Source organism: Nonomuraea roseola (assembly GCF_039535395.1).
In the GTDB taxonomy this organism is placed as follows: domain Bacteria; phylum Actinomycetota; class Actinomycetes; order Streptosporangiales; family Streptosporangiaceae; genus Nonomuraea; species Nonomuraea roseola.
Genome location: NZ_BAAAXC010000015.1, coordinates 4247157 through 4304827, shown reverse-complemented (window position 1 = coordinate 4304827; position 57671 = coordinate 4247157). Strand labels below are relative to the sequence as shown.

Below are 57671 nucleotides of genomic sequence, written 5' to 3'. Positions count from 1 at the left end.
TTGGCCTCCTCGAGCTCCGCCAGCAGCTTCAGCGCGTTCTGGCTCGGCGCACCGCTGATGTTGGAGAAGAACGAGACCACCTTCGGCTCGCCGGTCTTCGGGTCGATCTTGGGCAGGCCGGTCTCCTGGTCGCGCACCACCGACCTGATCGGGATGAGCTGCTCCAGCGTGAGGTCGAACAGGTCGGCCTCGGTGCGCAACACCGGCTCCTGACCCTCGACCGGCTGGGTCAGCGCCGTGGCGGCGACGTAGCCGAGGCCCTCGATGTCGAGGGCGCGCCGCCCCGCCGCGAAGTAGAGGCGCTCACGGATCTGCGCGGGACACGAGCGGGCGTTGGGGCAGCGCAGGTCGGCGTCGCCCTCCTTCTCGTAGGCCAGCTCGGTGCCGCACTCGGGGCAGTGGGTCGGCATGACGAACTCGCGCTCGGAGCCGTCGCGCAGCGCCGTGACGGGGGCGACGATCTCGGGGATGACGTCGCCCGCCTTGCGCAGCACGACGGTGTCGCCGATGAGCACGCCCTTCTTGACGACGATCGCCGCGTTGTGGAGCGTGGCCCTCTCGACCGTGGACCCCGCCACGAGCACGGGCTCCATCACCGCGTACGGCGTGACCCTGCCGGTGCGGCCGACGCCCACCTCGATGTCGCGGAGCTTGGTGTTGACCTCCTCGGGCGGGTACTTGAAGGCGATCGCCCAGCGTGGCGCCCTCGAGGTGGAGCCGAGCTCGCGCTGGGTCCTGATCTTGTCGACCTTGACGACCACGCCGTCGATCTCGTAGGCGGGGTCGTGGCGGTGGACCCTGTAGTGCTCGATGAAGTCGTTGATGCCGGTGAGGTCGGGCACCACCTGGTAGAGATCGCTCACGGGCAGCCCGAACTCGCGCAGCCTGTCGTAGACCTGCGACTGGGTCAGCGGCTCGGCCGCGCCCTCCCAGACGCCGACCCCGTGGACCAGCATCCGCAGCGGCCGCTGCGCGGTGATGCGGGAGTCCTTCTGCCGCAGCGTGCCAGCCGCGGCGTTGCGCGGGTTGGCGAAGGGCGCCTTGCCCTGCTCGACCAGCTGCTCGTTGAGCTTCCCGAACTCCGCGACGGGGATGTAGACCTCGCCGCGCACCTCGACGAGCGAGGGCACGTCGTCGCCCTCGAGCTTGTGCGGGATGCCCTTGATGGTGCGGACGTTGGGCGTCACGTCGTCGCCCGTGCGCCCGTCGCCCCTGGTGGCGCCGCGATCCAGCCTGCCGTTGCGGTAGACCAGCGCGATGGCGAGGCCGTCGATCTTCAGCTCGCACAGGTAGGGGCCCGGGTCATGCTCGGCCAGGCGCTCGGCCCTGGCCTGCCAGGCGGCCATGTCGGCGTCGTTGAAGGCGTTGTCGAGGCTCTCCATCTTCTGCAGGTGCTGCACCTTGGCGAAGTCGCCCCTGACGGGCGCGCCCACCTTCTGCGTGGGCGAGTCGGGCGTCTGCAGCGTGGGATGGGCCTGCTCGAGCTGGAGAAGCTCGTTGAACCACGCGTCGAACTGCGCGTCGCTCACGGTGGGCTCGTCGAGGACGTAGTAGCGCTCACGCGCCTCCTCGACCAGCTCGCTCAGCTCGGCGTGCCGCTTCAGCGCGTCCACCGGCACACCCTCGACCTCGGCGCTCATCAGGAAACTCCCTCCGTCAACCCTGGGAGAACGCTATCTCGCGGCACCGACAACCCGGTCCTCCCAGGGACGCCGTTCACCTGTCAGACCAGCCTCGTCCACGACCTCGAGCACGGCCTCGTGGGCGCGGACCGGGAGACGCACAGCTGCGCCCATGCCCGCTTGACATCGCCCCTGGTGAAGGTGGGCAGGCCGACTGTCCTGTCGGCGCAGTTGCGGTTGGTGGCCGATCTCCACTCGGGCACCGCCCTCCTGTGCCCGTCCGTACGGCGCACGAGCAGGACCACCCAGGTGCACTTGCTCCTGTGCCTGTCCGTGACCGAGGGAAGCAGGACCGTCAGCTTGTGGTGTCCGTCGATCGAGGCGCGGATCGTGGCCCTGTTGCCGTTCGGTCCTGTGACGAGCGTGGCCGCGTGCGCGGAAGCGGGTAGCAAGGCGGTGACGAGCAGGGCTGTGGCGGCGATTCTCATGATCATGGCTGTCTCCTCAAGGACACGAACGCTGGTGGGCGAGCCCCTCGGTCAGTCGCATCCACTCCTTTTCGTCGAGCCCTCCATGGGCGATCTCGCAGGCCGCCGCGACCGGGTCGCGCAGCACCCCGGCCAGCCGCGACAGATCCCACACCACGGCCCCCGCCGGGTGGCCGTTGGCGAACATGCGCGTCCCGTCCGCGCTGAGCGTCACCTCGTCGGCTGAGGGGAGCGTCGCGTACCTGCGCGCCTCCCCCTCCCCCGTCACGTGCCACAGGCTCACCGGGCCCCCGCCCGCCCCCGTGTACGCCAGGGACGAGCCCAGCGCGAACCCGACCGAGGCCACCACCCTGAAGTCGTTGTCCAGGTCAGCCAGGCGAACGGGCCTGGCGGGGTCGCTGACGTCCCACAGCCTGGCGAGCTTCTCGCTCCCGCCGACGAGCAGCCTGCGCCCGTCGGCGGACAGCGCGGCCGAGACGACCCCATGAAGACCGGCGGGGAAGTCCGCCGCCACCGCAGGGCGCCAGGGGTCGGCCAGGCTCCACAGCCGGACCCTGCCCGACGCGTCACCCGTCGCCGCGAGCCTGCCGTTCGCGCTGACGGCGACCGCGTCCACCGACCCGCGCGCGGGCGGCAGCCGTACCGGGTCCCGGGAGGAGAGCGTCCACAGCGCCGCGCTGCCGTCGGCGGCGCCGGCGAGCGCCCAGCCACCCGCCGACGCGACCGAGGTGATCCGCGAGGACAGCCGCGCGGCCGCCGAGGTGTCGTGCCGCGAGGGCCGCCACAGCGTGGCCGTGCCGTCCTCGCCGCCCGTGACGGCCACGCCGTCGCCGGCGGCGAGCGCGGAGACCTGGCCCGCGTCCTCGGCGAGGACCGCGCGCCGCGGCAGGTCGCCGCCCAGCTCCCAGAGGGTGAGCGCGTGCTCGGCCGTCACCGTGACCAGCCGCCTGCCGTCCGCGGCCAGCGCGCCCCGCCCCACGGCCTCCTGCGGCACCTTCGCCAGTACGGCGGGCGGCCCCAGCCTGGAGGTCTCCCACAGCACCGTCCGGCCCTCGGCGTCAGCGGTCACGAGGTCGCCGGTGACGGGGTCGAACGAGACGGAGCGCATCTCCGCCGCCCGGCCGCCGACGACGGCGCGCTGGACGGGCGCGCCCCGCGACACCTCCCACACGATCGCCCGCCCGTCGGCCCCCGCCGTGGCCAGCAACCGCCCGTCGCCGCTGTAGGCCACCGCCCTGATCGCCGAGGCGTGGCCCGCGAGGTCGGCCAGCGGCCTCGGCCTGGTCCCCTCGATGTTCCAGAGGTAGGCGCGTGACCTGTTCCCGCTGGTGGCGATCGTCCTGCCGTCGGGGCTGACCGCGAGCGCCCAGGTGACGTGCGCCTGCTCCCCCTCCACGGTGGACGGCGTGGAGAAGCGCACGGCGGCCCCGCCGGACGGACTCCACAGCGCGCAGTCGGTGAACCTGCCGCACGTGACCACCCGCCGCCCGTCCACCGTGAAGGCCACGGACCGGACGGGGTCGTCCCGCCCGGCCTCGCGCACCGCCTCCGCCCGGTCGCCGCCCAGGGGCCACACCAGCGCGGCCGCGTCGGCGGCTACCGCGAGCCGCCTGCCGTCGGGGCTGAAGTCCAGCGCGTGGATCCCGCCGCGGCCCGGTTCGACGGTGGCGGTCCTGGCCCAGTCGGAGCTCCGCCAGACGATCACGCTGCCGTCCTCGCCGCCGGTGGCGAGGGTCGCGCCGTCCGGCGTGAACGCCGCGGCCCGCACCGCTCCTCCATGGCCGTCGAGCACGGCGACCCGGGCGGGCGCGTGCCGGTCGGTGGTGTCCCAGACCTCGGCCGAGCCGTCGAGGCCGACGGCCGCCACCAGCCCGCCCCGAGGGCTGTGAGCCAGGGTCAGCGTGGCGTCGCCCACCCCCGCGGCGGCGTAGAGGGAGCCCGCCAGCAGCCCGACCAGGGCGCCCCTGTGCCGCTCTCCCGGCTCGACGGCCAGGGCGGCCAGCGCCAGGCGGAGGGCGTGCGCGGGGTCGGCCTGGCTCTGGGCGCCGGCCTGCTGGACGAGGGCGCGGGCGGTGGCGCTCCTGCGGGCGGACTCGGCGCTGCCGTACAGGGTGAAGGCGACGCCGCCCGCGGCCAAGGACAGGAGCAGCAGCACGCCCAGCACGCCGGACAGCAGCACCCTGCGCCTGGCGCGGCGGCGCGCGGCCCTCGCCCGCCCCTCCTCGTGGGCGATGGAGGCGGCGAGGAAGCGCTCGGCCGCCCGCGGCAACGGCCTGCCGAGCGCCCACTCGCGCGCGAGCGACAGCCTGTGGCCCCGGTAGAGCCCTTCGGCCTCGCCCTCCCATGCCGCAGCGGCCTCCAGCAGGTGCTGCTCGACCAGCAGGCCCGCGCGATCGGAGTCGAGCCAGCCGCGCAGGACGGGCCAGGCCGTCAGCAGCGCCTCGTGGGTGATCGCGACCGCCTGCCCTTCGAGGGTGATCAGCCTGGCGGTGTCGGCGGCGAAGGCGTCGACCACCTCGCAGGCGGCCAGCGGGTCGGGGACCTCGGCCAGCAGCCGGTCCAGCTCCACCCTCCGCCTGGTGTCGTCGCTGCCCTCCCCCACGTGGACCAGCCGCCTGAAGACCGCCCTCGCCGCCTCGTGCGAGGGCAGCGAGGCCAGCACGCCGTCGGCGGTGGCGGCCAGAGCGCCGTGGATGCCGCCTGTGGCCCGGTAGCCCGCCACGGTGAGCTTGGTGCCGCCGCGCCGCCGCCAGGTGACCAGCAGGGCGTGGGAGAGCAGGGGGAGCCGTCCTGGCTCGCTGCCCAGCTCGCTGAGCAGCAGCTCGACCAGGCCGGGTTCGAGGGTGAGCCCGGCCGCGAGCGCGGGCCGCTCGACGGCTGAGCGCAGTTCCGAGGGGCTCATCGGGCCGACGACGACGGGCCCGCGTTCGAGACCCGCCTTCAACGCGGGCACGGCGGCGCACCTGCCGAGGAAGTCGGCCCGCACGCCGATCACGACCTGGCAGGGAAGGTCCGGGACCACGCCGCCGGTGAACGCCTCCTCGAACTGGTCGAGCACCAGCACGTCCACGCCCGGGGGGATCGGCTCGCCCGGCGTGATCACCGCGACGGTGAGGCCCGCTGACCGCTGCCGCAGCGCGGGAACGAGCCCCGCGCGTAACAGCGAGGACTTCCCCGAGCCCGAGGCCCCTGTGACGATCAGCGGCGCGGGGTCGTCCAGGCGCCGCACGAGGGTCTCCACCAGGCGCTCCCTGCCGAAGAACAGCGCCGCGTCCGCCGTGCCGAACGCCTCGAGCCCCTTGTAGGGCGGGCCTTCGAAGGCGGGAGCGGGGGGCGGCCTCACGTCGGCGTGGCTTGTGAAGGGGGCGCGGAGCAGCACGAGCTCGCCCACCCTGCCCGTCGAGCGGACGCGCGGTCTCGGGAAGCCCGCGGCCGGCAGCGTCCTGCTCAGGTGGCGGTGCACGTCGGACAGCGTCAGCTCGGGCGGCCCCTCGGTCAGCAGCCGCAGCAGCGCCCCGCTGAAGGCGGTGTGCGCCATGCCGTCGGGAGCGAAGGAGGGCTCGCTGCGCCCCGCCGAGGTGAGCACGTACGCCCCCGAGATCTCCGCCACGTCCCACGGGTCGGACATGCCCTCGATGGCCCTGCCGGAGAAGCAGCAGTCGAGGACCACGACGAGCGGCCCGCCGGCGTTGTCGAGCAGGTAGCGGCGCACCAGGTCGTACGGCAGCGCCGTGTGCTCCAGCGCCAGCGGCCCCGAGACCGTCTCAGCCGCCGCCAGATGGAGCGCTCCACGCCTGCTGACCAGGCCGTGCCCGACGTAGTAGACGATCAGCGGCCCCTCCGTGGAGGCCGCGGAGGCGATCGCGTCACCCAGCTCGCGCGGCGAGGGAGGGTCGAGGACGGTCCGCACCCACGCGAGGCCGCACCTGTCGAGCAGCACGGAGCGCAGGTCGTCGAGCGTGCGCGCGACGGACGGCAGGTCGGGCAGGTCGGAGCCCTGCGCGTGCGAGCCGGTGCCCAGCAGCAGCGCGCCGGCCCCCGCGAAGTCGCCCGCCGTCACGCGTCGAGTCCATCACTCCTGTCGCGGCCGTCAAGACCCGCGCGGGGAATCAGTCTCCGCGAAGCGCCTTCGCCGTCTCCCTGAGCCTGCCGAGCGCCGCCTTGGCGTAGGCGGGCGAGGCGCCGGCCAGGCCGCACGTGGGTGTGAGCACCACCCTGTTCGGGAGGTCCTCGGCGGCGAAGCCGAGCCGCTGCCACAGGTCGGTGGCCGTCTTGGCGATCACCTTCACGTCGGGCAGGCTGCTGTCGAGGCCGGGGAGCACGCCGAGGAAGAAGTTCACGCCCGCCTCGATCGCCTCGCCGATCGGCTCCTCGTCGCGCCTCGACAGCATCGAGGCGTCCAGCGAGACCGCCCGCACCCCCGCCCTGCGCAGCATGGCGATCGGCACCCTGGGGGCGCAGCAGTGGACGACGGGGTCGGGGAAGAGCCGCAGCGCCTCCTCCGCCCGCCACTCCTCCACAGGAGCGAGCCTGCCGAAGCCCGACGCCGTCGGCACGGTGCCCGCCAGCACCCCCGGCAGCCCGGGCTCGTCGAGCTGGAGGACGATCTCGGTGACGCCGGGCACCCGCCTGCGCACCGACTCCACGTGGTCGGTCACCCCCTGCACGAGCGAGGCGGTCAGATCGCGCACGGCCCCCTGGTCGGAGAGCATCTTGTCGCCGTGGCGCAGCTCGATCGCGGCCGCCAGTGTCCACGGCCCGCACACCTGCAGCTTGAGCGGCCCCTCGTAGCCGTCGGCGACCTCCTCGAGCCCGTCGAGGTCGCGGGCGAGGTGGTCGACGGCCCTGCGGTGGTCGCGGCCCGGCCGCGAGGCCAGGCGCCAGCCCGAGGGCTGCACCTCCACAGGCAGCTCGACCAGCAGCGCCGCCGTCCTGCCGACCAGGTCGGCGCCGACGCCCCTCGCCGGCAGCTCCGGCAGGTACGGCAGGTCGGGCAGCTCACCGAACACCACCCTGAGGGCCTCGAAGTGATCCTCGCCTGGATGTGATCCGACACCGCTCGCGCCAAAGGACATGGGCCTTAGCTTACTGATGAGAAACGTCCGCGAAGGATCGCGTCCATAGGCCGTCTGACCTGGTCCGACAGCGTTTCTCATCAGTGGAGGGGCAGGCGGGCCACTATCTCCGTGCCGCCGCCCTCGCGCCGACCGGCCGTGCAGGTGCCGCCCGTCTCGGCCGCGCGCTCTCTCATGGAGGTCAGCCCCACGCCCGCGGGAGGGCGGGGCGGCAGGCCCACGCCGTCGTCGCAGACCGCCACGCGCAGCTCCTCGTCCGTGCGTGCCAGGCTCACCAGGCAGGCGGTGGCGCCCGCGTGCCTGCGGACGTTCGTCAGCGCCTCCTGGACGATCCGGTAGACCGCCACCTCCACCGCCGCGGGCAGCCCGTCGAGCGAGCCCTCGGCCACGACGTCCACGCGCGGCCCAGGGGCCTGGCCGAACAGGCGCAGCGCCCCTTCGAGCCCGAGGTCGTCGAGGGCGGGCGGGCGCAGGCCGTAGACCAGCTCGCGCACCGACACGATCGTCGAGGTCATCTCCTCGCGCACGCGCACCAGCAGCGGAGCCACCGACTCGGGGTCGCGCGCGAGCCGCCTGCGAGCCTCGTCGATCGTCATCGTGACGCTGGTCAGCGCGGGGCCGAGCCCGTCGTGCAGCTCCCTGCCGAGCCGCCGCCGCTCCTCGTCGCGGGTGGTCCTGATGCTCTCGCGCGAGCGCCGCAGATCGGTGGTCAGGCGTACGGCGTGCGCCAGCTCGGCCAGGTGCTTGGCCAGCACGGACAGCGGCTCCCTGCCCTGCCTGACGCCGTTGAGCAGCAGCCGTCCCACGGGCTCGCCGTGCCAGTCGAGCGGCACCGCCTTCGGCTCCTCGCCCAGCTCGCCGTCCACGATCGTGACCGTGCCCTCGATCTCGACGGCGGCTCCCCTCGCGCCCAGCGCCCACCTGACCACCGAGGTCGCGGTGGCCAGCGCCTCGGCGGGGTCGCCCGCCTCCTGCACGGTACGGCTGAGCCTGTCGGCCGCCCTGTAGGGGTCGCGCTCGACGTCGAACAGGCGGTCGACGGCCTGCTGGAGGCGCAGCCTCAGCGGGTGGAAGAGCGCGCCCGCCAGCATCGCCGCCACCAGGCCCGCGACAGGGCCGTAGGAGCCCACCAGGTGGTCGCCCAGCCAGATCAGCGCGGCGTAGATGACGCCGACGACGACCGCGAGCCCGCCGTACACCAGGGTCCTGTTGAGGATGATCTGGATGCCGTAGAGCTGGTGGCGCAGCACGGCGGCGACGATCGCGATCGGGATGCCTCCGGCCAGGACCAGCTGCACGGCCGCCAGCACCGGATCGTCGCCGCGAACCAGCCAGAAGCCGACGAACACGCCCATGGTGCCGGCGTACCAGGCGATCTGCCTGCGCAGCTCAGGCCCAGCCGCCCGATAGCGGAAGACCAGCGAGAGCAGGCCGAGCACCGACAGGGCCATCATCGGCGGGGTGATCCACGCCTCGACGGTCTCGGGGACCGTGCCGAGCGCCTCGACGCCGAAGGGGTTGTCGAATCCCTCCATCTCCAGCTCGAAGCCGGCGTCGGGGCTCAGCCCGAGAAGGAGCGAGTGGCCGACCATCAGGAACAGGTTGCCGTAGAGCACCCACCGCCACCGCCTGGACGGAAGCCGCCCGTCGGGGAAGAGCAGCGGCATGATCCCGATGAACGTCGGCACCGCCCACAACCACAGCCACAGCGCCAGCCAGCCCAGATAGGGGACGTACGGTCCCGGCGCGTAGGCGGTCAGCCAGTGCGTGCCGGAGAAGGCGAGGCTGTAGACCGCCCACACGACGCCGGTGCCCCACATGATCCACACAAACGGCAGCCTGGGCCTGCGGGAGATCAGGAAGGCCGCGGCGACGGGGAAGAGCAGCGCGATGGGGTCGATGCCCTCCATCGAGGTGAGCCACGGCACCTGGTCGGTCATCCACCATGACAGCAGCGCCGCCACGGGCGAGAACACCGCGCCCGCCCACGCGATCCCGCGCATCACCGTGCCTCCTCCTCCGCCTTGAGCGGCAGCCGCACGACCACCTCGGTGCCGCCGCCGGGTCTGCCGGTGACCACGCAGTCGCCGCCCGCCTCGGCCGCGCGCTCACGCATCGAGGCCAGCCCCACGCCGTTGCGCCGCTCCTCCTGCAGCCCGATCCCGTCGTCCGAGACGGTCAGCCACAGCTCCTCCTGGCGTTCGAGCCTGATCAGGGCCGTGGTGGCGTGGGCGTGCCTGCGCACGTTCGTCACCGCCTCCTGCGCGATCCTGTAAGCGGCCACGCCCACCTCAGGGGGAAGGTCCTTCAGCCGGCCTGTCACCACCACGACCACCCTCGGTCCAGGCCCTTCGGCCAGCGATCTCAGCGCGCCCTCCAGGCCCAGCTCGTCGAGCGCGGGCGGGCGCAGGCCGTAGACCAGGTCGCGCACGTCCCCGATCGCCGTGGCCATCTGGCTGCGCACCCTGTGCAGCAGCGGGTCGACCGCCGCCGGATCCTTCGAAAGGCGCAGCCGCGCCTCGTCGACGGTCATCGCCAGGCTGGCCAGCGTGGGGCCGAGTCCGTCGTGCAGGTCCCTGCGCAGCCTGCGGCGCTCCTCCTCGCGGGTGGCCAGGATGCGCTCCCTGGAACGCTGCAGGTCGGCGGTCAGCCGTACGGCGTGGGCCACCTCGGCCAGATGCCTGACCAGCATGTCGAGAAGACCAGGATCGGGCGGCTCGCCCGCGAGCAGCAGCCTGCCCACCGGACGGCCGTGCCAGATCAGCGGCGTGGCCTGCTCGCCCGGCTCCCCGTCGCACACCCTGCGCAGGCTGCCGTCGGACAGCAGCACCTCGACCGCCACCCCGTCGGCCTTGAGCGCCTGCCTGATCGCGGTCGCCGCCGACTCCAGCGCCTCGACGGGGCCGCTGGCCCGCTGGACGCTCTGGTTGAGCCGGTCGGCCACCCTGTAGGGGTCGCGCTCGACCTTGAACAGGCGGTCCGCGAACTCCTGCAGGCGTTGCCGTACGGGGTGGAACAGGGCGCCCGCCGCCAGCGCGGCGACCAGGCCGGCCCACGAGCCGAGGCCCGCAGCCATGGCGATGATCCCGAAGTAGACGGCTCCGACGACCGCGGTGAGGACGGCGTAGACGAGCGCGCGGTTGACGATCAGGCCGAGGTGCCGGCGACGGTCACGCGGGAACGCTCCAACGGAGAGGACCCCGGACCGGCCCGCCGCGACCCCCTGCGGCAGGCCCTGCGCCCCCAGTAATTTTCTCCCCATATGTCGCGGATCCTAGGGGCGAGATGTCCCGTCGTCACGGGACTCAGGCCCTGTCCTATCGTGGGACAGGTGAAGCTCACCAAATTCGGTCACGCCTGCGTCCGGCTCGAGAAGGACGGCAAGGTCCTGGTCATCGATCCGGGAACACTCACCGACGCGGCCGCCCTCGACGGCGCCGACGCCGTGCTGATCACGCACAACCACTTCGACCACGCCGACCGCGACAAGCTGCTGACCCTGTCCGCCGAGGTCGAGGTGTGGACCTGCGAGGGTGTCGCCTCGGGCGCCGCCGAGGGACTGCCCGCGAAGGTCCAGACCGTACGGCACGGCGACGCCTTCGACACGGCCGGCTTCGGCGTGAAGGTGTTCGGCGAATGGCACGCCGCCAACCACCCCGACGTACCGATCGTCAACAACGTCGGCTTCCTGCTGGACGAGGAGGTGTTCTACCCGGGCGACGCCTTCACGGTGCCCGACGCCTCCGTCGGGACGCTCCTGGTGCCCACGGGCGCGCCCTGGCTGAAGCTGTCGGAGGTCATCGGGTACCTGCGCACGGTGCAGCCCGCTCGCGCCTACTCCACCCACGACGCGCTCTACAGCGAAGCCGGCCTCGGCCTGGTGGACGGCTGGCTGAAGATGGAGTCGGAGAAGCAGGGCGCCGACATTCGCCGCATCGCCGTCGGCGACTCGATCACGCTCGCCTGAACTCGCGCCCGGCCGACCCTGGTGGAGAGGGTCAGGCGGCGGTGGCGATGGTGGCCGAGCCGATCACGGTGTCGCCGGAGTAGAGCACGGCCGCCTGACCCGCCGCCACGCCCGTGGCGGGCTGGTCGAGCGTGATGACGACCTCGCCGTCGCGCGTCTCGAAGCGGCAGCCGTAGACCTCGCCGTGGGCGCGCAGCTGCACCGACAGCTCCCCGGTGGCCTCGGGTCCGTTCCAGACGGGCCGCACGCAGGTGATCTCGGTGACCTGCAGCGCCTCGCGAGGACCCACGGTCACCGTGTTGGAGACCGGCTCGATGGACAGCACGTAGCGCGGCCTGCCGTCGGCGGTCGGGCGGTCGATGTGCAGGCCCTTGCGCTGGCCGACGGTGAAGGCGTAGGCCCCGTGGTGGGAGCCGACGACCTCGCCCTCCTGGTCGACGATGCTGCCGGGCTCCTGGCCCAGGCGCTTGGCGAGGAAGCCCCTGGTGTCGCCGTCGGCGATGAAGCAGATGTCGTGGCTGTCGGGCTTGTCGGCGACGGTCAGGCCGCGCCTGGCCGCCTCCTGGCGCACCTCGGCCTTGGTGGAGTCGCCGAGCGGGAAGATCGCGTGGCTGAGCTGCTGCCTGGTGAGCACGCCCAGCACGTACGACTGGTCCTTGCCCTGGTCGACGCTCCTGGACAGCACGCCGTCGGTGAGCCTGGCGTGGTGACCCGTGGCGACCGCGTCGAAGCCCAGCGCCAGCGCCCTGTCGAGCACCGCCTCGAACTTGATCTTCTCGTTGCAGCGCAGGCAGGGGTTGGGCGTGCGGCCGGCGGCGTACTCGGCGACGAAGTCCTCCACCACGTCGCGCTGGAAGCGCTCGGCCATGTCCCAGATGTAGAACGGGATGCCGATGACGTCGGCGGCGCGGCGGGCGTCGCGGGAGTCCTCGATCGTGCAGCAGCCCCTGGCCCCCGTACGGTGGGATTGGGGATTGGCCGAGAGCGCCAGATGCACACCGGTGACATCGTGGCCCGCCTCGGCGATCCGAGCAGCGGCCACGGCGGAATCGACGCCGCCCGACATGGCGGCAAGCACACGCAGTCCCATGACGTCTCGAGACTACCGTCTCGCCGGCGCCCGCTCGGCCCTCAGGGCCGCCTGCGCGGGCGCCCTCACCACGCCGCCGTGCCCATGGACGCGGAGCGGCTCGCCGTACAGGACGAGAACGGGGAGCCTCGCGCCCGCGCGGTGCGACAATGCTGGGTTATGCGACTGTTCGGGCGCAAGGACGAAGAAGAAGAGGTCGCCGAGGAGACCGGCGACGGGCTGGCCGAGTTCTGGGAGTGGTGGCAGCAGGCCAGACCGGGGATCGACGCGATGGTCGAGGCGGGCGAGGCCGAGCGGCTCTCGGAGCTGATCGCGCCTGCCGTCAGCGCGGTTCATCCCGGCCTGGTCTGGGAGGTCGCGCCCGGAGGGAAGGCGCAGCAGGCGCTGGTGGTGACCGCGGCGGGCGACCCCGAACTGCGGTCGCTGGCGCACCGGTGGGCCAAGGCGGCGCCCGAGAGCGACGCGCTGTGGGAGTACCACCCCTCTCGCCAGGCCAACCCCGAGGCGATGGAGCTCACGCTGGACGTGGGCGGCTACGAGTTCGCCCTCGACAAGCTGCTGCTCGGCCTGCGCGTGCCCAGGGGCGTTCCGCGCATGGACATCGCCGCCTTCCACCCCGTCTTCGTCATGCTCGACGAGGAGACGAGGATGGAGGCGACGCTGCTCTCCCTCGACTGGCTGCTCGGCGAGGACGACGTGGCCAGGTGGGTCGGCGAGATCACGCCGGCCACGTTCCAGCCGATCGACTCCGTCGAGGCCGTGCACCTGCCCTCGGTGATCGCCGACCTGGCCTCCGAGTACGCCGAGGAGCAGTGGGCGCTGCTGGAGGGCCAGACCGCGGGCGGCGCGCCGCTCATCGCCACGGCCCGCTATCCGCTGAGGCCCGTCGACTACCCGCTCTACGACCAGCACATCCAGATCACGCTGCCCTACGGCCACGCCGACGAGAACGGCCTGCCCGTGGACGGGTCACTGGCCTCGCTCAGGGAGTTCGAGGAACGGCTGGCGGCCCGCCTGGGCAGGCTGCACGCCGACGGAGTGCTGGCCGCGCACCTCAGCGCCGAGGGCACGAGGGTCATCCATGTCTACGCCGACCCCACGGGCGAGGCGGCCATCCACGCCAAGGAGCTGATCGTGAGCTGGGAGGAGGGCCAGCCGCTCGTCGACGTGGTCAGCGATCCCGGCTGGACCTCGGTCGCGCCGTTCCTGTCCTAGCCCGTCCGGTCCGGCCCGCCTGTCCTGGACCGGCCTGTCCTGGACCGGCCTGCCCAGGACCGGGACAGGGCAGGCCGGCCGTGCGCTCAGCTGAGGCCCGCGCGGCGGGCTCGCTCGACGGCGGCGGGCAGGACCTCGATCAGGCGGTCGACGTCGTCCTGCGTGGAGGTGTGACCCAGGGTGAAGCGGAGCGAGCCGCGGGCGGCCGCGGCGGGCGCGCCCATCGCCAGCAGCACGTGGGACGGCTGAGCCACCCCAGCTGAGCAGGCCGAGCCCGTCGAGCACTCCACACCCTTGGCGTCGAGGAGCATCAGCAGCGCGTCGCCCTCACAGCCGGGGAAGGAGAAGTGGGCGTTGCCCGGCAGCCGGTCGACGGGGTCGCCGTTGAGTATCACGTCGGGCACAGCCTGCCGTACGCGGCGGATGAGGTCGTCGCGCAGCGCGCTGAGGCGGATCGCCTGCCCCCCGCTGACCCTTCGCCGCCGCCTCGACGGCCGCGGCGAGACCGGCGATGGCGGGAGCGTCGAGGGTGCCCGAGCGCACGTCGCGCTCCTGACCTCCGCCGTGCAGGACGGAGACGGGCGTGACGCCCCGCTCCAGCAGCAGCGCGCCCACCCCCATGGGCCCGCCGACCTTGTGGCCGCTCAGCGTGAGCGCCTGCGCGCCAGAGTCGGCGAAGGAGACCGGCAGCACGCCGACCGCCTGCACGGCGTCGGTGTGGAAGGGGATGCCGTGGTCGCGCGCGATCGACGCCAGGACGCGGATCGGCTGGACCGTGCCGACCTCGTTGTTCGCCCACATGACGCTGACCAGGGCCACGCTCTCGGGATCACGCTCGATGGCGGCGCGCAGCGTGTCGGGGTGGACCCTGCCGTGGGAGTCGACCTCGAGCAGCTCGACCTCGGCGCCCTGGCGGTCGGCCAGCCACCTGGCGGGGTCGAGCGCGCCGTGGTGCTCGATCGAGCTGATCAGGATGCGCCTGCGCGGCTCGCGGGCCCAGTAGAGGCCCTTGATCGCGAGGTTGTCGGCCTCGGTGCCGCCCGCGGTGAAGACCACCTCGCTGGGCCGGGCGCCCAGGGCGTCGGCGATCGCCTCACGCGACTCCTCGACCACCCGGCGGGCCTGCCGCCCGGCGGCGTGGAGCGACGATGCGTTTCCGACGCGGCCGAGCTGTTGGGTCATCGCCTCGATGGCCTCAGGAAGCATCGGAGTGGTCGCCGCGTGATCTAGGTAGGCCGGGCTCACCCGATCAGCGTATCTCGTTTGCCACTGTACCGTCCGGACGGTACAGTAGACCCTATGAGGCGAGACGAGTTGCTTGACGCCGCGGAGGAGCTCCTCTGCGACCAGGGCTCGGCCGCGCTCACCCTCGCCGCCGTCGCCGACAGGGCCGGCGTGAGCAAGGGCGGGCTCCTCTACCACTTCAGCAGCAAGGAAGCCCTGATCAAGGGCATGGTCGAGCGGCTCATCGGGGATTTCGACGACCTGATGGCGGCCCAGCCGCACGACACCTACACCAAACGCTACCTGGGCGCCACGCTCGCCGCCGTCCGCTCCGGCCGGCTGCGACGATGGGCCGTCGTGACGGGGGCCTCGGGCAACCTGTTCCTCCTCGCGCCGCTCCGCGACGCGATGACCAGGTGGCACCGTGAGGACCTGGCCGAGGAGGCCGACCCCGTCGCCTCCCAGATCGTCCGGCTGGCGTGTGAAGGGCTGTGGGACGTGGCCAGCCACGACCCCGGGCTCCATTCGGAGAGCGACCTCGTCGCGCTCGAGGCCAGGCTCCTGGCTCTGCTCTAGCGCCCGCGGCACGCCTCCTCCCAGAAGAGCCGCACTCCACGCGTGGTCGCCACGTTCCCCGTCTCCCCCGTTCCTCCCGCTCCCCGGACGAACGGCGCCCGACCTGGCGCCGCCGCTCCTGGCTGCCATTTCCCTGACAAGCGGCGCCCCCGTAGGGCGCCGTTCATTGACTGAGCGGCGCCCCGCGAGGGCGCCCACCTGACGATCCGAGAGGTGTTGACGATGACCCGCGACCTGAGGACTGCCCGTTATGGGTCGATCCTCACTTTTGTCCTGGCTGGCTTGATGGTGGGCACGATGACCGTGCGCATCCCGGCGCTGACCGACAAACTCGGCCTGTCCGAGGCGACGGTCGGCGTGATCCTGCTCGTGTGGGGTCTGGGCGCGCTCGTGACCATGCAGTCCATGCGCGGGATCATGCAGCGCGCGGGCAGCCGGACGGTCCTGCGGGTCGGTGGCCCTGCCACCGCGCTGTCGCTGCTCGGCATCGGCTGCGCGCCGAACCTGCCGTCGCTGCTGGTGGCGGTGGCGGTCTTCGGCATGGCCTTCGGCACCGTCGACATCGCCATGAACGCCCAGGGCTCGACGGTCGAGCAGGCATACGGCAGGCCGCTGATGAACGGCATGCACGCGGGCTGGTGCGTCGGCGCCATCGCGGCAGGCGGCATCGGCAGCCTCGCGATCGCCCTCGGCCTGTCCTACACCGCCAACCTCTCGCTGGTCGCCCTGATCTCGCTCCCCCTCGTCATGATCATCGGTCGTACCTACCTGCCCGAGCCCCCCGTCGTGCGGACCACGGCCAAGGCGCGCAAGAGGCTGCCCGCGGTCGTCTACCTGCTGGGCGCGATCATGTTCTTCGCGTTCATGGTGGAGGGCACCGTCGCCGACTGGAACGGCCTGTTCATGCGCGACGAGCTCGGCGCGCCCGAGGCGATCGCCGCGCTCGGCTACCCGGTCTTCGAGGTCGGCATGCTGCTGGCCAGGCTGGGCGGTGACCGGCTGCGCGGGCGGTTCGGCGTGCGAGGCATCATGACCGTCTCCGGCGTGGCCACGGCCGCGACGTTCGCGATCGTGCTGACCGCCGCCACTCCGCTGATCGCGGTCTTCGCGATGTTCTTCGTCGGGCTCGGCGTCGCCACCATCTCGCCGATGACGCTGTCGCTGGCGGGCACCGCCACCGACAACCCGGGCCCCGCGATCGCCCAGGCGGGCGCGATGGGCTACGCGGGCCTGCTGCTCGGACCCGTGGCGATCGGCCTGATCAGCGACTTCACCTCGCTGCGCATGGCCCTCGGCATCGCGGTCGTGCTCGGCGTGCTCATCGCCGTCGCGGCACGGTTCCTGCCCCGCCACGAGACGACCACGCCGATCCCCGCCCACGTCGAGGAGCGCACCCCCGCGGGAGTCGCCGCCTGACCCATCGGGCTCTTGGGGGCCGCCCGCACCCGTGAGAGGCTCGGGCGATGACCGCCCGCTCCGAACGGATGGACCTGGACGCCTACGTCGAACGCGCCAGGAACGGCCCCTGCTTCGTCTGCGCCATCGTGTCGGGCGACCCCGCCCACGGCCTCGAGGAGATCCTCTACGAGGACGACAGGCACCTGCCCTTCCTCGCCCGCTATCCCACCGTCCCCGGCTACGCGCTCGTCTGCCCGAAGGCGCACGTCGAGCACGCGGTCAGGGACCTGGGCGAGGACGACTACCTCGCGCTGATGGCCGTGGTGCGCAGGGTCGCGCTGGCCGTGGAGGCGGCGGTGCCCTCCGAGCGGACCTACCTGCTCACGCTGGGCAGCCAGCAGGGCAACTCCCACCTGCACTGGCACATCGCGCCGCTGCCGCCGGGCACGCCGTACCACGAGCAGCAGTTCTACGCGCTGATGAGCGAGAACGGCCTCATCCCGTGGGACACCGGGCGGGCGGCCGCCCTGGCCGCCCGCATCCGCGCCGCGCTCGCCGGCTGACCGTCCGCCACGACACGAGAACGGCGGCCCCCTGAGGCAGGGAGCCGCCGTTCTCGTGCTGTGCTACTTGCGCTTGCTGACCTCGTCCGCGAGCTGCGGGACGATCTGGTGCAGGTCGCCCACGACACCGAAGTCGGCGAGCTCGAAGATCGGCGCCTCCGGGTCCTTGTTGATCGCGACGATGGTCTTCGCCGTCTGCATGCCCGCCCTGTGCTGGATCGCACCCGAGATGCCCGCGGCGATGTAGAGCTGCGGCGAGACCGTCTTGCCCGTCTGGCCGACCTGGAACTGGTGCGGGTACCAGCCCGCGTCGGTGGCCGCGCGGGAGGCGCCGACAGCGGCGCCCAGGACGTCGGCGAGCCCCTCGATGATCGAGAAGTTCTCCGCCGAGCCCACGCCACGGCCGCCGGAGACGACGATCGCCGCCTCGGTGAGCTCGGGGCGGGCGCCCTTCTCCTGCTTGACGCGCTCGACGATCTTCGAGGCCTTCGCGGCGTCCGACAGCGCGACCGACACCTCCTCCTCTGCGCCCGCGGCGGGCGCGGGAGCGGGGGCGGTGGAGTTCGGGCGGACCGCGATGATCGGGGTGCCCTTGGTCACACGCGAGTGGACGTTGACGCCGCCGCCGAAGATGGACTGGTCGGCGACGAAGCCCTCACCGACGCCGACCGCGTCGGTGATGACGCCCGAGTCGGTCTTGACGGCCAGCCGGCCGGCGACCTCCTTGCCCTCCGCCGTGGCGGCGACGAGGACGGCCGCGGGCGCGGCGGAGCCGACCAGCTGCGCCAGCAGCTCGGCCTTGGGGGCGACGACGTGGTCGACCACGTCGGCGGAGCCCGCGACGTAGATCTTCTCCGCGCCGTACTCGGCCAGCTTGGCCTTGGCGTCGGCGCCGAAGCCAGGCCCCGCCCACACGGCCGACGGGGTGCCGAGCGAACGGGCCAGGGTCAGCAGTTCGAGCGTGACCTTCTTGACCTCGCCGTCGACCTGCTCAACGAGAACGAGAATCTCCGACATATCTGCTGTTCTCTCCCGTGCTCAGATGAACTTCTTGGACGCGAGGAACTCGGCGGCCTTGACGCCACCGTCGCCCTCGTCCTTGACGATCGTGCCCGCCGCGCGCGGAGGGGCGGCGGCGAAGTCGACGACCTCGGACCAGGCGGCGCCGAGACCGACCTGCGCGGCGTCGATGGAGGCGTCGCCCACGGAGAGGGTCTCGACCGGCTTCTTCTTGGCCGCCATGATGCCCTTGAAGGACGGGTAGCGCGGCTCGTTGATCTTCTCGACCACGGAGACGACGGCCGGCAGCGTGGCCTCGACCTTGTCGTAGCCGTAGTCGGTCAGACGCTGGATGGAGATCGAGGAGCCCTCGACGTCCACCTTGTTGGCCAGCGTCAGCTGGGCGGCGCCGAGGCGCTCGGCCAGCATGGCGGCCAGCACGCCGGTGCGCGCGTCGGTCGACTCCGAGCCGAGGATGACCAGGTCGAACCCGATCTTCTTCAGCGTCTGGGCCATCGCGTAGGAGGTCGAGAGGGCGTCCGAGCCGTGCAGGGCGTCGTCGCTCAGGTGGACCGCCTTGTCCGCGCCCATCGCCAGGGCCTTGCGGATGGTCTCGGTGGCCTTGCCGGGGCCCATGGTGAGGACGGTCACTTCACCGCCGTGGGCCTCCTTGAGCTTCAGGGCCTCCTCGACCGCGTACTCGTCAAGCTCGTTGACGACGCCGTCGGCGGCGTCGCGGTCGAGCGTCTTGTCATCGGACCGGAGCTTGCGCTCGGTCGCCGTGTCGGGGACCTGCTTCACGCAGACGACGATGTTCATGGCCGGTGGCCGACCTCCCGTAATCGCATGCTCGGATGAGTGCTGTCCAGACTGCCAGACTGCCCAGGGCCCCTACTCCACGGCCCTCGGGTCGCCATGTTACCCATGAGTAGCTTTGACGCAAACCCGCAGGTAGCCTCACCTTACCGAACTTTGTTCCGGAATCCTGCTATCGCCCCCCTCGCACATCGCGATCAGGCGTTGAGCAGGAAGACCACTCCGACGACCAGCGCCGTACCCGCGAAGAGCGCCAGCGTGAACGGGCTGAACAGCGTGCTGAGCACCAGCCACAGCGCCACGACCCCCGCCACGGACGACAGGTCGGTCACCATGCGGCGGCTCCTGAACAGGCCACGCGAGAGCAGCGCGATGCCCGCGTCGACGACCACGATGAGCGAGTAGGAGGCCAGCAGGAGCAGCGACGCCTCGGGCAACGGGGTCCTGGCCGCGGCCGCCAGCAGGGCGACGAAGATGCCGGAGCCGACCACCCACCGCCTGCGGATCTTCTCCCTGTGGCGGGCTCGCGCCTCGTCCACCGCCACGCCTGGACGCCACTCGCGGGTGGACAGGTCGTGCAGGTCGGGCGGCTCCAGGCCGGCCCTCCTGCCCGTCGAGAAGACGGCGCCAGGCCCTGCCGCCGTGGAGAGGTAGCTGCCCTGCTCGTGGCCGGCCGAGCCCGGCACCCCCATGGCGCTCGGCGCGGGGCGGCGGGCCGTACCGCTGAGGCCTCGCACGCCGTGGCGTCCGCGAGCGGGCGCGTCGACACCCAGCCTGGCGCAGACCTGCGCGGCCGTCGGCCGCGCGGCGGGGTCGCGCACCAGGCACTCGCGCAGCAGGGGCTCCAGCCAGGCGGGCACGCCCTCCAGGTCGGGCTCGTGATGGACGACCCGGTAGGCGACCGCCGACAGCGGGCCCGTGCCGTACGGCTGGCGCCCCGTGGCCGCGTAGGCCAGCGTGGCGGCGAAGGAGAACACGTCGGCGGGAGCGCCGGCCTCCTGCCCCTCCAGCACCTCGGGCGCCAGGTAGCCCGGCGTGCCGACCACCGCTCCTGAAGCGGTCACCGACAGCGAGTCGAGCGCCGAGGCGATGCCGAAGTCGATCACGACGGGCTCGCCGTCGGCCATCATGACGTTGGCGGGCTTGAGGTCCCTGTGCACCACGCCCGCCTCGTGGATGGACATCAGCGCCTGGGCCAGCCCCCTGGCCAGGCGGCGCAGGTCGTCGACGGGCACCGGCACGACGCTGAGCGCCCGCCCCTGGACATAACGGGTCACGAGGTAGGGGCTGTCGCCCGACATCGAGGCGTCCAGCACCTCGGCCACGTGCGCCCCCTCGACCAGGCGCATCGTCTCGACCTCGCGTTCGAGCCTGGTCAGGGCAGAGGCGTCGGCGGCGACGTGCGGGTGCAGCACCTTGACCGCCACCGTGCGGCCCTCGGGGTCGAGCGCGAGGTGGACCTCGCCGAACCCGCCGGATCCCAGAGGGGAGAGAAGGCGGTAGGGGCCCAGGTGCTCACCGTCAGGCTCGCTCATGTCTCCATAGTGCCCCGCGGAGGGGCCGGAGAACACGTCATGACCAGGGTGTGAGGAAGCCGAGACCGAGGCTCGTCATGAGGGAGTCGATGAGCCCTCCGATGAGCCCCGTCACGCTCTCCCTGGCGCTGCGGGTCAGCTCCCTCACCACGTCGGAGGGCTGCTCCCACGGGTGCCACGTGGGCGCCTGGCCCATCGCGAACAGCACCGCGAGCAGCGCCGCCGTGCCGACGACCAGCGCGACCACCAGCCCGGCTCCAGGGCTGCGGATGACGCCGGTCAGCGTGCGGGTGACGGCCTTGCGCGGCGCGCCCCCTCCCGGCAGCAGGAACAGCCCGGCCGCGAAGGCGCCTGCCGCGTAGGCCACCGCCTGGTCGCTCTCGATCTTCAAGGCGTGGTGCAGCACGCCCCAGACGCACACGCCCCACAGGATCGACAGCGGCACCTGCACCAGCGACACCAGCGCCGCCTTGATCAGCGCCCATGGCGTGCCGAGCAGGATCAACGCGGGATCGGCCGCGCTGCTGCCGCGCAGCTGGCGGCGCGCGACCAGGTCGCCGAAGAGATACTCGCCCACACGCAGCACCAGCGCGATCACCACGGCGGCCGCGCCGGCCATCACCGGCATCATGACCGCCAGCGCGACCAGCAGCGTCAGCAGCAACGCCGCGATGAGCGGATGCCCCACGCGGTACTTCGGCCGGTCGGCCCGTGGCGGCGTGTAGGGCCGCGGCTGGGCAGCGGGCTGCGCTCGCTGCGGCTGCCGCACGGCCGCCGCCTGCTGCGGCGCGGGGTAGCCCGCGACCCGCTGGTCGGGGTACGGCGCGGGCGGCCGGTAGGGCGGCACGTTCGCCGGCACGTACGGCGGCGGCTTCGGCTCCTTGCGGGGTTTGGCCTCCTTGCGCGGCTGCGGCGCGGGCCGCGGCGGCTTGGCGTACTCGACCGGCGGCAGCAGGTCGGAGTAGCTGTCGTCGCGCGCGAGCGTCTTGGTCCTGTTGACCGGCGGTGGCGGCGGCGACTCCAGGACCCGCGTGCCGCTCGGCGGGGTCTCGTTGAAGGCCGTCACCGAGGGGTCGAGCCGGCGCGCCATGCGCAACAGCTCCTGCGCCGCGGGCCTTGCGCGGGGGTCGACCGCCAGCGCCCTGCCGAGCCAGCCGCGCAGCCACGCGGGCGCCTTGTCGAGCTGCGCCCGGCCTTCCATGATGTTGAAGCAGATGACCTCGAACGTCCCCGTGCCGAACGGCGGCGCGCCCACGGCGGCGAAGAACACGGTGGAGGCCAGCGCGTGCACGTCGGCCGCCTGGGTGATCTCCGTGTCGCGGATGATCTCGGGCGCGAGGTAGCCGGGCGTGCCGACGAACATGCCCGTCTGGGTCAGCCTGGTGGCGTTGACCAGGTGCGCGATGCCGAAGTCGATGACCAGCGGCTCGCCGTCGACCAGCATGACGTTGGACGGCTTGAAGTCGCGGTGGATGACGTCGGCGGCGTGGATGGAGACGAGCGCCGAACACAGCCCCTGCGCCAGCCTGATCAGCTGCGCCGCGGGCAGCGGGCCCTCGGTGAGGACGGTCTCCTCGAGCGTGCGCCCAGGAGCGAACCTCGTCACGACGTACGGCTGCCCGCCGACGAGCTCGGCGTCGAGCACCTCGGCGACGTGCCTGCTGCGCACCCTGCGCATGGTCTCGACCTCGCGGGTCAGCCGGTCTCGCGCCTTGAGGTCGGCGGCGACGTGGGGGTGCAGCACCTTGATGGCGACCTCGCGCCCCTCTTCGTCGATCCCGAGGTGGACAACCCCCATGCCACCCTCGCCGATCTTCCTGACCAGTCTGTAGGGACCGAGACGCTCGGGCGCCTGGGTGTTGCCGGTGCTCATCTACTCATCCCCCTCCTTGGCCCGCCTTCCCCCGCAGGTCCATCAGCCTGTCCGTGAGCGGACTCACGTCGACGGGCGCCCATACCGACTTCCTACCCGATTCGGGCACTGTGCCGAGCGCCAGGACCAGCGAGAGCGCGGCTCCGACGGCGAGCACGCCGGCGGTCACCATGGCCACCGTACGCGACGGAACCAAAGAGGCGAGCGTCCTGCGCATCTGCCGTCCTGGAGCCTCGACGCCGGGACCCGCGCAGACGGTCCACAGGGCGATCGCTCCACCCCAGGCCAGCGCGTTGGCCAGCGGCATCGAGTGCACGAGCACGGTGAGCAGCAGGGTGACGGGCAGGCCCAGGATCAGCGCGTAGGGCACCAGCGCGACCGTGATGCCGATCGACTTCAGCAGCGCGGCGGGCTGGGCGAACACGCGCAGCACGTCGGCAGCGGCCGAACCCGTCGAACGCCTGGCGTTGAGCTGCGGCTGGGCCAGGTCGGCCGCGCGCAGCAGCACGGCGAACGGGATCGCCACCGCGCTGACGATCAGCGGGGCCAGCACGGCCAGCACGATCATGACGACGAGCAGCATGGCGCCCGCGACGCCGTACGCCTTGGAACGCTGCAGCGCGAGGCCGGGACGCGCCCCCGGGATGCGCGGCTCGCGCCAGGTCTCGGGGTCGGGCGCGGGGTGACCGGCCTGCGGGTACTGGTGGCCGTAGGGCTGCGGGGCACCGCGGGGGTAGTCGGGCGCGTCGGGGCGCACCCTGCGCGTGGGGATGTCACCGTCGCGCGGGTACGGCGGCGCGCCCGGATAGCCGCCTGCCTGCCCGCCCTGGGCGGGGAAGCCCGACGAAGGACCGCCCTGCGCGGGGAAGCCCGGCGACTGGCCGCCGCTCTGCCCGGGGAAGCCCGGCGACTGGCCTCCGGGCGTGGCGAAGCCGCCGGCGTGGCCCGCTGAGGGGAATCCGCCGGGCGGGTTCGCCGCGCCTGGAGGGGTGTGCGGGGCGCTGTGGTCGGCCTGGCTGCCCGGCCATGGACGGCTTGCGGGCGGCTCGGTGGAGGCCCTGGTCGGCACGTCCCACGGGTGGGCGGGCACGCCGCCCTCCTCGCGCATCTGCCGCAGTTCCTCGGGCGTCACGCGCCTGGTCGGCCACGGGTCGCCGCCGGTCGTCGCGTGCTCACCCGCCTGCCCGGAACCCGAGGGCCCATGACCGCCCGAACCCGGGCCTGTCGCCCCGTGCCCGCCGGTGCCTGGACCCGTGGGGCCGCCGCCGGCAGGGCCCGCCTGGCCGTGACCGCCCGTCGAGGGACCCACGGGCCCGTGACCGCCCGTCGAGGGGCCCACAGGGCCGTGGCCGCCCGTCGAGGGGCCTGAGGGGGCCTGGTTGCCGAGGAGGGAGACGAACTCCTGACTGCCGGGGGCGCCGGCGCCTGACATGGGCGCGGCGCCGCCGTACGGGCCTGACAGGGAGGGCTGACCGAGCGGAGGCCTGGCGGGCGGGATCGCGGGCGTGGGCACGTCGGCGGGGTCGGTCACAGGACGCGAGCCCGGACGGTCGGGCCTGGGCACGGTGGAGATCTCGTCGGCCACCTTGGCGGACTTGGGCAGCAGCCTGGCGGTCTGCTCGGCCAGGTCGGCCGCCTTGGGCCGCTTGGAGGGGTTGCGCTGGAAGGCCGCCTTGAGCAGCGGCTGCAGCTCGCGCGGCGCCGCCGACACCTCGGCCTTGCCCGCCGTGATGTTGTAGAAGATCATCTCCAGCGTGCCCTTGCCGAAGGGCGGCTGGCCGGTCGCGCCGAACAGCAGCGTGCCCGCCCACGCGTGGATGTCGACCTCGGGGCCCGCCTCGTGACCCTCGATGATCTCGGGCGCGAGGTAGCCGGGCGTGCCGATGAACATGCCGGTCTGGGTCAGCCTGGTCGCGTCGACCGCCTGGGCGATGCCGAAGTCGATCAGGACGGGGTCGCCGTCGAGGATCAGCACGTTGCCCGGTTTGAGGTCGCGATGGATCACCCCGACGGAGTGGACGGCGGCCAGCGCCGAGGCCACCCCGTGCGCGACCCTGGCCAGCGCGGGCAGCTCGAGCGGACCGTCCTGCTTGACGACCTCGTCGAGCGGACGGCCTGCGACGTAGCGGGTGACGATGTAGGGGCGGTGTCCCGTGACGTCGGCGTCGAGCACCTCGGCGATGTACTTGCTGCGCACCCGCCGCATCGTGTCGACCTCACGCGAGAGCCGCCGCCTGGCGACGTCGTCGCCGGCGACCTCGGCCCTGAGGACCTTGACCGCCACCTGCCGTCCCTGCGGGTCGACAGCGAGGTGGACAACGCCCATGCCCCCTTCACCGAGCCGCCTGAGCAGCCGGTAAGGGCCTAGTCGGTCATCGTTCATGGCATGAAGCACCATACCGGCTCAAACCCCGCCCACGAGATGAACCCCAAGGTCACATTCCCACTCGTGTAACGTCTGAAGTGACCCCATAGGTTTCCCAATCGTCGGTCTCGCATTGGTCTCAATTCGCCAGATCGAGGACCTCCGCGGTCTTCAATCCGGCCAGAGCGGCCCCCGGCAGGGCGAGCTTCGAACGCCGCACGCCACTGCCGATGACCACCTCGGGATGGGCCGCCACCCTGCTGTCGACCAGGATCGGCCAGCCCTCGGGCAGGCCCAGCGGGGTGATGCCGCCGTACTCCATGCCGGTCAGCGAGACCGCCTCGTCCATGGAGGCGAAGCTGATCTTGCGCGCGTCGAGATGTCTCCTGATCACGCCGTTGACGTCGGCCCTCGTCGTGGCCAGCACCATGCAGGCGGCGTAGCGCACCTCGCCGCCCCGCCTGCCCGCCACCACCACGCAGTTGGCGGAGGCGTCCATCGCCACGCCGTACCGGTCGCAGAAGGCGGCGGTGTCGGCCAGTTCGGCGTCGATCTCGGCCACGCGCACCTCCTCCTTCAGCTCACGTACGGCTCTCGCCACCGGTTCGGCGAGCAGGTCTGTCCGGTCAAGGGCGGGCACCCATCTCAGGTCCATGCGCAGGACCCTACGCCGACGCTGTGACACGCCGGTGCAGCTGGGTGACCGTACTCCTCGCCGACTCCATGGCACCCGCCTGCCATGCGACCAGGTGGGTGAGCCAGTCGCCCGCGAAGTACACCCTCCCCGACGGACGTTGCAGGAGAGTGAAGGACGAATCAAAGGCCGGCCAGCGCACCCATCCGCCCTGGAGATGAGGCTGGCGCTCCCACGCGATCGAGACGCTCGACAGCAGCTCAGCGCGGTACTTCTCGCCGTGGATCTTCTTGCCCTGGGTGAGCGCGCGACGCCTGCGGTCCTCGGGGGTGAGCGCCCCGTACAGCTCGGCGGGCTCGCCCGAGTTGTAGTAGCCGACGAGCAGGCCGCGCTCGGAGTGGTAGCCGTAGGAGGGATACCAGATGTGTGTGATGTCGAGATCGGTCTCGGTGACGCCGCCGTAGATGCGGTCCTCGAGCTCCCACCAGCGCCTGCCGTACTCCAGGCCGATCTTGCCTGCGGCGACGGGGGCGGGCGTGCGAAGCGCGGCGGTGACGGGGGCGCCCAGGTTGTGCGGGATCTTCGCCAGGATGTGCGGGGGCAGCGTGGCGACGCAGTAGTCGGCGGTGAGCTCGCCGCCTTCCCAGGTGACGGTGACGGACCCCGTCCGGTCGGTGATCTTCGTGACCCTGGCGCCGGTCCTGACGCGGTCGCGGCCGACGGCCTCGACCAGCCTGGTGACGATCGCGTCCATGCCGCCGACCGGCTGGAACATCGGGGTCGCCTGGTCGTAGCCGAAGTCGTTGGTGATCGCGCGGCCGACTCCCGCGGCGAGCACCTCGTGCAGGCCGGCGGGCGAGGTCAGCGCCGCTCCGCCGTCCATGCCCGGATATCTCGTGAAACCGCGGCGCTCGGAGCCTTCGTAGGTGAGCTTGGGCCCCAGGTCTCCGAACCTGCGCAGGAACTCCAGGAGGCGCTCGCGGTCCTCGCCCGTGAGCCTGCGGTCGAGCGCGCGGTGGTTGGTGGCCTTGGCCAGCAGCTCCGCGACATAGCCGTACATGTCGGCGCGGGCGGTCTTGTTGCGGATCGTCCTTCCCTCGGTGTGCACGTACGCCGAGGCGTTGGAGTTGACGAAGGTCTCGATGGGGACGCCGAGCTCGCGGCAGTAGTCCATCGTCACCATCCACGGCGCGATCCTGCCGGGGCCCGCGTTGAAGTAGACACCCTCGCCGAAACGGACGTCCTGGGCGGCCCCGTTGAGCTCGGTGAGCCTGTCGCCGCCGCGCAGGGTGAGGTTGCGCCCGCCGATCCTTTCGCTCGCCTCGAGCAGCGTGCAGTCGTAGCCCGCCTTGCCCAGCTCGTAGGCGACGGTCAGCCCCGCGACGCCCGCGCCGAGGATGACGACCTTGGCGGCGCCCCTGCCCTTGAGCGTGAAATCACCCTGCCTGGGCGGGGTGAAAGTCTTGTCCTGCTCGGAGGGGGCCAACCCCAGCGCGCCCATCGCCGCGTACATCGCGCCGGCGCCGCCGGCCGCTCCGATGCCGACCAGCAGTCCGCGCCTGGTCAGCGTGCCCCTGTCAGCCATAGGGCCCGCTGCCGCAGGCCACCTGCCCACCGATGGTCGCGAACAGCCCCATCAACGCCATGATCTGGGTGAAGTCGTCGGTGGCGAACTCGATCTCCCGCGCGCCCGTCTGCTTCACGCCCGGCACCAGCCCGCAGGCCGCCGCGATGGCCGTGGAGTTCCACTCCACGCCCAGCGTGTACGGCCGGTCCGTCTCGTAAGGTGTGAACCCGCTCAACCTGTCGAGCGCTCGCGCCGCCGCCTCACGGACCCGCGCCTGAGCCACGCTCGGCGGCAGCAGCTCGGCCGAGAACTTGTCGATGCCCTTCTTGACCGCGACGGTCTCGACCTCGCCCAGCAGCTCCGCCGCCTCCTGGCCGACCGCCTCGTCGCCGGTGACCAGCGCGACGGGCACGCCATGAAAGCCCGCGCACGCCGCGACCAGCCGCGTCTCGCCGCAGGGCTCGCCGTTCAGGAAGACGTTCTGGATCTCCTTGCCCATCCACGTGTGGTTGAGCACGCCGTGCTGCACGCCCGCCCTCGCGTGGTAGCCGACGAACATCGCGGCGTCGAAGGAGGCGTCGAGCCCCTGCGCCATGCGCTGCGACTTGCCGGGGCCGCGGATCAGCGTCGCGCGGGGGTCGAGCAGGTCGATCCTGAGGTTCTTGGTGGAGCCGTGCGCGTCGTTGACCAGCACGCTGGTGGCGCCCGCGTCGAAGGCGCCCTCGATGGCGGCGTTGGCGTCGGCGGTCATGAGCTCGCAGCCGCGCTCGTAGCCGCGCTTGCCCGCGTGCATCTCCTCCGGGTCGGTCAACCCGGTCACGCCCTCCATGTCCACCGACAGGTAGACCTTCATGCCGCGCCACCCCATGTCTCGACTCGCCGCGCCTGGGCCTCGTCCATGAACCCGACGTTCTCCGCCATGAACCGCTCCGCCCGCTCCCGCCACGGCTCGGGGATCTCCTCGATCGCCGGCCTGTAGCAGTGGTCGAGCCAGCCGGTGGACTCCTCGGTGGCCCCGAGGTACCCGGCCGCCCTGGCGAAGGGCGTCTTCTCGATGCCGGGCACCCTCGCGCAGCCGTACTCGATCATCTCCTGCCCGCCGTACGGCGGGGGCTCCTGCCACTTGCGCGCCACGGGACGGTCCGCGGTGATCGGCGTGTCCATCGGACGGCGCTCCACCGCGGCCTGGATGAGCTCCTTGTACAGGCACTTCCCGCACGTACGGCAGGGCCCAGAGGTGCCGCGCAGGCACCAGCGCACCTGCGCCTTGAGCGGGGAGTCCAGCGCGATCCTCATCGTGATCGCCTCGCTCACGCCGCCCACGGGCAGCACGATCCGCAGGCCCGCGGCGGCGAACAGCCGCCCCCACATGCCGTGGGGCGCCCACATCGGGTTGTCGGGGGTGAAGCGGTGCACGTAGCGCCCTCCGCCCAGCCAGCGCGAGCCGATCTCGTACCCGAGGCCGACGCCGCCCAGCCCCAGCCTGTCGGCGTTCAGCAGGGCCCCCACCATGACGGCGTGGTGCTCGGGATAGCCGGGACGCGGCTCGGCCAGCGTGAACTCCAGGTCCGACTCGACCGTGGTCACCTCGCGGCCGGTCTGCGCGGCCAGCTTGGCCAGCACGTCGGAGCGGTAGTGCGGCCAGCGGTTCGGCACCCTGCTGTGCGGTACCCGCCTGAAGTGCACGAACGGCGCGTCGGGGAAGACCGCCGCGGCGGCCACCGAGTCGGCGCCGCCGCTGTAGGAGATCGCCAGCGTGGGGCCTGGGTCGCGCGGCGGGCCTCCCACGGGGCCCGCCTCGATCCCCCAGCCGTCGTGGAGCGCGGCGGCCAGCCCGCTCGACACGGGACGGTCGAAGGCGATCCGCCTCCTGGTCCAGGGCGCGACGACCGTCCAGGCGGCGACGGCCCAGAGGTCGTTGTGCGCGTCGGAGGGGACGTCCTTGATCTCGCAGGAGTTGACCGCCAGCTTCACGGGGTAACCGTCGGACACGGTGCCGGTGATCTCGTCCTCGGGGTCGAGCCTGAAGGTGAGCTCGCCGCCCTTCCAGCTCACGCGCACGACTGCCCCCCGCCCGCGGCGCCCTCGTTCGCGGCCCTGAGTTCGTCGACCGCCTGCCAGAGCAGGACCTCGTTCTGCAGGATCCTGTCGAGTGCCTGGGCCGTCTCGTGGGCCAGCCTGTGCGCCTCTGCCGCCTTCTCCGCGACCTCCGCGACCGCCGTGGCGGCCGCCGCCTGCGCCGCGGACTGCGGACCCTGCTGCCTGACCGCCCTGAGCCGCCTGACCTCCTCCTGCAGAGTGGTCACCTCACGGCGCAGCGTCTGAACCTCCCACAGCGCGTCCTTGATGTCCTGCCGATGGTCGGCGACCGAGATGTAACGGGAGTCGAACCACGAGCGGACGGCTTTCTTCAGCCGCGCGGGGACGGGGACGCGCATCATGAAACGCCACGATAGCGGCAAACCACCTGCCTCCCGAGCCGCTCTCCCAACCCCGTCCCGGTCATCCGCAGATCCGGGAAAAGCGTGCGGCGCCGCTCCGGATAGGGTCCAGGACATGGTCGACTGGGTACGCCTCGAACTGCACGTGGGCACCTTCGACGACGCGGCCTTCGAGCCCCGCCTCGATCGAGCCCGCGAGTCGGGCATCGCGTTCACGACCATGGCCGAACTCGGCGACACCCCCGCCCACCGGCGCGCCCTCTACGACCTCAACAGGACCTGCTCGGCCGACATCCCGGGCAGGGGCGCGTTCTACACCTACGACGAGTACCTCGCCCAGCGCATCGAGGTGCCGACCTTCTCCGCCGAGGGCGTCGTGCTGGCGACCCTCGAAGGAGAGTGGATCGGCATGTCCTCGACCTCCCTGCACCCGGACGAGGGGTACGCCTTCAGCGAGATGACCGGCGTCCTCGCGCCCCATCGCGGGCGTGGGCTGTCGCTGGCGCTGAAACTGCTGGCGATCCAGTTCGTGCGATCGGCCGGGTACGAGCGCCTGGCCACCTTCCACCACCCCCGCAACACCTCCGCGATCGCCATGAACCGCCGCCTCGGCTTCGTCGACCCACCCGCCGAGCGGCAGCCCGGCTGACCGATCGCCCGGTGCCGAGGCACAACGGCTGCCGTCGCGTCGAGGGTCAGCGGCCGGTGAACTTGGGCTTGCTCTTCTCCGTGAAGGCGCGCATGCCGATCTTGGCGTCGTCCGTGGCGAACAGCCCGGAGAACTGCAGGCGCTCGATCTCGAGCCCTGTGTCCAGGTCCACCTCGAGCCCCTGGTCGATCGCCTGCTTGGCGGCGCGCAGCGCGACCGTGGGGCCGCCGACGAAGGTGGCCGCCCATTCCAGCGCCGCCGTGTAGACGTCGACGTCGGGCACGACCCTGTCGACCAGGCCGATCTCCAGCGCCTCGGCCGCGCTGACGTGCCGTCCGCTGAAGATGAGGTCCTTGGCCTTGGCGGGGCCGACCAGGCGGGACAGCCGCTGGGTGCCGCCCGCTCCGGGGATGATGCCGAGCTGGATCTCCGGCTGGCCGAGCTTGGCGCTCTCGCCCGCCACCCTGAAGTCCGCGCAGAGGGCCAGCTCGCAGCCGCCGCCCAGCGCGTAGCCGGTGATCGCGGCGATGACCGGCTTGCCGACGCGGGCCAGCGCGGTGAAGCAGTCCTGCAGGGTCCTCGAGTGGGCGGCCATGTCCGCGTAGGACATGTCGGCCATCTCCTTGATGTCGGCGCCCGCCGCGAAGACGCGCTCCCCTCCGTAGACGACGACCGCGTGGACGCCCTGGTCGGCGTCCACGGCTCGCGCGCACTCAGCGATCTCGCGCTGGACCTGCCCGTTGAGGGCGTTCATCTTCGGACGATCGAGCCTGATCGTGGCGATCTGGTCGGACACCTCGACGCGTGCAAACTCACCCATGGGGTGACCTTATCCGGACAGGAGGGCGAGAGCCGAGGTCCGAAACGGCGAGAATGTGGGGCCACACGGGGAAGGCGGGCGCGATGGACGCTCAGGCGTTGAAGCTGGCGCAGCTGGTGGCGGTGGTGGCCAGCGCGGGGTTCTCCTTCGGCGGCTTGATCGGCATCGTCTACTCCGACGACCGTCCCGCCGTGAAGGCGCTGGCGTTCACGATGCTGGCCGTCCTGCTCGGGCTGCACCTGCGCAACTGCGTACGGCGGGCCGACGGGCACCGGCCGCGCGGATGGCGGTGGACGCTGGTCGTACAGGCGGTCCTGACCGGGGCAGGTCTGGCCTGGTTCCCGAACACCTGGTACGGCAACACCGGTTTCCTGGCCGCGGCCGTCCTGCTGCTGATCAGGAGTCCGGGGCCGCGGTGGGCGGCGTTCGCGCTGGTGCTGGCCGCCCAGTTCTGGTCCGGGCTCACCGTACGACCGGTGAGCGAGGCGCTCTACCTCGTGGTGGGGCAGGCCGCCTTCGTCGGGGTCGCGCTGTACGGCGTGGTGCGTCTCACCGACCTGATCATCGACCTGCGCGGTACCCAGGCGAGCCTGGCGGCCGCCGAGGTGGCCCGCGAGCGGCTGGCCTTCGCCGAGGAGCTCAACGAGCGGGTGGGGGCGAGCCTGCGACAGGTGATCCTGGCGCTCCAGCGGCCCGGCCTGTCGCGGGCTGAGCTGGAGTCGAGCCTCGCGACGGCGCGTACGGCGCTCACCGACGTGCGGTCCGTCTCGCACGCCCACCGCGACGGGGCCGGGGCCAGGCCGGTGGTGGCGGGCGACCTGACCACGAGGGTCGTGAACGTCCTGGTGGTCACGACGCTGCTGCTGATGATCGTGCCGCGCGAGCTCCGTCACGTGCTCCAGATCGGCCTGTCCGGCCTGCCGCTGCTGGTCTTCGTCGTGGCGCTGGCCGGCTTCGTGGCCCTGTACCTGCGCGCGTGCCTGCCGGGCGGGCAGCACGAGGGCTGGACGCTGACCGGGCTGGTGTTGCTCACCTACGCGCCGACCGCGCTGCTCGGCGCGAAGCTCTGGTACGTCGCCGGGCTGCTGCCCGGCGCCGTCGTCGTGCTGCTGCGCGGGCCGATCCGGTGGGTCGCCGCGGGCGCGGTGCTCGCGGGCGACACGGTCTTCCACCTGACCCAGAGCGGCATAGCGGGCAACGTTCTGGACGTGCTCTACGGGTTGGTGTACGTGACCGAGCGGGCGATCATCGTCTACGCCCTGTGGCGCATGGCCAGGTTGACGGTCGAGCTGCGGGAGGCGCGGGCGGAGCTGGCGAGGGTCCAGGTGGCGCGCGAGCGGCTGCGCTTCGCCCGCGACCTGCACGACCTGCTGGGCTACGGCCTGTCGGTGGTGGTGCTCAAGGCCGAGCTGGCCTTCCGCCTGCTCGAACGCGATCCTCACGCTGCCACGCGGCACCTCGGCGACGGCCTGGAGGCGGCCCGCCAGGTGCTCACCGACATCGACTCGGTGGCCTCGGGCCGCACGGAGATCTCGCTGGCCGCCGAGGTCGAGTCGGCCCGTGCGGTGCTGGAGGCGATGGGCGTCGAGGTGAGCTGGTCCTGCACCGCGGCGGGGCTGCCCGCCGGCGTGGACGAGGCGCTGGCGGCGGTGCTGCGCGAGGGCGTGACCAACGTGCTCAGGCACAGCGCGGCCCGCCACTGCTCGCTGGAGATCGTGGCCGACGACGGGCAGGTACGGCTCAGCCTGACCAACGACGGCGTGGCCGCCCCCTCACCCGATCACCAGCCGGGCTCGGGCGTCGGCAACCTCACCCATCGCCTGGACGCCCTGGGCGGGCGGCTGAGCGCCGAGCGCGCGGGTGAGACCCACGCGCTCACCGCGACGGCTCCGCTAGAGCCAGCCCTCGTCGGCGGCGATGCGGATCGCGTCGACCCTGTTCCTGGCGTTGAGCTTCATGACCGCTGACGACAGGTAGTTGCGGACGGTGCCCCTGCTGAGCGAGAGCCGTACCGCGATCTCGTCGGCCTCGGCGCCCGTGGCGGCCATCCTGAGCACGTCGACCTCCCGGGCGGCCAGCGGGTTGTCGGCCTTGCGGAGGGCGGCCATGGCCAGCTGCGGATCGACGACCTGCTCTCCCGCGACCACCTTCCTGATGGCCTCGACGAGATCGCCGGGCGGTGAGTGCTTCAGCAGGAAGCCGCTCACTCCCGAGGCCGTCGCGCGCCGCAGGTAGCCGGGCCTGGCGAAGCCGGTGAGCACCACGACGCGGCACTCGGGCAGGCGCTCGGTCAGCAGCGCGGCGGCGCTGAGGCCGTCCAGCCCCGGCAGCTCGATGTCCAGGACCGCGGCGTCAGGACGCGACTCCAGCGCGGCGGGCACGATCTGGTCGCCGCGCTCCACGGCGGCCACGACCTCCAGATCATCCTCCAGCTCGAGCACGGCGGCCAGCGTCTCGCGCAGGATGCGCACATCCTCCGCGATCAGAACTCGGATCACTGTGAATCCTTCACACGGTGTTGGTGAACGTGGCACTACTGGGGGTCCAGCCGGATTGCGACTATAGCGAGCAGAGAGAGGAGCACATCATGCAGAAGATCACCACGTACCTCTGGTTCGACAACCAGGCGGAGGAGGCGGCCAACCACTACGTCTCCATCTTCCCGAACTCGCGCGTCGTCGAGGTCACTCCCATGATCGTGACGTTCGAGATCGAGGGGCAGCGCTTCATCGCGCTCAACGGCGGGCCGCAGTTCACGTTCACCGAGGCGATCTCGCTCTACGTCGACTGCGACACCCAGGAGGAGGTCGACGAGCTGTGGGCCAGGCTCGTCGAGGGCGGCGAGGAGAGCCAGTGCGGCTGGCTCAAGGACAAGTACGGACTGTCCTGGCAGATCATCCCCAAGGCGCTGCCGAAGCTGCTCAGCGACCCCGACCCGGCCAGGGCCGAGCGCGCCATGCAGGCGATGCTCAAGATGTCGAAGATCAACGTCAAGGAGCTCGAAGAGGCCGCCAACGGCTGACCGGACTCCGGGGAGGCGGGGGCCTCCCCGGTGAAGTCCTGAAAAAATCCTTCTCAATCCTCTTCTAGAGGAAGGAAAATGTTGAGACGCTGACTCCTGAACGACCCCCCCAGTCAAGGAGTCACCCATGCGCAGAGCGTTGGCGGTCGCCTGCTTCTTACCGCTGCTGATACCCACCGCGATCGCGCACGCCGAGGCCGCGCCCGATGACAGGCAGCAGGCGTTCGCGAAGGCGGCCGAGACCTACCAGGTGCCGGAGAGCGTCCTGCTGGGCGTCTCCTACCTGGGGTCGAGGTGGGACTCCCACGCGGGCCAGCCCAGCAACGACGCAGGGTTCGGGCCGATGCACCTGACCGACGCGGCCGCCTTCACCGGCTCCAACCACCACGCCGAGGGCGAGGAGGACCCGCGGGGCGACGAGACGCGCCCGCTGGCCCTGCCGTCCGAGGCGCCGGAGACGCCGGAGGAGATCCCCGCCTCGCTCAGGACGATGGAGAAGGCCGCGGCGCTGACGGGCGAGTCGCACGAGACGCTGAAGACCGACCCCGCGGCCAACATCCGCGGCGGCGCGGCGCTGCTGGCCGACTACCAGAAGCAGCTCGGCGCGCCGCTCAGCGACGATCCAGGGCAGTGGTACGGCGCGGTCGCGCGCTACTCCGGAGCCACCGAGTACGAGGCGGCCAAGTTCTTCGCCGACGAGGTCTTCTCGGTGATCGCCTCGGGAGTGACGCGCACCACCGACGACGGGCAGCGGGTCACCCTGAAGCCGGTGCCCGACCTCGGCAAGATCGAGTCGTGGCTGGAGAAGCTCGGGCTCTCGCTGCCGCGCCGCGACGGCGTGGAGTGCCCTCGCTCGATCTCCTGCGAGTGGATCCCCGCCGGATACGCGCAGCTGCCGAACAACAACTACGGCCACTACGACCTGTCCGACAGGCCGAACAACCAGAAGATCGACTACATCGTCATCCACGACATGGAGGGCTACTGGGCGCCCTCCGTGCGGCTGAACCAGGACCCGAAGTGGCCCGGTAGCTGGCACTACTCGGTCAGGTCCAGCGACGGGCACATCGCCCAGCAGATCAAGACCAAGGACGTCGGCTGGCAGGCCGGCAACTGGTACATCAACGCCAAGTCCATCGGCATCGAGCACGAGGGCTTCCTGGCCGAGGGCAGCACCTGGTACACCGAGGCGATGTACCGCACGTCGGCCAAGCTCGTGCGCTACCTGGCCATGCGCCACGGCGTGCCGCTCGACCGCGCGCACATCATCGGCCACGACAACGTGCCCGGCACGCTGCCGACGACGGTCAGGGGCATGCACGAGGACCCCGGCCCCTTCTGGGACTGGGCGCACTACTTCGAGCTCATGGGCGCTCCGCTGCACCAGTTCGGCGGCCCGAAGTCGGGCTCCATCATGATCAGGCCGGACTTCGAGACGAACAAGCCGTACTTCTACGGCTGTGACCGCAAGAACCCCTCGGCCGCGTGCCCGCCGCTGCCCGCCTCGACGGTGTGGCTGCGCACCGAGCCGCGCGCCGACGCCCCGCTGGTCAAGGACATCGGCAAGCACCCCACGGGCGACTCGCTCTACAGCGTCTACGACCACAGCGCCCGCGCCACCACCGGGCAGCGCTACGCCGTGGCCGACCGCGACGGCGACTGGACCGCGATCTGGTACCTCGGCCAGAAGGCGTGGTTCCACAACCCCGCCGCCAACCCGACCGCGGTGCCGTCCATGGGGCTCGTCGTGACCCCCCGTCCAGGGCTCAAGACCGTCCCCGTGTACGGCAGGGCCTACCCGGAGCAGGAGGCCTACCCCGCGGGCATCCCGTACCAGGCCGTCACGCCACTGCAGTACACCTTCTCCGAAGGGGAGAAGTACACGCTGGCAGGGCCCGCGGCGGCCGAGTACTACAGGGCGGTGACCTTCGACCCCGCCCCGCACACCGTCGTGCGCGGCAAGACGAAGTACTGGCAGATCCAGTTCGGTCACCGGGTGATGTTCGTCAAGGCCGACGACGTGCGGGTGACGTTCCAGTAGGCGCGCTGTCCGTCGGGGACCTCGCCCTCACCGGGCGGGGTCCCCTCAGCGTTTGCGGGTGAACTCGGCGACGGCGCGCCTGGTGCTCTGCAGCGCCTCCTGCGAGGAGTCGAAGGTGCGCTGGGCCACGCCCACGAAGACGCAGTCGACGACGAGCAGCTGGCTGATGCGGCTGGCCAGCGCGCCGGGGCGGAACTCGGTCTCCCTGCCCGCGGAGATCAGCACGTGCTCGGCCATCGCGGCGAGGGAGGAGCGCGGGTTGTTGGTGATGGCGACCGTGGTGGCCCCCGCCTCCCCCGCCAGGCGCAGCGGCTCGAGGACGTCGGGCGTCTCGCCCGAGGTGCTGATGCCGATCGCCACGTCGCCCGCCTTCAGCAGCACCGCGCTGGTGAGCGCCAGGTGCGCGTCCTGGAAGGCGTGGCTCGACAGGCCGATGCGCATGAGCTTCTGCGCCACGTCCTCGGCCACCAGCCCCGAGGCGCCCACGCCGTAGGAGTCGATCCTGCGGGCGCCCACGATGGCGTCCACGACCAGGCCGAGCCGCTCGGAGGTGAGCTGGGCGACGGTGTCGTTGATCGCCTCGGACTCGGCTCGCGAGACCTTGAGGATGACCTCCGACAGCGGGTCGTCGGGGGCCAGGTCGCCGGGCACCAGCCGGTCGGGCTGCGCGGCCGCGGCCGCGAGAGCCAGCCTGAGCTGCGGGTATCCGGCGAAGCCGAGCAGACGGGCGGTGCGGACGATCGTCGCCTCGCTGGTGCCGGAGGCGGCCGAGAGCTCGGTGATGGTGCTGCGGGCGACGGTCGCGGGGTCCTCGAGTATCAGACGGGCGACGGTCTGCGCGGCGGGGGTGAGCGAAGGAAGGACACCGCGGACGGTGGCCACGAGTGTGTCTGCCCTCAGACCGTTCATGGTGTCTTCCACATACCGATTATGGGGCCTGGACGGGAGGAAGGACTGCTCCAGGGCGTCATGACCGCAAACCGGCATCTCTTCGGCGTCCCGAGGTCAACCCACGGGTCGCGCGGCGGGAGACCACGGGACGGGCCCCGGAGACGGCGCTCCGGGGCCCGCGTGGTCAGCGGAGGGTGCCGTTGGTCATACCCACGGGCTCCTCCGGGAGGGCGAGCAGGCCGAGCTCGGCGGGAGCGGCCATGAGCGGGTGGTTGGGCACCACCCGCACCGTGTAGCCGAACGCCCCCGTACTGTCGAGCGGCACCTTGCCCACGTAGTGGGCCTTGCCGTCGTCGGTCGTCCCTTCGAGCGTCATGGCCAGGTAGCGGGGGCTCAGCAGCTCGTCGTGCGGGCCGACCTTGCCGTAGGCGGCCTGGACCAGCAGGTCGTGGGGCTCCAGCTCGCCCAGGGCGATCGTCGCGCGCAGGTCGAGCGCCGCGCCCACCTCCGGCGTGTCGCCGACGCCCGACGCCTCCACGTGCTCCACGCGCACGCCCGGCCACGCCTTGCTGACGCGCACCCGCCAGGCGGCGAACGCCTTGGCCGGGGCGTAGGAGTCGGCCGACAGGGCCCTCGCCGAGGCCGCGGCGGGCAGGTAGAGACCCACGACGTAGTCGCGAAGCATCCGGCCGGCCAGCACCTTGGGCCCGAGCGAGGTCAGCGTGTGACGCACCATCTCCAGCCACCGCCTGGGCAGCCCGTCGGGCGCCCTGTCGTAGAAGCGGTCGGAGACCTCGTGCTCGATGAGGTCGTAGAGCGCGGCCGCCTCGAGCTCGTCGCGCCTGTCGGCGTCGGCGACACCGTCGGCGGTGGGGATGGCCCAGCCGTTGGTGCCGTCGTACCACTCGTCCCACCAGCCGTCGCGGATCGACAGGTTGAGCCCGCCGTTCAGCGCCGACTTCATGCCCGAGGTGCCCGACGCCTCGAGAGGACGCAGCGGGTTGTTCAGCCACACGTCGCAGCCCTGGACGAGCAGCTGGCCGAGGGCCATGTCGTAGTCGGGCAGGAAGACGATGCGGTGCCGCACGTCCTCGGAGTCGGCGAACCTGACGATCTGCTGGATGAGCTTCTTGCCGCCCTCGTCGGCCGGGTGGGCCTTGCCCGCGATGAGGATCTGCACCGGCTTGTCGGGAGACAGCAGCAGCTCGCGCAGCCGCACGGGGTCGCGCAGCATCAGCGTGAGCCGCTTGTAGGACGGCACCCTGCGGGCGAAGCCGATCGTCAGCACGTCGGGGTCGAGGGCGTCGTCGACCCAGGTGAGCTCGGCGTCGGAGGCGCCGCGGTCGCGCCACGAGCGGCGCAGCCGTACTCTCGCCGCCTCCACCAGGCGCTCGCGCAGCCTGCCGCGGATGCCCCAGATCTCAGGGTCGGAGATCTTCTGGACGCCCTCCCAGCCCTGCCCCTTCTCGATGAGCTCGGGCAGCTCGCGACCGGCCAGCTCCATGATCTCACGGCCCACCCAGGTGGGCGCGTGGACGCCGTTGGTGATCGAGCCGATCGGCACCTCGTGCAGGTCGAAGCCGGGCCAAAGCTCCTGGAACATCCCCCTGCTGACCTCGCCGTGCAGCTCGGAGACGCCGTTGACGCGCTGGGCCAGGCGCATGCCCATGATGGCCATGTTGAAGCGCCCGGGCTCCTGCTCGGCGCCCAGCGCGAGGACGCGTTCGACAGGGACGGTCGGCCACGCGTTGTCGCCGCCGAACTGGCGCTCGATCATGTCCGAGGGGAAGCGGTCGATGCCCGCGGGGACCGGCGTGTGGGTGGTGAAGACGGTGCCGGCGCGAACCGCCTCGATCGCCTCGTCGAAGGAGAGCCGCGCCTCGGTGAGCTCGCGGATGCGCTCCAGGCCGAGGAAGCCCGCGTGGCCCTCGTTGGTGTGGAAGACCTCGGGCTCGGCGTGTCCCGTGATCCGGCAGTAGGCGCGGATGGCCCGCACGCCGCCGACGCCGAGCAGCAGCTCCTGCATGAGCCTGTGGTCGGTGCCCCCGCCGTACAGGCGGTCGGTGACGTCGCGGGCGGCGGTGTCGTTGTCGGCCACATCGGAGTCGAGCAGCAGCAGCGGCACCCTGCCGACCTGCGCCACCCACACCTGCGCGTGCAGGGCGCGCTGGTTCGGCAGGCCGATCCTGATGTGTACGGGCGTGCCCTCCTCGTCCTTCAGCAGGCTCAGCGGAAGGCCGCCAGGGTCGAGGCTGGGGTAGTGCTCCAGCTGCCAGCCCTCTGGCGACAGCGACTGAGTGAAGTAGCCGTGGCGATAGAGCAGTCCGACCGCCAGGATCGGCACGCCGAGATCGCTGGCCGCCTTGAGGTGGTCACCTGCCAGGATGCCGAGGCCTCCCGAGTACTGCGGCAGCGCCGCGGCGATGCCGTACTCGGGCGAGAAGTAGGCGATCGCGCCCGCGGCCTCGGGCAACGTCTGATACCAGCGGGGCGCGGTCATGTACTCGCGCAGATCGTCGGCGGCGTCGGCGAGACGGCGCAGGAAGCGGCGGTCGGTGGCCAGCTCGCGCAACCTGGCGGGGTCGACGGCGCCCAGCAGCGCGACGGGATCGTGCCCGACTCGCTCCCAGACGGCCGGATCGACCTCGGCGAACAGGTCCGTGGTCTCTGGATGCCAGGACCATCGGAGGTTGTGCACAAGCTCGCCGAGGGCGGCCAGCTCCGTGGGCAGGACGGTGCGGACGGTAAACCTGCGGATAGCTCTCACGATTTCGACCCTAGGGGCTGAGGAGCGGTGTTCAAGCGGGAGTGGATCACTTCCGTTTCACAACCCTTCCATGTAGAGGCATCAAGAGGGACTATTAGGGCACTCCCCACATTGAGCTTTGACGCACCGTCGCGGGACGGTGCCAGCTGCTGCACGCGTGAAGGTGCGAGGATCGTCATAGCCACAGACGCCCGCTCGACACATGAGAACAGGACGCGATGATCGGTCGAATTCCCATCACGGACATCTACCCCGTCGTTGACTGCGGGCAGTGGCCCGCGAAGGCGGTCGCCGGAGAGACCTTCGAGATCGCGGCGACCGTGTTCAGAGAGGGGCACGACGCGGTCGCCGCCGGCGTCGTGCTCACCGCTCCCGACGGGCGGCGCGGCCACCTGAAACACATGCGAGAACAGGGCAAGGGCACCGACCGCTGGGCGGTGTCCGTGTGCCTGCCCGACGAGGGCGACTGGCAGTTCAGGGTCGAGGCGTGGGGTGACCCGATCGGGACGTGGCTGCACGACGCGGAGATCAAGATCCCGCGCGGCATGGACGTGGAACTGATGTGCGAGGAGGGCGCCAGGCTCTTCGAGCGGGCCGCCCGGGCCGTCAGGGCCAGCGACTGCCCCGCCCCCCACGCGGGCAACGGCACGACGCGAAACGGCAACGGCACACTCAAGACAGGCCAGCAGAAGAACGGCCAGCTCATGACCGACACGGTCAAACCGGGCACACTCAAGGCCGGCACCGAACTCAAGCCGTCGGAGACGTGCGGGCACAGGGCGGCGCTGCTGGCAGTGGCCTCCACGCTGCGCGACGACGCCCTCGACCCCCGTGCCAGGCTGTCGATCGCCCAGCTGCCCGAGACCACGGCGCTGCTGGAGGCGCATCCGCTGCGTGACCTGCTGACCAGGAGCAAGCAGCAGAAGGTCAGGGTGGAGCGCCGCAGGGCCCTGTTCGGCTCGTGGTACGAGTTCTTCCCCAGGTCCGAGGGCGCGATCGTCGACGGCGAGGGCGTGTCGAAGTCGGGCAACTTCCAGACCGCCGCCAAGCGGCTGCCCGCCGTCGCGCGCATGGGCTTCGACGTGGTCTACCTGCCGCCGATCCATCCGATCGGCACGACCTTCCGCAAGGGCCGCAACAACACGCTCACGCCCGGCCCCGACGACCCGGGCTCGCCCTGGGCGATCGGCTCCGAGGACGGCGGGCACGACGCCGTCCACCCCGACCTCGGCACGATCGACGACTTCGACGACTTCGTGGGCAGGACCAGAGAGCTGGGCATGGAGGTGGCGCTCGACTTCGCGCTGCAGTGCTCTCCCGACCACCCGTGGGTCACGGAGCATCCCGAGTGGTTCACGATCCGCGCCGACGGGAGCATCGCCTACGCGGAGAACCCGCCGAAGAAGTACCAGGACATCTACCCGCTCAACTTCGACAAGGATCCCGAGGGCATCTACGCCGAGGTCAAACGGGTCGTCAGGCACTGGATGGACCACGGTGTGCGGATTTTCAGGGTGGACAACCCGCACACCAAGCCGGTCGGATTCTGGGAGCGCCTGCTGGCCGACATCCGCGCCACCGACCCGGATGTGATCTTCCTTGCCGAGGCGTTCACCAGGCCTCCGATGCTGCAGACCCTGGCGAAGATCGGATATCACCAGTCATATACGTACTTCACATGGAAGAACTCCAAATATGACGTGGAAACGTACTTTTCGGAGCTATCCCATGAGACGTCGCACTATCTGAGGCCGAACCTCTTCGTCAACACGCCCGACATCCTGCACGAATATCTTCAGCACGGCGGGGTCCCGGCCTTCAAGATCCGCGCGGTCCTGGCCGCGCTCACCTCCCCCACCTGGGGCGTCTACTCGGGCTACGAACTCGCCGAGCACGTCGCGGTACGCCCTGGCAGCGAGGAGTACCTCGACAGCGAGAAGTACCAGTACCGGCCGAGGGACTGGGTGGCCGCCGAGAGGGAAGGGCGGACTCTCGCCCCCTTCATCACCCACCTCAATTTGTTCCGAAGAGCTCACCCGGCCCTCCAGGAATTGCGTAACCTGAAGTTCCACAGGGTCGACCACCCGGACCTGGTCTGCTTCTCCAAGCGGCTCCCTGGCGCCTACGACACGGCCACACGACGGCACGGCCTCGGCGACGTGGTCCTGGCGGTCGTCAACTTGGATCCGCACAATACTCATGAGGCGACAGTCGATCTCGACCTGCCGGCCCTCGGTCTCGACTGGAATGCCGAGTTCGTCGTCGACGACGAGGTGTCGGGCGAGTCGTACCGCTGGCGGCAGAGCAACTACGTGCGCCTCGACCCACACATTCACCCGGCGCACGTCTTCACCGTGCGAGCGGCTCATCGGTAACACAGCGATCGGGGAGTCCAACTTTGTCCGACATCGTGAACTCCGCTGCCATCCCGAACACCTTTGACGAGGACAAACCCCGCGATCCCTACTGGTACAAGCGGGCGGTCTTCTACGAGGTGCTCATCAGGGGCTTCGCCGACTCAAACGGCGACGGCACCGGCGACATCAAGGGGCTCATCAGCAGGCTCGACTACCTGCAATGGCTCGGCGTCGACTGCCTGTGGCTGTTGCCGCTCTATGAGTCGCCGCTGCGTGACGGCGGCTACGACATCGCCGACTTCATGAAGATCCTTCCGGACTTCGGCGACCTCGGTGACTTCGTCAAGCTCGTCGACGAGGCGCACAAGCGCGGCATGCGGGTGATCGCCGACCTGGTGATGAACCACACCAGCGACGCCCACCCGTGGTTCCAGGCCTCGCGCCACGATCCCGAGGGGCCCTTCGGCGACTTCTACGTCTGGTCGGACACCGACGAGAAGTACAAGGACGCCAGGATCATCTTCATCGACACCGAGACCTCCAACTGGACCTACGACCCGGTCAGGGGCCAGTACTACTGGCACCGCTTCTTCCACCACCAGCCCGATCTCAACTACGAGAACCCGGCGGTGCAGGAGGCCATGCTCGAGGTGCTGAGGTTCTGGCTCGACCTGGGCATCGACGGGTTCCGCATGGACGCCATCCCCTACCTGTTCGAGGAGGACGGCACCAACTGCGAGAACCTCCCCAGGACCCACGCCTACCTCAAGCGGGTCAGGTCCGAGGTCGACCGCCTCTTCCCCGACAGGGTGCTGCTGGCCGAGGCCAACCAGTGGCCCAGCGACGTGGTCGAGTACTTCGGCGACAGCGTGGGCGGCGGCGACGAGTGCCACATGGCCTTCCACTTCCCGCTCATGCCGCGCATCTTCATGGCCGTGCGCAGGGAGTCGCGCTACCCGATCTCCGAGATCCTGGCCCAGACGCCCAAGATCCCCGAGAACTGCCAGTGGGGCATCTTCCTGAGGAACCACGACGAGCTGACGCTCGAGATGGTCACCGACGAAGAGCGCGACTACATGTACTCCGAGTACGCCAAGGACCCGCGCATGCGCGCCAACGTCGGCATCCGCCGCCGCCTGGCGCCCCTGCTGGAGAACGACCGCAACCAGATCGAGCTGTTCACCGCTCTGCTGCTGTCGCTGCCAGGCTCGCCGGTGCTCTACTACGGCGACGAGATCGGCATGGGCGACAACATCTGGCTGGGCGACCGCGACGGCGTCCGCACGCCCATGCAGTGGACCCCCGACCGCAACGCCGGGTTCTCCGACTGCGACCCCGGCCGCCTCTACCTGCCGATCATCATGGATCCGATTTACGGATATCAGGCGATCAACGTCGAGGCGCAGCAGAAAAACGCCGGATCTCTGCTTCACTGGACCAAGCGGATGATCGAGATTCGTAAGCGTCACCCGGTCTTCGGGCTGGGCGACTTCATCGAACTCAACTCGTCCAACCCCAGCGTGCTGGCATTCGTCCGCGAGCTGGGCGATGATCGCATGCTATGCGTCAACAACCTCTCGCGGTTCCCACAACCCGTGGAACTGGACCTGAGGCGGTTCGTCGGCGTATCGCCCGTGGAGACGATGGGTGGAGTTCCATTTCCACCGATTGGCGAACTTCCGTATCTTTTGACGCTCCCTGGGCATGGGTTCTACTGGTTCACCCTTCCACCCGCCGCGCCACAGGAGGAGTAGGCCGTGCTTGAGGACCTCCTTGCCCGCTGGATCACCCACCAACGCTGGTTCGCGGGCAAGGGGCGTCCTCTCGACGGCCTTTCCATCGACTCCGACACCCCTCTCGGCGACGGACTGCGCCACCTGATCCTGTCGGTACGGCAGGCGGGCGCCCGCGACCGCTACCAACTCCTGCTCGGCGTCAGCCCCGAGCTGCCCGACAGGCTCAAACACGCCCTCATCGGCGTGTCGGACGAAGGCCACCTCTTCGACGCCGCCCACGACTCCTCGCTCACCAGCCTCCTGCTGGAGGGCATGGCCACCGGCCGCGACCACGGGCCGATCAGGTTCCGCACCGCGCCCGGGGTGGAGATCGACACCTCGCAGCGCAGCCTGGTGCTGGGGGCCGAGCAGTCCAACACCTCCCTGGTGTTCGGCGACGCCTACATCTGCAAGCTGTTCCGCAGGCTCATCCCAGGGGTGAACCCCGAGCTCGAGGTGGTCACCGCGCTGGCCGCCCGCGGGGCCGCGCACATCGCCCAGCCGTACGGGTGGATCGAGACCGACGTCGACGGCATCGCGACCACGCTGGCCTTCACGCAGGAGTATCTGACCACCTCCAACGACGGGTGGGACCTCGCCCTGGCCAGCGTCCGCGACCTCTACGGCTCGCTGCCCGAGGTCAGCGCGGCCGAGGCGGGCGGCGACTTCGCCGCCGAGGCCCACCGCCTCGGCATCGCCACCGCCGAGATCCACAGGGAGTTGGCCGCCGCCTTCCCGACGGACGTCGTGAGCCCGTCGGAGGTCAAGCGCATGGTGGAGGGCTTCCGCCGCCGCCTCGCCAGGGCGCTGGAGGAGGTGCCCGCGCTCGCCGAGCACGCCGACCTGGTCGAGCGCGCCTTCCACCAGGTGGAGGAGCTGACCGGCAAGGTGCGCGTGCAGCGCGTGCACGGCGACTACCACCTCGGCCAGGTCATGCGCACGCCCGTCGACTGGATCGTCCTCGACTTCGAGGGCGAGCCAGGACAGCCGCTCGAGGAGCGCAGGGCGCTCGCCTCGCCCCTGAGGGACGTGGCAGGGATGCTGCGCTCCTTCGACTACGCGGCCGGTCACCTGCTGGCCGACCACCCCGACGGCGCCACCCTGCGCCCCAGGGCGGCCGAGTGGGCCATCCGCAACCGCGCGGCGTTCCTGGACGGCTACGCCGACGTGTGCGGCGACGACGCGGCGCTGCTGAGGGCGCTGGAGTACGACAAGGCGGTCTACGAGGTGGTCTACGAGGCCCGCAACAGGCCGACCTGGCTGCCCATCCCGCTGGCGGCCTTCCGCTGAGCCTCCGCGCAGGTCCACCCGAGCCGCCCTGAGTCTGCCGTTTCTCCACGGGCAGCGTATCAAACGCATTACTCTTCGCATGCAAACATGAGCGAAGAGTAAAGGGGGCGGCATGCGGCGACGTCTTGTGTTCGCGGCCGCGGGGGTGGGCGCCGTGCTCGTCAGCGGCACTCTCCTGCTGGTGACCAGTGGAGAGGCGCCCCAGGCAGCGCAGGGCGTGCGGGAGACTCCCTCTCAGGGAGACCCGCTGACGCCCGAGGAGATCGCCCGCGCGGGTGAGATCGCCACCGCCACGAACCATCTCAAGTCGGGGCAGACCGAGCTCCTGTACGTCGAGCGCGACGACGACAAGGACGCCGAGCAGGCACGCAGGGCCGAGGCCTACATCTACGACTACTCGACCGACACGCTGATCGTCAGGACGGTCGACCTCGGCAGAAGCAAGGTGATCGAGGAGACCAAGGGCAGAGGGGTGCAGCCGCCGCCGTCCAAGCGGGAGGAGCTGCGCGCCGCCGAGCTGCTGCTGGCCGATCCGAAGCTGGGCGCAGGCGTGCGCCAGTCGTTCAGGAAGGCGGCGGGGCGCGAGCTGGCCTCCCCCTCCGACCTCGCGTTGCGCGGGCTGATCTTCTCCCCCGAGCGGGGCAGGTGCGCCCAGCACCGCTGCCTGCGGCTGTTCGTACGGCTGCCCGACGGCACCTTCCTCGACACCAGCCGCATCGTCATCGACCTGTCCGCCAAGAGGGTTCACACGCTGGAGTGGTGAGTTTGTTCCTCCGTCTCATGCTCGCGGGGCTGCTCGTCGCGCCCGCCGCTCCCCCCCGCGCCGGCGCAGGTCGCCCAGGCGTGCAGCTCGCCGTACCTCATCGACAAGACGCTCCCCAACGGCGCGCGGTGGCGGCTGTGCTGGGAGATGCGCACGATCGAGGGCCTGACCGTCACCAAGGTCGTCTACACGCCGAAGGGCAACAGGCCGATCAGCGTGCTGCGCAGCGCCGCGCTGGCGCAGATCCACGTGCCCTACGACAGCGGCGAGCCGCGCTACCACGACATCGGCTCGCTGGGCTCGGCCGTGGTGGCGCTGACGGAGGCCGACTGTCCCGGGGGTGAGCGCGCCAAGGGCAAGGTGTGCGTGACGACGCGCCCGCGTGGCCACGCACACCTCAAGGACGGCTGGGGCGACCCCGACGCCCGCGAGTCCGCCCAGGGGCAGGAGCTCGTCGTGCTGGCCGCCTACCAGGTCGGCTGGTACACCTACATCTCCGAATGGGTCTTCGGCGACGACGGCTCGATCACCCCGAGGGTCGGGGCGACCGGCTCGCTGGCCGGCACCACGACGGCGCCGAAGCACGGCTGGCCGATCGGGGTGGGCCGCAAGCACTTCGAGGAGTCGCACACCCACAACGTCTTCTGGCGGATGGACTTCGACATCCAGGGCAAGGCGAACGACGTGGTCGAGCAGTACGACTTCTCGGGCAGCGGCACCAAGAAGCGGTCGATGACCAAGCGCACGCTGAAGCGGGAGACGAAGGCGGTCAACGGGCGGATGCGCTGGTGGCGGGTGGTGGACCCGCGCGTGAGGAACCGCGACAGGCACCCGGTCTCCTGGGAGATCAACAACTCCGACAGCGCGGAGTACCGGGGCCCCTCCGACGAGGCGTTCACGCACGCCGACGTCTACGTGACGCAGTACCGCGCCTGCGAGCGGCTGGCCAGCGAGAACGTCTCCCCCAAGTGCAGGAGGTCCGTCGACCGCTACGCGAACGGCGAGCGGGTGACCGACCCCGTGCTGTGGGTCAACGTCGGCTTCCACCACGTCGCCAGGGACGAGGACGCCGACCCGATGCCGATCCACTGGCAGGGCTTCCGCATCACCCCCCGCGACGTCACCGCCACCAACCCGCACTGACCCCTCGAAACGGCCCGCCGTACCCGCGGACCGGTCCCGGCCCCCCTGGCAGGCGTCAGGGGGGCCGATTCACGCGGTGTGGGCGTGATGCAAAGCGATCGTGATAGTTAAGCCCGTATTTCCACATACCGCTCGTGTGAATTCGCATGGCGACAGCGGGCAAGGGCATGGGTTGGAAGGTCGCTATAGGGCAGGGTTAGGGGCATGCCGATGAGGACAGAGCTCGACCGACTCGCGGGTGGCGCACACCACGACCCGCACTCGATTCTCGGAGCGCACCTGGAGCCGCGCGGAGTCACGTTCAGGGCGTTGCGTCCACTGGCCGAACAGGTCGAGGTGGTCTTCGACGACGAGGCGCGCCCGTTGAAACATGTCGCGCACGGGGTGTTCGAGACGACGGTCCCGGGTCTGGACAAGGTGCCCGACTACCGGCTGCGCGTGCGCTACGCGGGCGGCGAGCCGTACGAGATGCAGGATCCCTACCGGCACTGGCCCACTCTCGGGGAGGTGGACCTGCACCTGATCGGCGAGGGCAGGCACGAGCGGCTGTGGGAGGCGCTGGGCGCCAGGGTCATGCGCCACGAGGACGTCGACGGCACGGCGTTCGCGGTGTGGGCGCCGAACGCGCGGGGCGTCAGGGTCGTCGGCGACTTCAACCACTGGGACGGCGTGGCCCACCCCATGCGCTCGCTCGGCAGGTCGGGGGTGTGGGAGCTGTTCGTGCCCGGCATGGGCGAGGGCGAGCGCTACAAGTACCAGGTCCTCGGCGCCGACGGGATGTGGCGCGACAAGGCCGACCCGATGGCCAGGCGCACCGAGGTGCCCCCGCAGACCGCCTCGGTGGTCGAGCGCTCCGACTACGCGTGGAGCGACGCCGACTGGATGGACTCCCGCCACGCGACCGTGCCGCAGCAGGCGCCGATGAGCACCTACGAGGTGCACCTCGGGTCGTGGCGGCCGGGGCTCGGCTATCTGGAGCTGGCCGAGCAGCTGACCGACTACGTCAGCGAGATGGGCTTCACCCACGTGGAGCTGCTGCCCGTGGCCGAGCACCCGTTCGGCGGCTCGTGGGGCTACCAGGTGACCTCCTACTACGCGCCGACCTCGCGTTTCGGCAAGCCCGACGAGTTCCGACACCTCGTCGACGCCCTCCACCAGCGGGGCATCGGGGTGATCCTCGACTGGGTGCCTGCGCACTTCCCGATGGACGACTGGGCGCTGGCCCGCTTCGACGGCACCCCGCTCTACGAACACGCCGACCCCGCGCGGGGCGAGCACCCCGACTGGGGCACCTACGTCTTCGACTTCGGCCGCAACGAGGTGCGCAACTTCCTGGTCGCCAACGCCCTCTACTGGATGAAGGAGTTCCACATCGACGGGCTGCGGGTCGACGCGGTCGCCTCGATGCTCTACCTCGACTACTCCAGGCGAGAGGGCGAGTGGACGCCCAACGTCTACGGCGGGCGCGAGAACCTCGACGCGGTGGAGTTCCTGAAGGAGATGAACTCCGTCTGCTACAGGGAGGAGCCGGGCATCATCACGATCGCCGAGGAGTCGACCGCGTGGCCGGGCGTCTCGCGGCCCGTGCACCTGGGCGGGCTGGGGTTCGGGTTCAAGTGGAACATGGGCTGGATGCACGACACCCTGGCCTATCTGCGCCACGAGCCGATCTTCCGGCAGTACCACCACCACCAGATGACCTTCTCGCTGATGTACGCCTACAGCGAGAACTTCGTGCTCCCGCTCTCCCACGACGAGGTCGTCCACGGCAAGGGCTCGCTGCTGGGCAAGATGCCGGGCGACGAGTGGCAGCGCTTCGCGCAGCTCAGGGCGCTGTTCGCGTTCATGTGGGCGCATCCGGGCAAGCAGTTGCTGTTCATGGGAGGGGAGTTCGGCCAGGGCTCGGAGTGGTCGGAGGAGCGCGGGCTCGACTGGTGGGTGCTCGACTTCGACGGACACCGCGGCGTGCAGAAGCTGGTGCGCGACCTCAACAGGATGTATCGCGAGACCCCGGCCCTGTGGGAGCTCGACAGCACGCCCGACGGCTTCAGGTGGATCGACGCCGACGACGCCCAGGGCAACGTCTTCTCCTTCCTCAGGGTGAGCGAGGACGGGTCCGCGGTGGCGTGCGTGGTCAACTTCAGCGGCGGTCCGCACGACAACTTCAGGCTGGGCCTGCCGTACGGCGGGCGGTGGGAGGAGATGCTCAACACCGACGCCTACGACTACTGGGGCAGCGGGGTCGGCAACCTCGGAGCGGTGGAGGCGGTGGAGGAGTCGTGGCACGGCCTGCCGTACTCCACCACCCTGGTGGTGCCGCCGCTGGGCGCGGTCTGGCTCAAGGGGACACCGCCCGCGACAACGTGAGCGTTTACTGAGAAACCCCGACAGCCCCTGTGCTGTCGGGACAAATCTCTCTACACTCCGAGATCATCACCCCTCGGAGGACGTGTGCGATTTCGACGCCTGATCGTGTGCTCGATCCTGCTGGCCTTATTGCCCGCCGCTCCGGCCCTCGCCGGAGAGCCTCCGTCGACACCGGCCCCCACCGCCTCCGCACCCCCCGAGAGCACGCCCCCGGCAGAACAGCCCTCCACGGAGCAGCCGCCTTCAGAGCAGCCCCCTTCAGAGCAGCCCTCCTCAGAGCAGCCCCCCTCGGAGCAGCCTTCCGAAGGCCGGCCTGAGGAGAAGCTCGAGGAGGGGCTGGCGGTCGCCGAGGGGACCAGCCGCGTCATCGTCGAGCTCACCGACGCCGCGCAGACCGCGCCCGTCGCCGCCCAGGCCGTCGCCCAGGACGCGCAGGTCGTGCTCCAGCCCGAGACGCAGCCGGCCGCGCAGCCCTTCATCGTCGTCGAGGGCACCGCGGAGGAGCTGGCCAAGCTGGCCAAGGACCCGAGGGTGGCCTCCATCCACCGCGACCGCGCCTACCCGCCGACCGCGATCTCCAGCCTCCCCGTTATCGGCGCCGACAAGGTGCACGCCGAGGGCAGGACGGGCGCGGGACAGGCCGTCGCCATCCTCGACACCGGCATCGACCGCGACCACCCCTTCTTCGGCGGCAGGATCGTCGCCGAGGCCTGCTTCTCCTCCACCGAGTACGACGGCGTCGAGTCCCTGTGCCCCAACGGCCAGAGCCAGATGACGGGCACGGGCGCGGCCGACTCCGAGTACGCCAAGTGCCTGCTCGACGGCGAGAACCTCTGCGAGCACGGCACCCACGTGGCCGGCATCGCGGCGGGCCAGGGCGGCGTCGCGCCGGGCGCGAGCATCGTGGCCGTGCAGGTGTTCAGCAGGGTCAACGACGAGGACGCCTGCGGCGCCGCCGCCTGCCTGATGGCCTTCGAGTCGTCACTGCGCCTGGCCGTCGACCACGTCGCCTCGCTGGCGCCCGCCACCCCGATCGCGGCCATGAACCTCAGCCTCGGCGGGCAGCTGTCCGACACCTCCTGCGACACCTCTGAGGAGGGGCAGGTCTTCAAGCCGAAGATCGACGACCTGCTGGCCAAGGGCGTGGCGACGGTGGTCGCCGCGGGCAACGAGTACTTCGAGGGCACCACGTTCCCCGCCTGCGTCTCCTCGGCCGTCGCCGTGGGCGCGAGCAGCAACGGCGACCGGATCGCCGACTTCTCCAACACGGGCCCGCTGCTGGACCTGTTCGCGCCGGGTGTGGACATCGAGTCCTCCGTGCCCGACGACGCCATGGCCACCCACAGCGGCACCTCGATGGCGGCGCCGCACGTCGCGGGGGCGCTGGCCGTGCTCAAGGCGGCCTTCCCCGACCAGGCGATCGGCGCGCTGGTCGAGAAGCTGAAGACCTCGGGCAGGCCGTTCTCCTACCAGGCGGGAGGCGTCCAGGTGACCACACCGCGCCTCGACCTGGCGGCAGCGGCGAGCGGCGCCGCGCCGCAGCCGACGGTCAGCCAGAGCGGGCCCGCGCCCGCGCCCTCGGAGAGCGGCCCCTCCCCCGAGCCCACGGACGAGGACCCCCGGTCCGAGGACCCCCGCTCCGACGACCCAGGCGAGACCGACGAGCCCGACCCGACCCCCATCCCCCTGCCGACCGTGACCGTGACGGTGACCGTCACCGCGACACCTCCCGCCGCCCCCTCGTCCGTGTGCACCCGAGGTACGGCCGGCACCCGCATGACGGCCAAGGAGTGGGCCGTGGAGGTCTACCGCGGCACGGGACAGCTGTCGGACGAGACGCTCACCTGCTATCTGAAGCTCGCCCACAAGACGAGCAAGGTCTTCCCCGAGCTGACCAAGGCCTCCTCGCTCGGCAAGGCCTACAAGGTGCTGAAGGCTCCCAAGGGCGCGCGGGCGAAGCTGGACCGCGCCCTGCTGACCGCGTGGCTCAACTGGGCGCACGGCGCCACCTCCACGCTGGCGCCGGTCCAGGCCGCGGAGAAGGTCCGGCTGACCGCCAAGGCGAGCAGCGCGAGCCTGAAGAAGGCCACCGCGGCACTCGGCAAGTAGCGCGCGGCACGCAGCCGAGAGGCCGGTCCCCTCACGGGACCGGCCTCCTTCGCGTTACCCAAAAGACACTTTCCTTCGCTTCTGACATCAAATTTCACATCTGTACACTCAGCCTCACAAATTGGATCACCCCCCTCGGAGGCACAGTGAGACTGCGGTCTCTCCTGGCCGGCGCGGCCACCCTCGCCGCCCTCTCGGCCGGGCTCGTCACAGCCCCCGCGCAAGCCGCCGCGGACGACCCGCTCAGGAAACTCGACCCCGCCGTGCGGATCAGCGGCACGCACAGGGCCATCGTCCAGGTGCAGAGCCCCGCGCAGGCCAAGTCCCTCGCCGCCACCGCCGAGGCGGTCACCCCCAGCGTCGAGAACGTCGCGCCCACCCCCGAAGCGCTCGCGGGCAAGCTCGACTTCTTCGTCTACGAGGGCACCGTCGAGGAGTTCAAGAAGATCGCGGGCCAGGCGAACGTCGTCTCCATCCGCGAGGACCACCTCAACTCCCCCAACCTGGTCAGGAGCCTGCCGATCATCGGCGCCGACAAGGCGCAGGCCGCGGGCGTCACCGGGGCGGGCAAGGCCGTGGCCGTCCTCGACACGGGCATCGACGGCGACCACCCGTTCTTCGGTGGCCGCATCGCCGCCGAGGCGTGCTTCTCCGCCGAGAACGCCGCCGACACCGCCACCTCCCTGTGCCCGAGCGGCGCGCCGTTCCAGATCGGCGCGGGCGCGGCCAGCGCCACCACCGACGCCTGCATGAAGAACGTCGCCCCCGGCGACGCCACCTTCGGGATCTGCGCGCACGGCTCCCACGTCGCCGGCATCGTCGCGGGCAAGGCGCACTCCTCGCAGCGCGAGCCCTCCAACGGCGTCGCCCCCGGCGCGACCATCGTGCCGGTGCAGGTGTTCAGCAGGTTCACCAACCCCGAGTACTGCGGCGGGCCCGCCAACACCCCCTGCGCCCTGGCCTACGACTCCTCCATCCTCACCGGGATGTCGTACGTCAACCTGATCGCCAAGCAGTTCGGCATCGTCTCGGTCAACCTCAGCCTCGGCGGCGGCAAGTACGACACCGCCTGCGACACCGGCGACGGCGCCGACTTCAAGGCCCAGGTCGACCAGCTGATCGCGCAGAACGTCGCGACCGTCGTCGCGGCGGGCAACGAGGCCTTCGACGCCTCGGTCTCCTGGCCCGCCTGCGTCTCCAACGTGGTGACCGTGGGCTCGACCGATGTGGAGTACCCGCAGGTCGGCACCCGCACCGACGACGTGTCGTCCTTCAGCAACCGCGGCGAGATGCTCGACCTGTTCGCCCCCGGCTGGCCGATCTTCTCCTCCGTGCCCGACGACAAGTACGCGGGCTTCGGCGGCACCTCGATGGCCGCCCCGCACGTCGCGGGCGCCTTCGCGCTGATGAGGGAGAAGCTGCCCGACGCCTCGGTGGAGGAGATCCTCGCCAAGCTCAAGGCCGCGGGCAAGCCGATCGCCTACACCAGCGCGGGCAAGCAGCTGACCACGCCGCGCCTGGACGTCTGGAAGGCGCTGCCGCGCATCGAGTGCGCCGCCACCTACACCACCAAGGCGTCGTGGCCCGGCGGGTTCCAGGCCTCGGTCACCGTGAAGAACACCGGCACGCTGCCGATCAAGAGCTGGAAGGTGACCTGGACCTTCCCCGACCGCCAGAAGGTGCAGACTCTCTGGAACGGCAAGGTCTCCCAGAGCGGCGCGGACGTCACGGTGACGAACGCCCGCTGGAACGGCTCGCTGGCTCCTGAGGCCTCGGCGCAGTTCGGGTTCAACGGGCAGTTGCGGGGCGGGGCGAACAACCCGCCTGCGACGCTGACCTGCACGGCCGCCTGACCTGTCGCTGCGCATCACGGCCACGCCCTCCTTCGGGCGTGGCCGTTTCGCTTGCGGGCACCGTTGCGGCGGCCGGCCGGAGTCCCGCTGGGCGGCGCGCCTTCGGCGGAGGGGACCACGCGCCTGCGGAGGCGCATGGTGGGGCTTGCCGTACGAGATGGTTGGGTTGGGGGCGCTCGCGGGCGCGGGGGCGTCGCTTAAGGTGACATTTATGGACGCGACCAAGGCGATCGTTGACACCGTTGACCGATTCCGCCAGCGGCGTACCGCCCCGCTGGTGCTGGAGCTGGACCTCACCGAGGGGCTGACCGCGGGTCCTCCCGCCGATCCGCTCAACGCGATCCTCACCATGCGCAAGCCGCGCCTGGCCGACGTCCTGTCGGGCCTCAAGCGCGCCAGGCACGACTCCCGCGTCAAGGCTCTCATCGTCAAGATCGGCGGGAACCCGCTCGGGCTGGCGATGGTGCAGGAGCTGCGCCAGGCCGTCACCCACTTCCGCGCCTCGGGCAGGCTGACGGTCGCCTACGGCGAGACGTTCGGCGAGTTCGGCCAGGGCACGATCCCCTACTACCTGGCCAGCGCCTTCGAACGCGTCTACCTCCAGCCCAGCGGCGACGTCGGTCTCACCGGCATCGCCCTCGAGCAGCGCTTCCTCAAGGGCGCGCTCGAGAAGCTCGACATCGCCTACGAGGTCGGGCAGCGGCACGAGTACAAGACCGCCGCCAACACCTTCACCCAGGACCACATGACCGACGCGCACAGGGAGTCGTACGGCAGGCTCGCCGAGTCGATCCTCGAGCACGTGGTCGCGGGCATCGCCGAAGGCAGGCGGCTCGACCCAGGCAAGGTTCGCGAGCTGGTCGACAGGGGCCCCTTCATCGGCGCCGAGGCCGTCGACGCGGGTCTCGTCGACAGGCTCGCCTACAGGGACGAGGTGTACGACGAGGTCAAGAAGGCCGCGGGCGACCAGGCGCACCTGCAGTTCGTCTCCCGCTACGCGCGCGGCGCGGCCGTGAGGAAGCTGCCGAACCCGACGGCGGACAGCGTCGCCCTCATCCACGGCCACGGCATGATCAAGCTGGGCCGCAGCGGGCGCAGCCCGCTGGGCGGCGGCGGCTCGATGGGCTCCGACACGATCAGCGCCGCCATCCGCGCGGCCAGGCGCGACCCGCACGTCAAGGCCGTGGTGTTCAGGGTGGACAGCCCCGGGGGCTCCTACGTCGCCTCCGACACGGTGTGGCGCGAGGTCGTGCTCACCCGCAAGGTCAAGCCGGTCATCGTCTCCATGGGCGACGTCGCGGCCTCCGGCGGCTACTTCGTCGCGATGGCGGCCGACGTCATCATCGCCCAGCCCGGCACCCTGACGGGCTCCATCGGCGTGCTCGGCGGCAAGGCCGTCCTCGGCGGGCTGATGCAGAGGGCGGGCGTCACCACCGACATGATCACCGAGGGGGCCAACGCGGCGATGTTCTCCTCCGCCCGCTCCTTCTCCACGGAGGAGTGGGACAGGGTCAACGCCTGGCTCGACCGCATCTACGACGACTTCGTGGGCAAGGTCGCCGAGGGACGCCACCTGACCAGGGAGCGCGCGCACGAGCTGGCTCGCGGTCGCGTCTGGACCGGCGCCGACGCGCGCGAGCGCGGGCTCGTCGACGAGCTCGGCGGGCTGGAGGACGCCCTCGGCCTGGCCCGCAAGCGGGCAGGCCTCGCCGACGACGCTCCCGTGCGCACCTATCCGCGGCTCAACCCGCTGGAGCGGCTGAGGGGGCCCGAGTCGAGCGAGGACAAGGCGGCGGCGCTGGCCAGGGTGCGTCTGGAGGCCTGGGGTCCGTTCGCGAGGATCGCGGGCGAGCTCGGCCTTCCCTCCTACGGCCCGCTCCTGCTCCCTGGTGAGATCGTCATCCGCTAGGCGTCCTACTCGCCGGTGACCCCGTCGATGCGCTCGCGCATCAGGTCGGCGTGGCCGTTGTGCCGGGCGTACTCCTCGATCATGTGGATGAGGATGTAGCGGTGCGAGTAGTGGGCTCCACGCCTGTCGACCTTGGCGAGAGCGTCGATGGGCGTGTTCGCCGAAACCTTGCGGCACTCGTCCACCTCGGCGCGCCACACGGCCAGCGCCTCGTCGGCCGGGACGTCCGCGACGTCGAACTCGACGTCGTCGACGTCACTCCAGTACAGGGCGGGCAGGTCGGCGCCTTCGAGGACGCGGCGGAACCAGTAGCGCTCGACGTCGGTGAGATGGCGGACCAGGCCGAGCAGCGACATGGCGGAGGGCGGGACCGCCCGCTCGCGCAACTGCTCGTCGGTCAGCGCCGCGCACTTGACGGCCAGGGTCTCGCGATGCCAGTCGAGGAAGGCGGTGAGGAGCTCACGCTCGTCACCGGCGGCCGGGGGATCGATTCTCGGATCAGTCACCCGGCCTATTCTCCTGGGTGATCCTTATTCATGGTGAAATATGCCAGATGTGGCCCCAGCAGAGGCTGGTGGGCGAGATGCTCGTCTACTGCTTCGTCATCGTCCTGCTCACCGGCGCCTTCCTCACCTTCTTCTACACGCCGAGCGCCGAGGAGGTGGTCTACGACGGCTCCTACGACCTGCTCAAGGGCATCGCCATGAGCACGGCCTACGCCTCGGTGCTGGACCTCAGCTTCGACGTCCGCGGCGGCCTGTTCATCCGGCACCTCCACCAGTGGTCGTCGGTGATCTTCCTGGTGGGCGTCGCCCTGCGCCTGACGGCCTCCCGCGCGTTCCTCCAGGCGCTGCCGGTGATCGCGCTCCTCGTGCTGGGCGCGCTCAACGGCGTCGTCGGCTACGCGCTGACCGACGACCTGTTCGCGGGGAGGATCCTGGGCGAGGTCCCGATTCCCTGGTGGTACGGCGCGCACCTGCTGCTCGCGTTCGTCGTCGCGGCCGCCCTGGTGGGCGCGTGGCGGCAAGCGGGGGCCCAGCGACCCAGAGCGCTCTACTTCGTGGTGATCTGCCTCAGCCTGACGCTGCTGGCGGTCCTCTTCCCCCTCAACCAGATCTGGCTACACGGCCCCTCGATGTGACCGCCCCGGCGCTGTGGTCCATGACGGCGCCTGGAGCGAGGCGTACGCCTCGGCCCTGTCAGTTTCGAGGCGCCCGGCGGCCTGCCGCTCCTTCCATCTAGTCACGTTGCTCGGGCACGGCGGTCAGCCGGTCGCTCGCGTGGTGAAGAAGGTCTTGGCCCTCGTCAGCGCGTCGTGGTCGGTCGCCATCTCGCCCGGACGGTTGCCGAAGCCGAGCAGCGCGCCGCCCCACCGTCCGCCGAAGTACTGCGCGCACAGCCGCAAGGTGCCCACCAGCGGGTCGGCCACCGCCATGTCGTCGTCGCTCACGGCGCTGATCGCCCAGGTCGTCTTGCCGGCCATGCGCTCGCGGAAGTCGAGGCCGGGCACGCGCATCCAGGCCGACCAGTAGTCGAGGTAGAGCTTGGTGGAGGCCGACACGCTGTACCAGTAGAGCGGCGAGGCGATCACCAGGTCGGTCGCGTCGAGCGTGGCCTCCAGGAGCACTCGCTCGTTCCCCACGGGCGCCTGGTAGACGCCGTCGGCGGCGTGCCGTACATCCCTGAACGGTGGGAGCGGCAGGTCGTCGAGGTGCAGCCAGCGCTGCTCCACCCCCTCAGGCAGGTGCTCGGCGGCCGCCCTCGCCAGGGCCTCGGTGTTGCCACCCGGCCGTGCACTGCCCATCAGGAACAGGAACCTACGCTCGGCCATTCGCTGTCTCCGTTCGAGATGTATGCACGTGCATATTACACGTCATCTCTCGTCCGGATGCGCCGTTTTCCTCCCGCCCGTCACTCGGAGAGCAGATCATCCGGAGTCGAGCGAGCGAGACCGGCGAGCGTGGCCAGGGCTCGGGCGAGGGTGTCGGTGGGCGGGGAGGCCAGGCCGAGACGGATGGCGTTCGGGGCGCGGTAGTGGCCCACGGCGAAGGCCGCCGCAGGGGTGACCGCGATGCCCTGGCGCGCGGCGGCGGCGACGAAGGTGTCGGCCCGCCACGGCGGCGGGAGCTCCCACCAGCAGTAAAAGGAATGCGGATCGCTGTGCACGGCGAACTCCCCCAGGTGCCGGGCGGCGAGCTCCTGACGGGCGGCGGCCTCCGCCTGCTTGGCGCGGGTCACCTTGCCGACCACGCCGTCGCTCAGCCATCGGGTCGCGGCGTCCAGGGCGAAACGCATCGGCGTCCAACCACCGGAGCGCAGGGCGGTCGAGACGTTCGCGCCGAGGGCCTCGGGGACGACGGCGAATCCGAGCGTGAGGCCGGGAGCCAGCCGCTTGGAGAGGCTGTCGACGAGGACGGTGCGTTCGGGGGCCAGCGCGGCCAGCGGCGGCAGGTCGTGGCGCAGGAAG

At 71.2% G+C, this 57671-nt stretch carries 43 protein-coding genes and 1 pseudogene (2 of these 44 cut by a window edge); 19 read left to right on the top strand and 25 right to left on the bottom strand.

The features are described from left to right. The 6 genes from ligA to ABFX55_RS43830 form a co-directional block, all read right to left on the bottom strand. A protein-coding gene (gene ligA, locus ABFX55_RS43855; protein WP_346129570.1) for an NAD-dependent DNA ligase LigA crosses the window boundary here: on the bottom strand, window positions 1-1640 show its 5' portion. The gene continues 541 nt to the left of window position 1, outside the view; 1640 of the gene's 2181 nt are visible here — the first part of the coding sequence; it begins with the start codon at window positions 1638-1640; the stop codon falls past the left edge of the window. Between the two features lie 83 nt (window positions 1641-1723). Continuing rightward, window positions 1724-2116, bottom strand: coding sequence for a hypothetical protein (locus ABFX55_RS43850; RefSeq protein WP_346129568.1), 393 nt, complete (start codon window positions 2114-2116; stop codon window positions 1724-1726). A gap of 10 nt (window positions 2117-2126) precedes the next feature. Further along, the gene (locus ABFX55_RS43845) at window positions 2127-6170 is read right to left on the bottom strand and encodes a caspase, EACC1-associated type (RefSeq protein ID WP_346129567.1); all 4044 of its coding nucleotides are present in this window, start codon (window positions 6168-6170) and stop codon (window positions 2127-2129) included. Between the two features lie 49 nt (window positions 6171-6219). Beyond that, on the bottom strand, window positions 6220-7185 hold the full coding sequence (locus ABFX55_RS43840; RefSeq protein ID WP_346129565.1) for a methionine synthase: 966 nt from the start codon (window positions 7183-7185) through the stop codon (window positions 6220-6222). 80 nt (window positions 7186-7265) lie between these two features. Next, entirely contained in the window at window positions 7266-9188 is a 1923-nt protein-coding gene (locus tag ABFX55_RS43835; protein ID WP_346131425.1) for a sensor histidine kinase, read from the bottom strand. After that, window positions 9188-10447: a sensor histidine kinase gene (locus tag ABFX55_RS43830; RefSeq protein WP_346129563.1), complete on the bottom strand. Its 1260-nt coding sequence runs from the start codon at window positions 10445-10447 to the stop codon at window positions 9188-9190. Before ABFX55_RS43830 ends, ABFX55_RS43835 begins: the two co-directional genes overlap by 1 nt. A gap of 69 nt (window positions 10448-10516) precedes the next feature. Here ABFX55_RS43830 and ABFX55_RS43825 point away from each other — a divergent pair, with 69 nt between their 5' ends. Then, window positions 10517-11152: an MBL fold metallo-hydrolase gene (locus ABFX55_RS43825; RefSeq protein WP_346129561.1), complete on the top strand. Its 636-nt coding sequence runs from the start codon at window positions 10517-10519 to the stop codon at window positions 11150-11152. Window positions 11153-11183: 31 nt separating this feature from the next. Here ABFX55_RS43825 and mnmA read toward each other — a convergent pair whose 3' ends face one another. Then, on the bottom strand, window positions 11184-12242 hold the full coding sequence (gene mnmA / locus ABFX55_RS43820; RefSeq protein ID WP_346129559.1) for a tRNA 2-thiouridine(34) synthase MnmA: 1059 nt from the start codon (window positions 12240-12242) through the stop codon (window positions 11184-11186). Between the two features lie 159 nt (window positions 12243-12401). Here mnmA and ABFX55_RS43815 point away from each other — a divergent pair, with 159 nt between their 5' ends. Next, window positions 12402-13457, top strand: a complete 1056-nt coding sequence (locus tag ABFX55_RS43815; protein ID WP_346129558.1) for a DUF695 domain-containing protein — start codon at window positions 12402-12404, stop codon at window positions 13455-13457. 86 nt (window positions 13458-13543) lie between these two features. On the opposite strand, the pseudogene ABFX55_RS43810 reads toward ABFX55_RS43815, so the two are convergent. Continuing rightward, a pseudogene (locus ABFX55_RS43810) lies at window positions 13544-14663 on the bottom strand (cysteine desulfurase family protein). Between the two features lie 93 nt (window positions 14664-14756). On the opposite strand from ABFX55_RS43810, the gene ABFX55_RS43805 reads away from it, so the two are divergent. From ABFX55_RS43805 to ABFX55_RS43795, 3 genes are all read left to right on the top strand, one after another. Next, window positions 14757-15257: a TetR/AcrR family transcriptional regulator gene (locus tag ABFX55_RS43805; protein ID WP_346129557.1), complete on the top strand. Its 501-nt coding sequence runs from the start codon at window positions 14757-14759 to the stop codon at window positions 15255-15257. Between the two features lie 222 nt (window positions 15258-15479). Beyond that, window positions 15480-16673, top strand: coding sequence for an MFS transporter (locus tag ABFX55_RS43800; protein ID WP_346129555.1), 1194 nt, complete (start codon window positions 15480-15482; stop codon window positions 16671-16673). A gap of 47 nt (window positions 16674-16720) precedes the next feature. Next, window positions 16721-17218: an HIT family protein gene (locus tag ABFX55_RS43795; RefSeq protein ID WP_346129553.1), complete on the top strand. Its 498-nt coding sequence runs from the start codon at window positions 16721-16723 to the stop codon at window positions 17216-17218. A 63-nt stretch (window positions 17219-17281) separates the two neighbouring features. On the opposite strand, the gene ABFX55_RS43790 is transcribed toward ABFX55_RS43795, so the two are convergent. From ABFX55_RS43790 to ABFX55_RS43745, 10 genes are all read right to left on the bottom strand, one after another. Then, a complete protein-coding gene (locus ABFX55_RS43790; protein ID WP_183656155.1) occupies window positions 17282-18235 on the bottom strand; it encodes an electron transfer flavoprotein subunit alpha/FixB family protein in 954 nt (317 codons plus the stop codon). Between the two features lie 21 nt (window positions 18236-18256). Further along, complete coding sequence (locus ABFX55_RS43785) at window positions 18257-19036, bottom strand: electron transfer flavoprotein subunit beta/FixA family protein (RefSeq protein WP_183656153.1); 780 nt, start codon at window positions 19034-19036, stop codon at window positions 18257-18259. 194 nt (window positions 19037-19230) lie between these two features. Then, complete coding sequence (locus ABFX55_RS43780) at window positions 19231-20568, bottom strand: serine/threonine-protein kinase (protein ID WP_346129551.1); 1338 nt, start codon at window positions 20566-20568, stop codon at window positions 19231-19233. A 37-nt stretch (window positions 20569-20605) separates the two neighbouring features. Beyond that, window positions 20606-22441, bottom strand: coding sequence for a serine/threonine-protein kinase (locus tag ABFX55_RS43775; RefSeq protein WP_346129550.1), 1836 nt, complete (start codon window positions 22439-22441; stop codon window positions 20606-20608). 4 nt (window positions 22442-22445) lie between these two features. After that, window positions 22446-24824, bottom strand: a complete 2379-nt coding sequence (locus ABFX55_RS43770; protein ID WP_346129548.1) for a serine/threonine-protein kinase — start codon at window positions 24822-24824, stop codon at window positions 22446-22448. Between the two features lie 121 nt (window positions 24825-24945). Next, window positions 24946-25461, bottom strand: a complete 516-nt coding sequence (locus ABFX55_RS43765; protein WP_346129546.1) for a YbaK/EbsC family protein — start codon at window positions 25459-25461, stop codon at window positions 24946-24948. 10 nt (window positions 25462-25471) lie between these two features. After that, the gene (locus ABFX55_RS43760) at window positions 25472-27025 is read right to left on the bottom strand and encodes a flavin monoamine oxidase family protein (RefSeq protein WP_346129544.1); all 1554 of its coding nucleotides are present in this window, start codon (window positions 27023-27025) and stop codon (window positions 25472-25474) included. Beyond that, window positions 27018-27860, bottom strand: coding sequence for a M55 family metallopeptidase (locus ABFX55_RS43755; RefSeq protein WP_346129542.1), 843 nt, complete (start codon window positions 27858-27860; stop codon window positions 27018-27020). The genes ABFX55_RS43760 and ABFX55_RS43755 overlap by 8 nt, the downstream gene beginning before the upstream one ends. Beyond that, window positions 27857-29068 (bottom strand): DUF6395 domain-containing protein, encoded by a 1212-nt coding sequence (locus ABFX55_RS43750; RefSeq protein WP_346129540.1) that lies wholly within the window; start codon window positions 29066-29068, stop codon window positions 27857-27859. Before ABFX55_RS43750 ends, ABFX55_RS43755 begins: the two co-directional genes overlap by 4 nt. Beyond that, window positions 29059-29448 carry a hypothetical protein gene (locus ABFX55_RS43745; protein ID WP_346129538.1) on the bottom strand — a complete coding sequence of 130 codons (390 nt, stop codon included), beginning with the start codon at window positions 29446-29448 and terminating at the stop codon, window positions 29059-29061. Before ABFX55_RS43745 ends, ABFX55_RS43750 begins: the two co-directional genes overlap by 10 nt. 115 nt (window positions 29449-29563) lie before the next feature. Between ABFX55_RS43745 and ABFX55_RS43740 the strand changes: the two genes are divergently transcribed. Then, window positions 29564-30097, top strand: a complete 534-nt coding sequence (locus ABFX55_RS43740) for a GNAT family N-acetyltransferase (RefSeq protein WP_346129536.1) — start codon at window positions 29564-29566, stop codon at window positions 30095-30097. 46 nt (window positions 30098-30143) lie between these two features. Here the strand turns inward: ABFX55_RS43740 and ABFX55_RS43735 are convergent, their stop codons facing one another. Beyond that, window positions 30144-30917 (bottom strand): enoyl-CoA hydratase/isomerase family protein, encoded by a 774-nt coding sequence (locus ABFX55_RS43735; protein WP_346129534.1) that lies wholly within the window; start codon window positions 30915-30917, stop codon window positions 30144-30146. Between the two features lie 83 nt (window positions 30918-31000). Between ABFX55_RS43735 and ABFX55_RS43730 the strand changes: the two genes are divergently transcribed. Then, a complete protein-coding gene (locus ABFX55_RS43730; protein ID WP_346129532.1) occupies window positions 31001-32884 on the top strand; it encodes a sensor histidine kinase in 1884 nt (627 codons plus the stop codon). On the opposite strand, the gene ABFX55_RS43725 is transcribed toward ABFX55_RS43730, so the two are convergent. Next, window positions 32810-33415, bottom strand: coding sequence for a response regulator transcription factor (locus ABFX55_RS43725; protein WP_346129530.1), 606 nt, complete (start codon window positions 33413-33415; stop codon window positions 32810-32812). The two genes, ABFX55_RS43730 and ABFX55_RS43725, sit on opposite strands and share 75 nt — an antisense overlap. 89 nt (window positions 33416-33504) lie before the next feature. Here ABFX55_RS43725 and ABFX55_RS43720 point away from each other — a divergent pair, with 89 nt between their 5' ends. Continuing rightward, window positions 33505-33939 carry a VOC family protein gene (locus tag ABFX55_RS43720; RefSeq protein WP_346129528.1) on the top strand — a complete coding sequence of 145 codons (435 nt, stop codon included), beginning with the start codon at window positions 33505-33507 and terminating at the stop codon, window positions 33937-33939. A gap of 127 nt (window positions 33940-34066) precedes the next feature. After that, window positions 34067-35980 (top strand): N-acetylmuramoyl-L-alanine amidase, encoded by a 1914-nt coding sequence (locus ABFX55_RS43715; RefSeq protein ID WP_346129527.1) that lies wholly within the window; start codon window positions 34067-34069, stop codon window positions 35978-35980. A 45-nt stretch (window positions 35981-36025) separates the two neighbouring features. Here ABFX55_RS43715 and ABFX55_RS43710 read toward each other — a convergent pair whose 3' ends face one another. Together ABFX55_RS43710 and glgP are read right to left on the bottom strand one after the other, a co-directional pair. Then, window positions 36026-36901, bottom strand: a complete 876-nt coding sequence (locus ABFX55_RS43710; protein ID WP_312895831.1) for a MurR/RpiR family transcriptional regulator — start codon at window positions 36899-36901, stop codon at window positions 36026-36028. Window positions 36902-37055: 154 nt separating this feature from the next. Further along, window positions 37056-39638: an alpha-glucan family phosphorylase gene (glgP, locus tag ABFX55_RS43705; RefSeq protein WP_346129526.1), complete on the bottom strand. Its 2583-nt coding sequence runs from the start codon at window positions 39636-39638 to the stop codon at window positions 37056-37058. Between the two features lie 218 nt (window positions 39639-39856). Between glgP and ABFX55_RS43700 the strand changes: the two genes are divergently transcribed. The 9 genes from ABFX55_RS43700 (at window position 39857) to sppA (ending at window position 55204) form a co-directional block, all read left to right on the top strand. Then, complete coding sequence (locus ABFX55_RS43700) at window positions 39857-42013, top strand: alpha-1,4-glucan--maltose-1-phosphate maltosyltransferase (RefSeq protein ID WP_346129524.1); 2157 nt, start codon at window positions 39857-39859, stop codon at window positions 42011-42013. Between the two features lie 23 nt (window positions 42014-42036). Then, window positions 42037-43749 (top strand): maltose alpha-D-glucosyltransferase, encoded by a 1713-nt coding sequence (gene treS / locus ABFX55_RS43695; protein WP_346129522.1) that lies wholly within the window; start codon window positions 42037-42039, stop codon window positions 43747-43749. A 3-nt stretch (window positions 43750-43752) separates the two neighbouring features. Beyond that, window positions 43753-45060, top strand: a complete 1308-nt coding sequence (locus tag ABFX55_RS43690) for a maltokinase N-terminal cap-like domain-containing protein (protein WP_346129520.1) — start codon at window positions 43753-43755, stop codon at window positions 45058-45060. 112 nt (window positions 45061-45172) lie between these two features. After that, window positions 45173-45823 carry a hypothetical protein gene (locus tag ABFX55_RS43685; protein ID WP_346129518.1) on the top strand — a complete coding sequence of 217 codons (651 nt, stop codon included), beginning with the start codon at window positions 45173-45175 and terminating at the stop codon, window positions 45821-45823. A gap of 99 nt (window positions 45824-45922) precedes the next feature. Further along, on the top strand, window positions 45923-46966 hold the full coding sequence (locus tag ABFX55_RS43680) for a copper amine oxidase (RefSeq protein ID WP_346131423.1): 1044 nt from the start codon (window positions 45923-45925) through the stop codon (window positions 46964-46966). Between the two features lie 210 nt (window positions 46967-47176). Continuing rightward, window positions 47177-49333 (top strand): 1,4-alpha-glucan branching protein GlgB, encoded by a 2157-nt coding sequence (glgB, locus tag ABFX55_RS43675; protein ID WP_346131421.1) that lies wholly within the window; start codon window positions 47177-47179, stop codon window positions 49331-49333. A gap of 84 nt (window positions 49334-49417) precedes the next feature. Next, complete coding sequence (locus ABFX55_RS43670; RefSeq protein WP_346129517.1) at window positions 49418-51442, top strand: S8 family peptidase; 2025 nt, start codon at window positions 49418-49420, stop codon at window positions 51440-51442. A gap of 146 nt (window positions 51443-51588) precedes the next feature. After that, entirely contained in the window at window positions 51589-53295 is a 1707-nt protein-coding gene (locus ABFX55_RS43665) for a S8 family serine peptidase (RefSeq protein WP_346129515.1), read from the top strand. Window positions 53296-53506: 211 nt separating this feature from the next. After that, entirely contained in the window at window positions 53507-55204 is a 1698-nt protein-coding gene (sppA, locus tag ABFX55_RS43660) for a signal peptide peptidase SppA (RefSeq protein WP_346129513.1), read from the top strand. Between the two features lie 5 nt (window positions 55205-55209). On the opposite strand, the gene ABFX55_RS43655 is transcribed toward sppA, so the two are convergent. Continuing rightward, window positions 55210-55710: a DinB family protein gene (locus tag ABFX55_RS43655; RefSeq protein ID WP_346129512.1), complete on the bottom strand. Its 501-nt coding sequence runs from the start codon at window positions 55708-55710 to the stop codon at window positions 55210-55212. A 47-nt stretch (window positions 55711-55757) separates the two neighbouring features. On the opposite strand from ABFX55_RS43655, the gene ABFX55_RS43650 reads away from it, so the two are divergent. Next, a complete protein-coding gene (locus tag ABFX55_RS43650; protein ID WP_346129510.1) occupies window positions 55758-56345 on the top strand; it encodes a cytochrome b family protein in 588 nt (195 codons plus the stop codon). Window positions 56346-56468: 123 nt separating this feature from the next. Here the strand turns inward: ABFX55_RS43650 and ABFX55_RS43645 are convergent, their stop codons facing one another. Both ABFX55_RS43645 and ABFX55_RS43640 read right to left on the bottom strand, forming a co-directional pair. After that, the gene (locus ABFX55_RS43645) at window positions 56469-57035 is read right to left on the bottom strand and encodes a flavodoxin family protein (RefSeq protein WP_346129508.1); all 567 of its coding nucleotides are present in this window, start codon (window positions 57033-57035) and stop codon (window positions 56469-56471) included. 80 nt (window positions 57036-57115) lie between these two features. Next, window positions 57116-57671, bottom strand: partial view of an aminotransferase-like domain-containing protein gene (locus tag ABFX55_RS43640; RefSeq protein ID WP_346129507.1) — the 3' portion only. It continues 782 nt past the right edge of the window; the window shows 556 of its 1338 coding nt (coding positions 783-1338); its start codon lies beyond the right edge, outside the window; the stop codon is at window positions 57116-57118.

Bases quoted from the DNA above. Each gene is read 5' to 3' on its own strand.
- ABFX55_RS43850 (WP_346129568.1), bottom strand. From the start codon at position 2,116: ATGATCATGAGAATCGCCGCCACAGCCCTGCTCGTCACCGCCTTGCTA.
- ABFX55_RS43840 (WP_346129565.1), bottom strand. From the start codon at position 7,185: ATGTCCTTTGGCGCGAGCGGTGTCGGATCACATCCAGGCGAGGATCAC.
- ABFX55_RS43835 (WP_346131425.1), bottom strand. From the start codon at position 9,188: ATGCGCGGGATCGCGTGGGCGGGCGCGGTGTTCTCGCCCGTGGCGGCG.
- ABFX55_RS43830 (WP_346129563.1), bottom strand. From the start codon at position 10,447: ATGGGGAGAAAATTACTGGGGGCGCAGGGCCTGCCGCAGGGGGTCGCG.
- mnmA (WP_346129559.1), bottom strand. From the start codon at position 12,242: ATGGGACTGCGTGTGCTTGCCGCCATGTCGGGCGGCGTCGATTCCGCC.
- ABFX55_RS43815 (WP_346129558.1), top strand. From the start codon at position 12,402: ATGCGACTGTTCGGGCGCAAGGACGAAGAAGAAGAGGTCGCCGAGGAG.
- ABFX55_RS43805 (WP_346129557.1), top strand. From the start codon at position 14,757: ATGAGGCGAGACGAGTTGCTTGACGCCGCGGAGGAGCTCCTCTGCGAC.
- ABFX55_RS43800 (WP_346129555.1), top strand. From the start codon at position 15,480: ATGACCCGCGACCTGAGGACTGCCCGTTATGGGTCGATCCTCACTTTT.
- ABFX55_RS43795 (WP_346129553.1), top strand. From the start codon at position 16,721: ATGACCGCCCGCTCCGAACGGATGGACCTGGACGCCTACGTCGAACGC.
- ABFX55_RS43790 (WP_183656155.1), bottom strand. From the start codon at position 18,235: ATGTCGGAGATTCTCGTTCTCGTTGAGCAGGTCGACGGCGAGGTCAAG.
- ABFX55_RS43785 (WP_183656153.1), bottom strand. From the start codon at position 19,036: ATGAACATCGTCGTCTGCGTGAAGCAGGTCCCCGACACGGCGACCGAG.
- ABFX55_RS43780 (WP_346129551.1), bottom strand. From the start codon at position 20,568: ATGAGCGAGCCTGACGGTGAGCACCTGGGCCCCTACCGCCTTCTCTCC.
- ABFX55_RS43775 (WP_346129550.1), bottom strand. From the start codon at position 22,441: ATGAGCACCGGCAACACCCAGGCGCCCGAGCGTCTCGGTCCCTACAGA.
- ABFX55_RS43770 (WP_346129548.1), bottom strand. From the start codon at position 24,824: ATGAACGATGACCGACTAGGCCCTTACCGGCTGCTCAGGCGGCTCGGT.
- ABFX55_RS43765 (WP_346129546.1), bottom strand. From the start codon at position 25,461: ATGGACCTGAGATGGGTGCCCGCCCTTGACCGGACAGACCTGCTCGCC.
- ABFX55_RS43760 (WP_346129544.1), bottom strand. From the start codon at position 27,025: ATGGCTGACAGGGGCACGCTGACCAGGCGCGGACTGCTGGTCGGCATC.
- ABFX55_RS43755 (WP_346129542.1), bottom strand. From the start codon at position 27,860: ATGAAGGTCTACCTGTCGGTGGACATGGAGGGCGTGACCGGGTTGACC.
- ABFX55_RS43745 (WP_346129538.1), bottom strand. From the start codon at position 29,448: ATGATGCGCGTCCCCGTCCCCGCGCGGCTGAAGAAAGCCGTCCGCTCG.
- ABFX55_RS43740 (WP_346129536.1), top strand. From the start codon at position 29,564: ATGGTCGACTGGGTACGCCTCGAACTGCACGTGGGCACCTTCGACGAC.
- ABFX55_RS43735 (WP_346129534.1), bottom strand. From the start codon at position 30,917: ATGGGTGAGTTTGCACGCGTCGAGGTGTCCGACCAGATCGCCACGATC.
- ABFX55_RS43730 (WP_346129532.1), top strand. From the start codon at position 31,001: ATGGACGCTCAGGCGTTGAAGCTGGCGCAGCTGGTGGCGGTGGTGGCC.
- ABFX55_RS43720 (WP_346129528.1), top strand. From the start codon at position 33,505: ATGCAGAAGATCACCACGTACCTCTGGTTCGACAACCAGGCGGAGGAG.
- ABFX55_RS43715 (WP_346129527.1), top strand. From the start codon at position 34,067: ATGCGCAGAGCGTTGGCGGTCGCCTGCTTCTTACCGCTGCTGATACCC.
- ABFX55_RS43700 (WP_346129524.1), top strand. From the start codon at position 39,857: ATGATCGGTCGAATTCCCATCACGGACATCTACCCCGTCGTTGACTGC.
- ABFX55_RS43685 (WP_346129518.1), top strand. From the start codon at position 45,173: ATGCGGCGACGTCTTGTGTTCGCGGCCGCGGGGGTGGGCGCCGTGCTC.
- glgB (WP_346131421.1), top strand. From the start codon at position 47,177: ATGAGGACAGAGCTCGACCGACTCGCGGGTGGCGCACACCACGACCCG.
- sppA (WP_346129513.1), top strand. From the start codon at position 53,507: ATGGACGCGACCAAGGCGATCGTTGACACCGTTGACCGATTCCGCCAG.
- ABFX55_RS43650 (WP_346129510.1), top strand. From the start codon at position 55,758: ATGTGGCCCCAGCAGAGGCTGGTGGGCGAGATGCTCGTCTACTGCTTC.
- ABFX55_RS43645 (WP_346129508.1), bottom strand. From the start codon at position 57,035: ATGGCCGAGCGTAGGTTCCTGTTCCTGATGGGCAGTGCACGGCCGGGT.